Here is a 55,960-nt window from a genome sequence, read left to right on the forward strand (position 1 = left end):
GCCAGGCATTGTTCGCCAACTGGCGGTCGAACATGCCGTACACGGTCTGTAGCGTGGCGCGCTGTTGGGTCAGATTGCTGTTCGCACCGAGGATGCGATCCAGGACAATCTGTTGCAGTGGCGTCTGAAGGTAGTTGTCGCAGACCCGGTCCCACAGACGGACCTCCAGCGCCGTGTCCCAATGGCCCGGAATCAGCCGGTGTTGCCCGGCAAAATAGTGATCCAGGTATTCAATGATGATCGTCGACTCCGCCACGTCGCACTGGCCGGTGTGATCATGAATGACCGGGAATTTGCCGATCGGCCAGAGCGCCTGCAACTCGGCTTTTTCAGCGGCGTTGCCCAGATCAATGATCCGTTTGTCGAAGTCGACCGCGTGCTCATAGAGCGCGATCAGCACTTTGTGGCAGTACGACGAGAGTGGATGGTAATAAAGCGTCAGGGACATCTTCAGCGCCTCCCGAAAAGTGACCCCAACAGCATAGTCGCCGCCCGCGAGGGGTCGAGTATCGCTGGATGATGCCTGAGTAAAATCGCAGCCTGGGAGCCAATGACGCCCAGGCTGCGTTTTTCGCTTAGCGGCGGTCCAGCCACACGGTCTGGGCATTGCAGAACTCGCGCACGCCGAAGTGCGACAGCTCGCGGCCAAACCCGCTTTTCTTCACGCCGCCGAAGGTCACGCGGGGGTCGGAAGCGCTGTAGCCGTTGATGAACACGCCGCCGGTTTCCAGTTCGCCGGCCAACTGTTGGGCGAGCGCGACATTGGCCGTGAAGACGGTTGCCGCCAGGCCGAACTCGCTGTCATTGGCCAGTTCCAGCGCATGGGCGGCGTCGCGGGCGGTGATGATCGAGGCTACCGGGCCAAACAATTCCTGTTTGAACGAGGTCATCTGGTCGGTGACATTGGCAAACACGGTCGGTTCGTAGAAGTTACCCGGCCCTTGCGCCTTCTTGCCGCCCATCAACAAGGTCGCGCCTTCTTCCAGGGTGTCACGCACTTGTTGATCCAGTTCATCACGCAGATCAAACCGCGCCATCGGGCCGAGGTAAGTGTCGGCGGCCAGTGGATCGCCGACCACCAGTTTGGCCGTGGCTTCGACGAATTTACGTGTGAATTCCTCGACAATGCCTTGCTCGACGATCAAGCGCTTGGCCGCCGCGCAGACTTGCCCGGTGTTCTGGTAGCGGCCGATGACGGCGGCTTTGACCGCTTCATCGAGGTCGGCATCATTGAGCACGATAAACGGATCGGAACCGCCCAGTTCCAGCACGCATTTTTTCAATGCCGCACCCGCCTGAGCGCCGATGGCCATGCCGGCGCGCACGCTGCCGGTGAGGGTCACAGCGGCGATGCGCGGGTCGGCAATCGCTGTGGAAACGCCGTCCGGCGTGACGTTCAGTACTTCGAAAACCCCTTCAGGGAAATCGGCGTTCTTGAAAGCGTCCAGTAGCAGGTAAGCACTGCCCATGACGTTGGGAGCGTGTTTGAGCACGTAGGTGTTGCCGGCGATCAATGCTGGAACGGCGCCGCGCAGCACTTGCCAGATCGGGAAGTTCCACGGCATCACCGCGAGAATCGGCCCGAGCGGGCGGTATTCGATGCGCGCCTTGCCGCCTTCAACCAGTGTCGATTCGGCGTTGAGCATGGCCGGGCCGTGTTCGGCGTACCACTCGCAGAGCTGTGCACACTTTTCGATTTCGCCACGGGCCTGGGAGATCGGCTTGCCCATTTCCAGGGTGATCATCGTGGCCATTTTGTCGGTGCTGCTGCGCAGGGCCTGAGCCAGGGCGATCAGCAATTGCGAGCGTTGCTCCACGGCGGTTTTGCGCCAGACACGGAAGCCGCGTGCGGCCCGCGACAGGGCGGCTTGCAGTGCCGAGTCGGATTCGAAAGGGTAGTGGCCGATCTGCTCGCCGGTGGTCGGGTTGGTCGAAATGGCGTGGGTAAGGCTGGAAACGCGGGTCATGGCACCGTCCTGCTAGGTGGGAATGCGCTCAGGTTACGGTGGCGTTTGTTTTTCGGAAACTGAATAATACTGAGTATATCGTTCACGTTTGGAGAATGACTTGGATCTGGTTCAGCTGGAAATCTTCAAGGCCGTTGCCGAGCACGGCAGCATCAGCGTCGCCGCACAGCACATCCACCGCGTGCCTTCCAACTTGACCACGCGGATAAAGCAGTTGGAGCAGGACCTGGGCGTGGACCTGTTTATCCGCGAGAAAAGCCGCCTGCGCCTGTCGCCGGCCGGGTGGAGTTTTCTCGACTATGCCCGGCGCATCCTCGACCTGGTGCAGGAAGCCCGCGCCACTGTGGCAGGGGAAGAACCGCAAGGCTCGTTTCCCCTGGGGTCGCTGGAAAGCACGGCAGCGGTGCGCATTCCTGGGCTGCTGGCGGCCTACAACCAGAAATACGCCAAGGTTGAACTGGACCTGTCGACCGGCCCTTCGGGGACGATGATTGATGGGGTGTTGTCGGGGCGGTTGGCTGCCGCGTTTGTCGACGGGCCGGTGCTGCACCCGGCACTGGAAGGCGTGCCGGCGTTCGAGGAAGAGATGGTGCTGATCGCGCCGCTCAACCATTCGCCGATCCACCGGGCGCAGAATGTGAACGGCGAAAATATCTACGCCTTTCGCTCCAATTGCTCGTACCGGCACCACTTTGAGAGCTGGTTCAGCAAGGACGCGGCGGTGCCGGGCAAGATCTTCGAAATGGAGTCCTATCACGGCATGCTGGCCTGCGTCAGCGCCGGTGCCGGCCTGGCGCTGATGCCGCGCAGCATGCTGGAAAGCATGCCGGGGTGCACCACGGTGAGTATCTGGCCGTTGTCCGAATCGTTCCGGTATTTGCGCACGTGGCTGGTGTGGCGCCGAGGAACGGTGTCCCAGAGTTTGACCATGTTTGTGCGCTTGCTGGAAGAGCGTGGGGTGGTTCAAGCACAACCTTGAACCCACCCCATAACACTGTGGGAGCGAGCCTGCTCGCGACTCGAGTCATTGCTTCAGAGTGCGCGTTTTGGCAGTTTCCAGTTCGGCCGAATGAAATGGCAGGTGTAGCCATTGGGTACTTTTTCGAGGTAGTCCTGATGCTCCGGCTCGGCCTGCCAGAACGGGCCGGCGGGGGCTATTTCCGTCACGGCCTTGCCAGGCCACAGGCCGGACGCATCGACATCAGCCACGGTGTCCTCGGCGACATCGCGTTGTTCTTCGTTGAGATAGAAGATCGCCGAACGGTAGCTGAGGCCGATGTCGTTGCCCTGACGATTGGCCGTCGAAGGGTCATGAATCTGGAAGAAAAATTCGAGGATCTGGCGATAGCTGATCACCGCCGGATTGAACACAATCTCGATGGCTTCCGCATGGGTGCCATGATTGCGGTACGTGGCGTTGGGCACATCGCCGCCCGAGTAACCGACCCGGGTAGACAGCACGCCGGGCATTCGCCTGATCAAATCCTGCATACCCCAGAAGCAGCCGCCGGCCAGAATGGCGGTTTCGGATTGCGTGGTCATAAAACTCACTCCTCAGTATTTATCGATTGGACCCGATTATTACGCAGTCTCGCGACTATTTTCTGCTTCTTTGTGAATGCATCTGGCGTGAGGCGCTTGGAGGAGGGCAATGGCCTGGGCTGCGGGACGAACAACGAAAAAAGACCGGTTTATCCAGGCTTTTTCATGGCTGGCGTTTGGCGGGTGCGCCTTGGCACTTGGTCAGCAGCCGCTCGATCTGGGCCAGTTCCCATGCGCTGAGAAAACTGACCGGGTCAGTGCCAAAACGTTGCCAGTCGTCGAGTTCACCCATGCGGCCATCGGGGCTGTGGCAGCGTTGACAGTGGCGCACATGGACGCCGTCGACGTCGAGGGCCAGGCGCCAGCCTTCGATATCGACCTGAACCTGGCCGGGCCCGGCGTGTTCATCGAGGCGCCGCAAAGGGTGGATGCCCAGGGCGGCATCGCGCAATGTCTGGTAAACCTCGCGGGCGGTCAGGGGTAGCACAGGTGTCTCCAATAGAATGTTCGTCAAACGCCAATACGCCCGCACAGGATAGAGACTGCGCTTGAAGCTGTCAGTGAATAACCCCTGATGACACCGTGGGTTATGAAGACAGCCATTCTTTGCGTAGACTTTCGCCCCCGCAAGCGGGCGCCCATCTTTCGCGCCTGACGAAACACGACTGGGAAATGAACATGAACAAAGCCGCTGCACTCACGTTTACCTTGCTGCTCACTGCAGGTGTATTCAGCCTTCAGGCACACGCGGCCGGCGATGCTGAAGCGGGTGCGACACTGTTCAAGCGAATTTGCGGGGGCTGCCATCAGGTCGGGGAGTCGGCGCGGGGTTCATTCGGTCCGCAGCTCAATGGCATCTTTGGCCGGCACTCCGGCAGCACCACGGATTACCAATACTCCGACGCGATGAAAGCCGCGGGTATCGTCTGGACCCGCGAAACACTGACCGCGTACCTCGAAGCGCCGAAACAAGTGGTCCCCGGCACCCGGATGATTTTCTGGGGACTCAGTGATCCGGAAAAGATCGATAACCTGCTGGCCTACCTGCAAACCTTTCAGCCGCAGTGACATTCGCGATGGCTATGACTGCCGCCGCTCGGACACCACCAACAACGACTGCGGCACAGGACTCTGCGGGTGCTGTGGCTCCTGCAAGGCGACCAGTCGAAAACCAGCCATGTCCAGCGCATTGAGCCAACTGGACAAGGTGCGGAAATACCAGGGCATGGGTTGCCACTGACCTCCGAACCCGGCGAAGGTCTCTTCCCGCCAACCATCCTGATAGTTGCCGGCCGCTACGGTCCACGGATGCAGCGTCTGGATCACCAGCGTGCCGCCAGGAACGAGCAGGGCGTTCATGGCCGTGAGCAGCGGGATGATGTCCTGGTGCAGCAGTGCGAAGTTGGCGCAGATCAGATCGAAGTCACTGCCAACGTTGACCTTCGCCTCCACCAATTCTTCATAACTCGCCACTTTTACTGTCGAAGAGCCCGCTGCCCGTGCCGCCTCGATCAGCGTCGCATCACCGTCCACCCCGACCGCCTCTATGCCCCGGTCAGCCAGCGCACGCAACAACCAGCCCTCACCACACCCCAGGTCGAGCACGCGCTCAGGCTGCCGACCCATTACCGCCAACAGGATGGCCTGGTCGGTGACTTGCCGGCGGCTTTCGATAGCGCCGGTGCGGATGGCTTCGATCCAGGATCGGGCATTATGGTGCCAGCTTTGGAGGAGGGTGGATTCGGGCGCGGGCATGTTGATGTCCGGAGTTGTTGGTTGGATGAGAGGATAGAACAGGTGCTTAATGTTCGGGGGGCTAGTGTCTGTTTTTCGGTGTGAACTCGACTGCGGGTTCGTTAACGCTTTGCACCCCATCAAACCAAGGGAGTCTCAGGATCATTTATGGACAATAAACTCACCGCCAAGACTGCGATCATTACAGGGGCAGCCCAAGGAATTGGCGCTGCCATTGCACGACTCTACGTGCAGGAGGGTTGCTTCGTTTACGTCACCGATATAAACGATGAGCTCGGCAGAACGCTAGCAAACTCACTCGGCGATCGTGCCCGTTATCTGCGCCTGGATGTGCGGCGGGAGGACGATTGGCAACGAGTGACGACGCAAATTTTGAAAGAGCGCGACAGGCTGGACATCCTGGTGAACAACGCCGGCATTACCGGGTTTGAGCAAGGCGCCGTGCGGCACGACCCGGAACATGCGCGACTGGAAGACTGGCTCGCCGTGCATCAGACCAATCTCGACGGTGTATTCCTGGGGTGCAAGTACGCCATTCGCGCCATGCGGAATCCTGGATCGGGCTCGATTATCAACATCTCCTCCCGCTCAGGTTTGGTCGGTATTCCGGGCGCGGCAGCGTACGCATCGTCCAAGGGCGCGGTTCGTAATCACACAAAGACGGTGGCACTTTACTGCGCTGAGCAAGGCCTCAAGGTTCGGTGCAACTCACTTCATCCGGCGGCGATCCTCACGCCCATGTGGGAGCCGATGTTAGGCACCGACGAGGGGCGTGAAGAACGAATGGCCGCACTGGTCCGGGATACGCCGCTCAGACGGTTTGGCATGCCCGAAGAAGTGGCGGCCGTGGCGCTGTTACTGGCCTCGGATGAAGCGACATACATCACCGTCAGTGAATTCAACATTGACGGCGGCCTGCTGGCAGGTTCGGCGGTTACGCCAACTAAAGGGGATGACGGCGGAGTCTAGCTCCGTGCATGTCAGATCGCCGTTCAGACTGTTTTACACGTTAACCAGGCACCCCAAAACAGGCTGCTGAAAAAACGGGTAGCGTCCCCAAAACCCGCATCATGCAAAAGCTTCTGAACAGCCGCCTCAGAATGTGGAGGGTCAGCGCCTTGAAGAATTTTCCCAAGTTTGACTTTCACTTCATCCGGACTGGCTCCGTGCTGCCGCCAACGTTGCCCCCAGGCTGCCAGGAGTAACGGCTGGCTGGCGTAGGCATAGTGATTGCCGGCGACAATCAGTGGAGCCCCCGGTTTCAGACGAGCCCGAATGGACCGTAAAATTTCTCCCTTGGCATCATCCCCATCGAGATGGTGGAGTACACCGATCAAAGTGGCTGCGTCGTAGGACTCATCTGCGGCCAAGTCTTCAACGTGCCCGAGATGCACGTCCGTTCTTTCAAGCACGTTGTTTACGGCTAACTGCTGTTTCGCGGTTTCCAGCATCGGCTCAGACGGATCAACGGCGGTGAAGCGCCAGACTGGCTCAAGCCTGGCCATCGCGATGATCTCCTGCGCGGTACCGCCAGCGCCAACGACCAGTATTTTTGCCGAGTCCCTATTTCCCAGGCTTGCCGCGAGCATGCATGCCACCAAGTCCTGACAGGCGTCATAACCTGCCAGTGCGATACGGCTCTGTCGTCCGTACTCATTGGCCCGAGTGCTATCAAACTTTTCAGCGGGGTTAAGTGGTGATTTCAAGGCGGTTCTCCATGTCCTTGGAATCAACTTAGGTCATAAACGTCGATAATAAAAATTCATTAATTTTATGCATTGCATTCCTGGCAGGAATACAAATGCACTCAACTTTTGTCCAGGCAATAGTTGGGAAGTCGCGTCGTGCGAGTGATCAAGTCAGAGCCTCGCCCTGGAGCGCCGGCAGCCCGTACGTCAATGCAAGTTCCTTGACCGGTTGCAAGGGGTATAACTATCAGAACAAACGCCGATCACCCGAACAGGCCTCGAACGGCTGCGCCCGGGCACGGAGCGATGTGATGAGTTCCAGAGCATGGCGATGGGCTCGCAAGAGCCTTCTTGGCTGCATCGAGCTGGCCTTGCTGGCCGCTCCACTGTGCGCCAGCGCCACGTTCAAGTGCCAAGCCAGTGACGGAGCCATCCGCTACACCAGCCAAGCCAGTTCCAACGCCCGCTGCACTCGCCTGAATGGCACGGCGGGCGCCGGTGTCGGCATTAAGACAATTGACCCGCCCCAGCTTGCGCAGGACGACGATTCAGGCGCGGTGCGGGTTCGGGTGTTCACCTTCATGCACAAGGGTATTCGTCAATATGTGAGCCGACGCCCCGTCGGCATCTCCGCACGGGTCGATGTCCTTGAGCTCTATGTCATCAAGGGCTGCTATCTGTGCAGGGTGCCGAAGGATTTCAAGGTCGCCTCACTGCGCCTGGACACTGATTCCTATCGGCGGGAGATCGAAGCCGCTTCGGGACATTACGGTGTCGACAGGGCGCTGGTCCGCGCAGTGATTCATGCCGAATCGGCGTTTCGCCCCAACGCCATTTCCGAGGCTGGCGCCCAAGGGCTGATGCAGTTGATGCCCGCCACCGCCGAGCGCTTCGCCGTGGACAATCCGTTCGACGCACGACAAAACATCCGTGGTGGCGTGCGCTACCTGGCCTGGTTGCTCAAGCGCTTCAACGGAAACCAGGTGCTGGCGTTGGCAGGCTATAACGCTGGCGAAGCGTCCGTGGTCGAGTACAACGGGGTGCCTCCCTACGCCGAGACGCGATCCTACGTCACCCTCGTGCAGTCGTTGACCGAACGCTATCGCAACCATCGCTAGTACGGTAAGCCAGAAACAATAGTGAGATGGCTCGTCAGCCCGTCGCGGGTTCGCGGGTTCGCGGCACTTGTATCCCATAAATGCGGACCGTCTGTGTCTATCGGCACGACTGCCAGATGGTTACGGTCCGCATTTATTGTATGTCGAGGCAACAATGGATCTCACGGCATTCCCTTTCGGTACCACCGACTGGTCAACGATAGAGCCGGTGGCGCATGCCGGTCAGGCAGGCTCACTCCTACAGACGGTGTTGTGTTTCTGGAAAAATAAATCCGTCGCGGTCACTAAACCTATCGGTTAAATCGCTCAGCCAAACCGTGCAGGTACTCCGCCATTTCCTCCAGATCCTGACTGATCGCAGCACCTTGCTTGGCCTGCCCGGCACTGTGATCGCACAGCTGAGCGATCCGCGTAATCTGCTGATTGATGTCTTCAGTCACGTGGCTTTGTTCTTCCGAGGCCGACGCCATTTGCTGGCTCATGCCGGTGATTCGGCTGACGGCTTCACTGATGCCGACCAGCGCCGACTGTACCGCCTCGACACGCTGCATGCTGTCGCGGGAAATCTGCTCACCCCGGCTGGCCGTTGAGACGGCGCGATCGGCGCCCATGTTCAGTGACGCGATGATGCCGTGGATCTGCTCGGTGGAGGTGCGGGTGCGTTGTGCCAGGGAGCGCACCTCGTCGGCCACCACGGCAAAGCCGCGCCCTTGTTCACCTGCCCGGGCCGCCTCGATCGCCGCATTCAGCGCCAGCAGGTTGGTCTGTTCGGCGATGGACGTAATGACGTCCACGACACTGCCGATGGCTTGCGTCTCGATCGCCAATGCGTTGACCGCCTGGCCGATTTCGTTGACGGCATCGTTCATGGCCTGCATGGCGCTCAGGCTTTGCACGGCCAGCTCACTGCCTTCGCGAGTCAACTGGTCGGCTTCGGACGCGGCATGCGCGGTGTTCATGACGTTTTGCGTCACTTCCTGGTTCGTTGCCGCCATCTGCGAAATGGCGGCGGCGGACTGATCCGTTTCACTGCGCTGGCGATCCAGTGACTGCGCTTGCGCCCCCGAGAGTTCGGAGGACTGTGCGGCCTTGGCCTTCACATTGATCCCGGCATCCACCAGTCGGGACAAGGCGGTCTGCAAGCGTGCTTCCTCACTGAGCATGGCCATGTCCAGCCGACCCTGGGGGCCGTGGTTGTCGCTGAAGGTGAGCGCGACCAACGGATCGGAAAAGGCTTTCGGATGCTCGGCCAAAGTGCGCTCGATGGCTCGGCGATGTCGGGACTCGATCAAGTACCAGGCGATACCCAGGCTCGCCAGCAGAACCCCTTGGGCCGCCACTTTCGGTAGCCACTGATCAGCCAGAAGTGAAACCACGCCTGCCATCAATAATGGCCAGCCGTGTTGCATCGGCCGGAAAATCCGTGCACTCAGCGAAACGATCGGCTTGCCGGCCCGCATCCTCGCATAGAGTGCCGAGGACCGGCGGATCTGGTCGCGAGTGGGCACCGAGCGAACCGATTCGTAACCACTCATGCGTCCGCTTTCATAGATGGGTGTGACGTAGGCACTGACCCAATAGAAATCACCATTTTTCGCGCGGTTTTTCACAATCCCCATCCAGGGTTTGCCTTGCTTGATGGTGTGCCACATATGAATGAAGACCCCGGGTGGCATATCAGGGTGTCGGACCAGGTTATGTGGCTGGCCGATCAATTCGTCATGGGTGAAACCGCTGATGGCCACAAACGCTTCATTGCAGTAAGTGATTCGGCTATCGAGGTCGGTTGTGGAGATCAACCGTTGATCGGCGGGGAAGAGTCTTTCATGCTCGGTTACGGGCAAATTCACACGCATAAAACGCGATCCTTCTTCGGATTATTATTATGATTTGGAGGTACGAAAGAGGCGCAGCGCCACTACGGTTAGTGACGTGTTTTACGCGTATTTTTTTGTGGCCGACCATTCATTCGACGACACCTTCTTTTCATTTCATGACACGTCTGAACCGCTGATCGAACCTTTGTCGCCTCACGAGTGCACACACGCTTTAAGGGTGTTTACTGCTAGTCAGGCCTGGTCTGTAGAGAGAGGAACACGTGATGAGTAACGAACAGGCGGCACCCGAGACAAAAGGCGTTGCGGTGCAGTTACTGGCAACGATTGACCTGGGTCCTGAGATCGAGGGCATGGCAGGGCGCCAACTCAGAATGCGCAGGGTGACCATCGAGCCTGGAGGCGTCTTCGGGCCGATTCACAACCATGTAGACCGACCCGGCACCGTCTACATCCTGCAAGGAACGATCACCGATCACCGCAACGGTGTCGCCACGGACTATGGCCCGGGAGTGGGCTGGCCGGAAGACAGGAACACTACACACTGGCTGGAGAACAGAGGAACGGTAACGGCGGTGGAGATCTCGGTCGACATTGTGCGGCAGGGTTAAGCTCTGGTCCGCCGTCTTGGGCCGCTATTGATTTTTGCACTCCGCGACCACCACCTGGCAGGTCTTCGGCGTGCCACCGGAGCGGCCGGCATAGCGTATGCAATTGTCCATGGATTTCTTGCGCGCCATGTTCAAGGTGTCGCCCCAGGCCAGACCACCCTCGCCGGTAGTGGGTAGCGCTTTCGCATAGCAATTTGAGCCGAAGCTTGAAAGCGCATAGGGATCCCTATGCACTTTTCTTGAACATCCTGTTGTCAGCGCCAGGCTGATGGCGAGCAGGGAGAGCAGGGCCCATGACCAGCCGTGGCGCGCTGTTTTTTCGGTCATCCTGTTTCCCCTGATCAAGAGGCGTGTTTAGGGGCTTGCTCTACTCAGATTAGACGGTGCAGTACCCTCGGTGGGATCGCCGTCGCAGAGCATCTCTTTCCTCGTAGCTCGTCATGAAAGGTGTTTTTCAGGACCGGCTGCTTCCGTTGTGATTAATGTAAACGCTGCTCAGCACTAACGGGCATTGTGAGGGTCAATAAATCCCGCACGACCGTCATCGTTACTTTGATCAAGGACTGTGAAAGCATGCTCACCGCAACATAATCCGCCATCGCCTTCACCAGGTTCCGTGAAACGGGACTCGCCGTACGTTTTTCCATCCATCCAAATCGAAGATCTCACGCATGTACCTACGCAAAATTGCAGTTGGGCTGTCGGCCCTTGTTTTGCTCTCGACCGGGGCGCAAGCCCGCAGCCTGCTGGATCTCCTCAAACCGCCCACCCAGCATCAGGAACAGGTGTCCCGCTCGGGTTCGATCAGCCAGGGCGCGGCGCTGGACCTTTATTCAAACAAACAGAAACAGGCCTCGTTCGACGGCTGTGCCGATCTGTTCCCGGCAGCCAGACCGATTAACATCGCCACGGTGCCGGCCACCATGAATCCGTTGGCGTTGTGCTCCGACAACTTCGCGGTGCTGTACTCGCAAACCAGCAAGACGCCACTGGTGGTGGTTGAGCGACTCAATGCCGCCCAGCTGCAGGATGCCAAAGGGGAGGAACGCACCAACCAGTTCTACCCGGACCCACGTATCCCCAAGGGTGGGCGGGCAGAGTTGAGTGACTACCGCAGTCAACACCCGGCCGTGGACCGTGGCCACCAATCCCCGGCCGCCGATGCACCGAGCCCCAACGCCATGGCCCAATCCTTTGCGTTGTCGAACATGGTGCCGCAGGACCCGACCAACAATCGCAAGATCTGGAGCAAGGTCGAGTCGGATGTCAGGAAGTTTGCCAAGCGCGCCGATGGCAACGTCTTCGTCTTTACCGGCCCGATCTTTGATTCGGGCCACAGCACTATTGGCGACAACAAGGTCTGGGTGCCGACGCGCCTGTTCAAGCTGGTTTACGACGCCTCGTCGAAGCGCGCCTGGGCGTACGTGCTGCCCAACGCAGAAACCCGTATCGAGAGGCCGATGGATTACGAGACGTTCGTGAAAACCACGGGGCTCAAGTTGCTGGGTAATTTACCGGTCACAGGTTCCGTCGGGCGCAGTTGATCGAGCCGGTCATTTGTCCAGCGCTAAAGCCACGTATTCACCACCCGCCGATCCAGCTCCTCCCATTCCGCCATGCCCAGCACCCGCGTGGTGTTCAACCCACGCAAATAACCGCGCAACTGATTGGCCGTGGCTCGCGAGAGCTCCGGCTCGGGCGGGTTTTCGCTCATCAGCACGGTTTCGTACTGGACCAGGTACTCGGCCACCCGGTCACGAAAATCCGGCAAAACCGCATCGCGGATCAGGTCAAAGGTTCTCAAGGCGTGATCCTCATCAATCTTTTTGTGGGGGGTGTTTGAGTGTGCATCCATCGGCGTGGCGCGCAACTATTGCTAGACGTAATAGTGACCATTACCAAACACAAGTTCTTCTTTGTCGACAATAGTCGGAAAATCGCCCCCATCGAACACACGGCTGAAAAAAAACCGCGTGATGAACCGAACATTTTGTTTTCAGGAAGAGACCGATGCGTCCTTTATTCGTTTCTGCCACTGCAGTTGCCTCAGTGTTGCTCGCCGGTTGTGCCTCCGCGCCCAACGACCCGACCCTGACCTTGCAGACCCGCAAGACCCCGGCCCAATACGCCGACTGCGTCGTCCCGAAATTGCAGGGCAGCGCGTTGAGCCCGACCGTTTCGCAGACCTCGCGCAGCTACCGGATCGTGGTGCCGAGCAAAGTCTCCACGGACAACGTGCTGGAAGCCTACAAGTCAGGGGACGGCGGCAAGGTGTTCATCTACGAGCGACATCTTCTGGCCTCAAGCTTCTTGCCATCGAGTTTTGAACGCGCCGCACAGGATTGCATCTGAACGCCATCGGCTAACGTTTTTTACAGCGCTCCTTTGGTTGGCCGCAACCAACCAATTTTCTTGCCCCGCACCGCATTTTCGGTGACGGGGCTTTTTTTGTCGGAAATTGAACAACCACGTGAGTGAAAGAATGGCGTTCGCCCCGTGCTGCTATCTTCTTATTCACCTTGCGAATGCGTGACTCCAGAGGAGGTGCAGCATGGATCGATTCACGGGCGGCTGCCTGTGCGGCAATGTCAGGATTGTGGCCTCGGGCCGTCCTTACCGGGTCGGCCTTTGCCACTGTCTCGATTGCCGCAAGCACCATGGGGCGCTGTTCCACGCCTCTGCGATATTCCCTCAGGCGGCAGTGACGATCGAGGGTGAGACAGGCGATTACGCCGGGCGGTTTTTCTGTCCGCGCTGCGGCTCGTCGGTTTTCGCCCGCTCGGGCGATGAAATCGAAGTGAACCTGGGGTCGCTGGATGCCCCTGACCAACTGAAGCCCACTTACGAAAGCTGGATCGTGCGTCGCGAGTCCTGGTTGCCGGCGTTCCCGCTCACCAGACACTATGAACACGATCGGGAAGGCACGGGGCGCGCGGAGGAGTAGGGTTGAGTCGATAAACGACAAAAAGCCCGCTTCGGCGGGCTCTCTGTTTGGGGTCAAATCCATTTGTCAGTTCAATCTGCGCTCTGTTCTGTAAGCGTTTCGTGAAAAACGTGTTGTCGAAATGAGAAAGTTTTTCGGAACGCCTGCTACACAATGAATCTGAACTTCGTCTGGACCGCCATACGATTCAAAATCCGTGGCGTAACTGCGTTGCAGCTGTGGACGCGCTTCAAAGTAGGCCCAAACAGTCCCCCAAGCCTGAATAACGGCAGCCGGCATGGCGCCGCGGGCTTCGAAAACCATGTACTTGCCTGCCTGAATCTCGACGTTATCAAAGTCCGGGTTCGGCATACTGACCGAGACACCCGCCGTCACATCGTAAGCACCGCTCGCGTCAGATTCATAGGCCGAATACACGCCGACAATCGGCGCGTCGGTCAACTGTTGCGCGATCTTCTCGGCAACATTGTCGGAAAAAAAGCGACCCCACAACCCGGGGATTTTTGCGCGGTCCTGCGTTGATTCATCGCGGTTGTTCGTACGTACGGTCAGACCGGCTACGTGGAAGCTGGACAGGTGTGCGATGTTGGGTTCCATTCCGGGGACTCTCACTCGCTGTTGAAGTGCCCGAATTAAAGCACACCCTGATGCCAGTTAAGGGGAGGCTATTTCGCCGTGCTGCCTTGCTTGATATCCCCGCAGAAAATATCGACATTGCCATCCGTCGATGCCGTTCGCACGACGATGGAATACCCACCCGCCAGCAACACCGACAGGGCAACAGGCGCGGTTCTGGATAACGTCCAGCCGCGTATTGGCTGGCGTTCGGTGTTGACCTGATCATTCATGGCGTACGCCACTGCCCCGGGTTTTTCGCAACTGCCTTTATAGATGAAGGTGTAGAGGCGCAGGGGCAGGGTGACACCGCTTGGCGCACCGCTGATGAAGAAACTGAGTCCGGTTTTATTGTCAAAACTGGTCAGCGTTACATCGCCGATCTGGCCGGCATTCTGCCGTGTGGCAACTAACGGCACGGTCACGCTGGGGTTTGATGATGTAGCGCAACCGAAAAGGGTTACGCTGACCAGTAGCGCTGCCAGTGAGTTTCTTAACTTCATGGCCAAACTCCTGCGTCGAAGAATTGCGGGGGGGATTAGCCGGTATAGCTCATTAATGGTATTTCTGATGTTTTGCGCACAAAATTGTGCGCACTTGTTTGATTGCAGTACTAAATTTCAGTACAGCGTCCTGCCACGAAAAAGGAATGACACAATGATCAGATCTCGCTTATTTATTTCAGCCGTTACGTGCCTTGCGTTGATCGTCGGCTCAACAACGGCATTAGCCGACCCTGGTAATGGAAAGGGTCAGGGTAACGGCAAGGGAAACCCGCACAACAACCAGGCCCATGGAAACCAAGGCAAGGGCGGCGATTGGGACAACGGCCCAAGCATTGATCGCGGCAATGTCCTGGGAATTATTGGCGGGTATCCGGGCTACTGGAACTCTGGGCCTGCATTGCCACCGGGCATTCAAAAGAACCTTGCGCGAGGCAAACCGTTACCACCGGGTATTGCCAAAAAACTGGACGGTCGGTTAGTCGGCAGACTGCCTCATTACGATGGATATGAATGGCAACAAGCTGGCACGGACTTGATATTGGTCGCCCTCGCCACCGGGCTGATTTACGAAGTGCTCAACGGTGCTTTTGATTAGTATTTGAGTCTCGTTTTCAATCGCGCAGTAAAGACATTCCGTCTATCGCGGGACTTGAACTGAATGGGGTCTGACGCGTCTTAAAACACGTGATATCAACCCTGTGGAAGCAATCATGCTTTTAAAAAACAAGAGTTTCGTTGCTGTAATGTCGTGCGCCTTGATGCTTGCAGCGGCTCCATTACTGCCCGCTAATCTGTCCATCATGAATTCCGCCTATGCGAAGGACGGTGGTGGTGGTGGTGGTGGTGGTGGTGGTGGTGGTGGTGGTGGTGGCGGCGGCGGTAATGGTGGCGGTCACGGAGGTGGTGTTGGCGGTGGCCATGGTGGCGGTACAGCCGGCGGCCACAGCGGATCAGATCACGCCGGCGGCATTAGCAGTAACGGGCGCGGCGACGGGCTCAGCAGTGACCATGCCGGCAAAGCTGTTCGTGATCATGGTGAAAGTGGTAACCACTACGGCAGTGATCGCAATGGTGATCGCGGTCATGGCTCAACGACTTCAGGCATCGCTCACTCCAAAGACACTCGCGGCATAGCTAAAGCCCGAGCTGTGGCGACTTCGACGCCAGGCGATCACAACACCAAAGGGTTGAGCAAAGTCGGGACGTCGGTATCACCCAAGCAGCATTGATCTGCCATACCTCGGACTCGGCGCCTGTTTAAATCCGTTCTCAGGCGCCGCACTCGGCAACCATTAATACCCCTCAGCGTTATCGCTGATCTCCCATATCCGGCATAAATTTCTGACGTGTTCCGAGTAGTGGACAGATTCCTCGTCTACCCTCTGCGAGAGCATTGTGAACGGTCACGCGCAAAATCAGGTTATTCATTAGTTCGCTAATTCAGCCGATAACGTGGTGTACACCCCTCTTGCATCAACGACCAGCGGGAATTTATGCCGAATAGCCTCGCCTCTATCGTCCACTCCCTCTCTCATCGTTCAAGCGTGTCGCTGGCACGGACTTCACTGTTCAAGTTTGTCGGTCTGTTAGCCGGTGTGTTTTTACTGGCCAGCTTTTCACTGGTTTATCTTGCAAACGATTTAGACCGGACAGAGGAAGCCAAAAGTGCGTTTTACACAAAGAAGGCGGTGCAATCGCTGGAAAAATCGCTGCGCTCAGTCGTCAAGGACTACGCATTTTGGGGTGATGCGTACAAGCACCTGCATGTTCAAGTAGACCCGGATTGGGCCTATGTACGGCAAAACGCCGGGCCAACGCTTTACAACGATTTTGGATTTCAGGGACTGTTTGTCGTCAACGACGTCAATCGCACGGTTTACTCGGTGATCAAGGGTGAACTGAAATCCGTTGAAGCTGCAGAGTGGCTCGGAAACGCTATTGCGCCGCTTCTCGAAAAGGCTCGTGCTGGCGCGGAATCAGAAACACCGACCACCGCCTTTATCAGTATTGGAGGCAAACCCGCCCTGGTCGCGGCAGCCGCCATTACACCGGGAACCGACCCCACCGTGGTGTCTGATGCGCGGCTACCGTCGGTGTTGATTTTTGTCGACATTCTCGACAGCGCCAAGCTTGACCTATTAGGTAATGATTTCGGGGTCGAGGGCCTGCATGTCGCCACGGCTGATGATCTTGACGCAACGTCCTTCTTGCCGTTGGGGGACAACGGTGCTGCCGGCAATTTGTCTTGGCGTCGGTCCAGTCCAGGTCTGCGGTTACTGGGAGTAGGGCTGCCATTGATCGCCATTGCCGCGTTGTTGGTATGCCTGATGATCTGGGTTATTTTGCGGCGCACCACCGCCAGTGCGGTGGCGCTGGACGCCAGCTACACCTCGCTTCAGAACAGTCAGGACGCCCTGGGCATCAGCGAAGCGCGCTTTCGCGACGTCGTTGAAGCCATCTCGGACTGGGTATGGGAAATAGGGGATGGTGGGCGTTTTACCTATTTGTCCGATCGATTTGAAAATGTCACCGGGCTCTCCCGCGACGCCTGGATCGGGGCGCCGATCAATGATCTGCTGTCCACCGAATTAGGTTTGCTGACCCAGTGGTTGAGCATTCCGAACCGTCGTCCGGACATCAGCATCCAATGCCGCTATGTCGATGCCAAGGGGCAGGAGCGCATCACGCGTATCTCGGCCCGGGACATGACGGGCGCAGGGTTTCGGGGCACCGCAACGGATGTGACGGATGAAGTCGAAGCCCGTCGGCGCATCGAATTCCTTTCCCAGCATGATGCCCTCACCGGGCTCCCCAACCGGACCCGTCTTCAGGAGTTTCTTGACGGTAAACTCAAGGCAATGCCGACGGTGGAACAACCGCTGGTCATGCTCTGTCTGGACCTGGATCGCTTCAAACCGGTCAATGACTTGCTCGGGCATGCCGCCGGTGACCGCGTGCTCAACGAAGTATCGAGTCGCCTGGCGGACTGCGTGCGCCACGGCGACCTTGTCGCCCGGGTCGGGGGCGATGAGTTTGTCCTGATCCTCAGTGACATGAGCTCCCAGGAAGAAGTCGAGACCCTGTGTCATCGCCTGATCGAGTCCGTTGAGCGGTCCATAGAGATTGATCAGCAGGAAGTGTTTGTCAGCGCCAGTATCGGCATCGCGATGGCGCCCAATGATGCGTGCGAAGCGACCGAGTTGCTACGCTATGCGGACATCGCGCTGTACGAGGCAAAGTCGGGTGGCCGTAACACCTGGCGCTTTTATGCAGGCGATATGAACGCCAGAATCATTGAGCGCCGTCGGCTAGAAAACGACCTGCGTTTCGCCATCAAACATGGTGAGCTGCGCCTGCATTTCCAGCCACGCTATCGTATCTTGGACGGTCAGATGGTCGGTGCCGAAGCACTGGTCCGGTGGCAGCATCCCGAGCGCGGATTAATCCCCCCCGATACGTTTATCCCTATCGCCGAGGAGTCCGGGTTGATCCTTTTCCTGAGCAACTGGGTGATCCAGACCGCATGCCGTTGCGCCGCAAAATGGCCGGAGAATTTGTTCGTCTCCGTCAACCTGTCATCGACTGAATTCAAGCGCGGCAATCTGGTCGAGCGCATTCAGAAAACACTGCACGACACCGGAATCGACCCTGCCCGGGTCGAGCTGGAAATTACCGAAAGCGTGATGCTCGAAGATGCCACGGGTGCACTTGAGATAATGCGCACACTCAAACGCCTTGGCGTGCGGATCTCCATGGATGACTTTGGAACCGGATATTCATCGTTGAGTTACCTGCGCGCGTTTCCTTTCGATGGCCTGAAAATAGACCGCAGTTTCTTGAACAGGCTGGATGAAAGCGAGGATGACCGGGCCATTATCCAGGCGATCGTCGGCTTGGGACGCGCGTTGGCGCTCACGGTGACGGCCGAGGGCATTGAAAGTGCCGAGCAGCTGAGCTTGCTCAAAGGGGTCGCGTGCGATGAAGGCCAAGGTTATTACCTGAGCCGGCCGCTTGATGTGAATGCGTTTAATGCGTTGGTCGGCGTCAGGGGCAATGCAGTCAGCGCCAGCAACGTTTAAAGGTCGGGAAATACAGTCCAAAATCGCGCCATACGGACCGATCGCGCGCGGATTTTCATCCGTGGCCAATCCGTCATATTCAGTATTCCTTCAATACAGAGAGTGGGCAGCCCAATGCTTATGAATAAGGCTGCACCGTGTTTCAACGTTTTTTATGTTCGCTGTCCGTTTTGAGCCTGTCTATCGCCGCTGCCCAGGCTGCCGAGACCAGCACCTTGGCAGGCGGGGATGACAGGATTGTGAAGGTGTGGGCGGAGCGGGCATCAGCATGTTGTCAATGACTTCCACGCCATACAAACGTAATCTTGCCGGCTCGCGTTCCATGACAAGACAAAAAAAACAGGAGTCATTGATGCAACCGATTCGTCTCGGCCTGGTGGGCTACGGCAAGATTGCCCAGGATCAACACGTTCCCGCTATTAACGCCAACCCCGCGTTCCAGTTGGTGTCTGTCGCCACCCAAGGGCAACCCTGCGCCGGGGTAGAGAACTTTCAGTCCTTGAGCGAGCTGCTCGAAAGTGGCCCGCACGTCGATGCGATTGCGTTTTGCACACCGCCGCAAGGTCGATTCGCACTGGTGCAACACGCGTTGGCCGCCGGCAAACACGTGCTGGTCGAAAAACCGCCGTGCGCCACGTTGGGTGAAGCGATGGCGTTGGTGAGTCAGGCCGCAGAGCAAGGCGTCAGCGGCTTGTTCGCCTGGCATTCACGCTACGCACCCGGCATCGAAGCCGCCCGTGACTGGCTGGCCACCCGCACCCTGCAAAGCGTTCAGATCGACTGGAAGGAAGACGTGCGCAAGTGGCACCCCGGCCAGGCCTGGATCTGGCAGCCCGGTGGCCTGGGCGTATTCGATCCCGGCATCAATGCCTTGTCGATCGTCACCCATCTGCTGGCGCTGCCGCTGTTTGTCGAGTCAGCCGAACTGCGCGTCCCCGACAATTGCCAATCGCCGATTGCCGCGTCGATCAACATGTCTGATGCACGGCACCTCGATGTCCGCGCGGAGTTCGATTTCGACCACGGTCACGACGAACTCTGGAGCATCGAGATCCGCTGCGCTGAAGGCGTGCTGCGATTGGACAATGGTGGTGCTCTGTTGAGCATTGACGGCGTGCGCCAGGCCGTATCGGAGGAGGGCGAATATGCGGCGGTGTATCGGCATTTCCAGCAGCTGATTGGCGACAACGCCAGCGACCTGGACCTTCAGCCGCTGCGATTGGTGGCCGATAGTTTTTTTGTCGGCAGTCGGGTGTCGGTTGAGCCGTTCTACGACTAGCGTCCGCTGCTCCCCCGTTTCTTTCTACCTGACATGACTGCCTGCACATGGGGATTGCATCTCTCCCAACGGCAGGTGATCATGCTTGTCTGTATAGGTAGGGGGGGTATGGTATGTCGCACACTCATGAGCAAAAAGACGATCTATTAAAACGGGTAAGACGCATTGCCGGGCAGGTCCAGGCGATAGAGCGCGCGCTGGAGTCGGAGGCTGATTGCGCCAAGACCCTGCACCTCGCCGCGGCCACTCGCGGTGCCATGAACGGTTTGATGGATGAAATCATCGAGGCTCACGCCCACGCCCACGTTGCCAACCCGGAGCTCAGCGATGAGGAGCGGGCCAAGGGTGTCGAAGAACTGCTCGAAGCCATCCGCCGTTACTCCAAATAGGTCCTGTCATGCCAAATTTCGCAGAACTGCTCCAACAGGGTGGCGCCCACGCGTGGCTCTATTTCCCGAGCGCGATACTGCTGGGGGCGTTGCACGGGCTTGAGCCCGGGCATTCGAAAACCATGATGGCGGCGTTCATCGTGGCCATTCGTGGTTCGGTCAAACAGGCGGTGCTACTGGGCCTGGCGGCAACGCTGTCGCATACAGCGGTGGTGTGGCTGGTTGCGATCGGTGGCATGTACCTGGGCAACGGGCTGGATGCGCAAACCACTGAGCCGTATTTTCAGATCGCGTCCGCGGCGCTGATTATCTTGATTGCACTCTGGATGCTGTGGCGCACCTGGCGTGGCGAACAGATGTTCAAGTTCGAGCAAGGTGACGATCACCACCACGGCGAACATGATCACGCTCACCACGACGAAACCCAGCGAATCGATACCGGACATGGCCGCATCGAACTGTCGATTTTCGAAACCGGCATGCCGCCGCATTGGCGCCTGAAAGCGTTGAGCGGGCATGCCTGGGGTGCTTCGGATGTCCGCTTGTTGACCACGCGATCGGACGGCAGCACCCAAGTGTTCTCGTTTGTCGAGCATGAAGGTTTTCTGCAATCGACGACCGACATTCCCGAACCCCACGAATTCAGCGCTCGCCTGAGTCTTGGGCATGCCGGGCACTCGCATGACTACGACCTGGAATACTCGGAGCATGACCACGGGCATTCGCACGCAGAACTGCAAGGGCTGGAGTTGTCGATTGACGGTTATCAGGATGCGCATGAACGTGCCCACGCCAATGACATCCGCAAGCGTTTCACTAACCGTGAAGTGACCACCGGCCAGATCATCATGTTCGGTTTGACGGGAGGGCTGATTCCTTGCCCTGCGGCGATCACCGTTTTGCTGCTCTGCCTTCAGGTCAAGGAAGTGGCCTTGGGCGGCATGCTCGTCCTGTGCTTCAGTATTGGTTTGGCGATTACGCTGGTATCGGTCGGCGCGGCGGCGGCCATTGGCGCGCGGCAAGCCAGCAACCGCTGGCCGTGGCTGGGAGCGGTGGCGCGTCGGGCACCTTATCTGTCCGGGGTGTTGATTATCGCGGTGGGCTTGTACGTCGGCATTCATGGCTGGATCGGGTTGAATGCTTAAGACGCTTTGAATGGCGTGCGCAAAAAAGCCCGGCGGATAAGGCCGGGCTTTTCATTGAGTAGCGCGGTAAAACCGCGCATTGACGCATCGCGGTTTTCATTCAGACGGTCGGAACCACCTTCGGCCACGCGTCGTTCAATCTCATTGCGCCGCGATACACAGCTCCCCGGTAGCGCGTATCAGGGCCTGGCCGTGCAGTTGATCCTTGATCAGGTTGGCTCGCTCGGTCCCCAGCCAGTTCGGGCAATTGGGATCATTGCGATAGGGCGCGAATTCGGCGTATTGCTGCAGCAGGCGATTTTGCAGCTCATCCAGGCGTGGCCTGATTTGATTGACGAGGTCTGGCCGTGGAGTGTCCGGCGCTTTGGACGCTGCGTGCCATTGAGCGAGCAGGCCGTACTGCACCAGTTTGTTGGCTTCGATCTGTGCGGCCGTCAACTCGGCAACCTCTTCCGGGTCCAGTTTCCGGCTCGCGGCCATCTTCCTGGCGTTGTCGATGACCTGGGTTTCCCGGGCGGTATCCTGAATCGGTTTGCCACTGTCCCATTTGGTCAACGCCACCAGATCAGCAATGCTCAAGCGCTCGTTGATCGTCACCAGCAACGGCAACAAGCTGGCAGGTGCCGGGGAGGGCGTACCGGCCTGGGTGCCGCACGCGAATACACCGAACAGGGCGCAGGTCAGCAGTTGTGGCAGGCGTGGCGAACGGAGCATGGGCAAACCTCGATGAGCGCAGAATTCACAATCAGGTCTTATGTACCACAGGTGCGGCAGCGGCTTTAAGGGGGGCTGATTTATTTTGTGCATGAAAAAGCCCGGCGGGTCAGGCCGGGCTTTTTGTCGAATGCTGCGGGAAGGCTATTCATTCATGCAGCGCGATACTTGATCAGGCGGTCGGAGCCACCTTCGGCGACGCGGTTCTGCATCAGGCGGTCGGAGCCATCAGCGGCGACGCGTTTTTCGATCAGACGATCCGAGCCACCTTCGGCGACGCGTTTTTCGTTCAGACGATCCGAGCCACCTTCAGCGACGCGTTTTTCGATCAGACGATCAGAGCCACCTTCGGCGACGCGGTTCTCGATCAAACGATCCGAACCCCCTTCAGCCACACGGCTTTCAATCAGGCGATCCGAGCCGCCTTCAGCGACCACTGGTTGAGCAGAAGTTGCGGCAAAAGCGTTCACTGCGAAAACCGAGAAAGCGATAGCGAGAAGGGTTTGGCGTTTCATGATGGTGTGCTCCGGGGTGCTTATGGGTGGGTATGGAGCTGATGTTACGCCGCGGATTTTTTATGAGAACTTCATTGAGTTGATGGTGACTATCGATGTCGGCAATGGATGATCGCGCGCGGTGATATCACCGCGCGGGACGTGAGTTTCAGGCGTTTGGAATCAGGCTTTACTGGCCGCCAGATAAGCCCCAAGGCGTTGTCCCATTTGCTCGCCCAAGGCTTGCAAGCCGCTCAACGGACGGACCATCACCTCAAACTCGACGATTTTTCCGGTTTCGTTGAAGCGGATCATATCGATGCCCTTCAACTGTTTCCCACCGACATTGGCGCTGAATTCCAGAACCACGTTCAAGCCGTCTGCCGTCGCCAGTTCGCGGTGGTAGGCGAAGTCCTCGAAGACTTTGACGACAGTGTTGAGAATCATCGACACCACGGCCGCGCCCGGATAAGGCGTGTGCGCCATCGGCGAGCGGAACACGGCGTGCGGGTCGAGCAAGCCGGGCAGGGCGCTCAAGTCCGCCGTGCGGATCATCTCGTGCCATTGCTGCAAGGAGGCGGCGGCGTTGGGGTGCAGGTTCAGTTCAGACATTTTCTACTCCTGTATTTTTATTGTGGGTTGTGCAATGTCGAGGCGCGTATTTTGGCGAGAACGTTGGCCGATGACCGCCGCTGCATCGTCCGCCCACTGACTGTATATCGCAGGACCCGGATGGAAGCCATCCCGTGCCATCGAGCCGTTCACGGGGACCAACCGGGTCGTCAGCAGCGTGCAGTGATCGATGCTCTGCGCCAGCTCGGCAAGGCGCGCGTTGAAGGCGCTGGCCCTCAGTCCCAGGTACCAACGCAGCGGTTGCGGCAGCGCGGGAAACAGGTGCATGGGTGGAAGCGGGGACAGCACGATCTGCTTTACCGCGTACTTCTCGCGTAGCAGGCCAATCAATCGATGTTGTCGGGCGACCCACTCGTCAGCCGCCAATGTACTGGTGACATCGTTGACGCCGATAGACACCAGCGCCACATCGAAGGCCTCTGGAACGTTGTCTTCGAGCAACCCCAGCAGCGCTTGAGAATCAAGCCCGGACCTGGCCCAGAGTGTCCAGGACACGTGGTAATCATTGGCCAGCTCACTGACCAATTGGCCGCTGAGTGCTTCGTCTTGAGTTGACACCCCAACGCCAGCGGCGGCGCTGTCGCCCACAATCAACAACCGCAGGGCTACGCCGCTGCCGGCCATGCCCTGGCGTGCGCCCTCGGCTTCCGGCAGCCTGGGCGTTACCTTCCGGGTGTAAATGCCCTGCATGAGCAACAAGGGGCCGAGCAGGATTTTGGCGAGGGTTTCAGTGTGGTTCATGCGGCATGCCGAGTTGACCTAATGGTTATCAGCGATACATGTACAACGCCCGCGTGGCGAGTGCACTAAAAACAGCTCACAAAAAAGCCCGGCTGATCAAGCCGGGCTTTTCATTGAGTACCGCGGTAAAGCCCTGCATTTATGCAGCGCGGCTTTCGATCAGACGGTCGGAACCACCTTCGGCAACGCGGTTCTGCATCAAACGATCCGAACCATCAGCGGCTACGCGATTTTCGATCAGACGGTCGGAACCATCAGCGGCTACACGGTTTTCGATCAGGCGGTCGGAACCATCAGCGGCTACGCGGTTTTCCATCAGGCGATCCGAACCATCAGCGGCTACACGGTTCTCGATCAAACGATCCGAACCCCCTTCAGCCACTCGGCTTTCAATCAGGCGATCCGAGCCGCCTTCAGCGACCACAGGTTGAGCAGAGGTTGAGGCAAAAGCGTTAACTGCAAAGACCGAGAAAGCGATAGCGAGGATAGTTTGGCGTTTCATGATGGTGTGCTCCGGGGTGTTTATGGGTTGGTATGGAGCGGATGTTACGCCGTGGATTTTTTAAGAGAACTTCATTGGGTCAATGGTGACTATCGATGCCAGCAATGATGCATCTGGCCCCCGTTTTAGACGCATTCACGCTTCACTGATCTTGCTGACACTGGTGATTTGCCCATTCCAGATCATCTCGTAATGAGCCGTCTGAACAATCGATGCGACCGGTCGCGGCGTCATCAGCGCCCAACAGTCACTGCCTGGCAGACGCACCGAGTGGTAACGAATACCGGGGCATCGCGCTTTTTTGATTAAGCTGCCGAGTTGGCGGGAATGCGTGTAATCGTCGGGCGCGTAGATCGGGTCAGTCAGCGCAATGGACGTCGCATCTTTCATCGCCGCGTCGACAAAAGCACAGGTCAGCCCGCGGAACACAAAGCGCTCATAGTTCAGGTTGCGGACATTCGACCAATACAGACTCTGGTGATGCCGCACTTCGGCGAGCGCAGTTTCCATGGTATCCGCCAGGTACAACACCCCAAAGCTGCCATCGCTGAACCGCGAACCCGCCGGGTTAACGTGGGTAAACGGCGCGATCGCATAAGAGCAGCCAGGAATGCCGAACGGGATCTGATCCCGGGCAATCAACTCAAGTCGACCGACTTCATTGTGCAGCCGGGGATTGGTCAGCGCCTGTATCTGATACAGCACATCAAATTCGTCCGCGTCCGCCACGTCATCAAACAGCGCGATGGGCGGATACTTCGAATTGACCAGTCGGTAGGCTTTTAACCGCTCACCGGCACACTCCGCCAGTTCGCTCACCTTCACCATTGCGCGCCCCGCAGCACATCGATGCGCCGAAAGGTTTCATACAACGAAATCATATCGCCCTGGACCATGATCTCGAGCGGGGTACGCCCGTTGAAAAACTCGTTGTCGTTGGCCATCGACACAAAGCCGTAGACGTTTTCCGGGTTGTCGAAAACCAGGCGCAAGGTTGCGTGGATGTTGAGGACAAAGCTGATGCGCTGCATCTGGTCAGCGTCCAGCGCCACCGCCCATTCGGGGTCTTGCTGCCGGGCGCGGGTGTAGGTGCTGCGGGAAATGCGCAGGATGCGACAAGCCTGCTCACTGGACGCAGACCATTTTTCGAGAATGCCCACGGCTGCACGCAAGCCCGTAACGCATTGGCTCTTGGTGAATGCGGGTGCCTGAAGAGGGACTGCCATGTGTCAAGCCTCGATTGATCCGTAGACTCAAAACTATATAAATAGAATCTACAGAACAAGAGTGCATCGACCAGTGGTAAGTTGATTTGCGATGTCGACTTCGGTTGTTTCGGCGTTATCTTCTTCTAACCGGAGCGGCTCAGGCAGACACTCACACGGCAGGAGCCAAAAGCAAAGCAAGCCGGCGCTTTTGAGTTCCTGTGATGTGCCTGCCATACGCCAACACTCAGCGGTGAGTGTTACAGCGTTGTGAGGTGCTTATTAAAGACGTCCAACGATTGGTGACCTGTCGTTGGTTGAAAATTCACCCCTTCGAGGGGGGTGTGGGCGGCTCTGAGCAAACCGTCGTTGCGCTTTTCCGGGTTGAACAACAGGTACAACTCCTGGCATTTTTTCACGATGCCAGCGGTGTCCAGCGTCGGGTTCTCTATCTTCGCCGTGATTTGATACACGGCGATGAAATCGTTCAGCGACACCTCTTTCATATTCACGATCGATCGATAAAGCACAAATGCACTGACTTGATCGCATTTACTTTTCAACGAGGTGGAAGTCACCGAGCGCGACCAACCCGCAAAATCAAGGCGAATCATCGACGCGCCCTCAAGAATCGCGCAGTACCTTCTGACCTCGCTTTCCGAACCTTGCGATGAGCCAAACAGCATGTCGACAAAGCCCGAGACGATCGTACCCACGGCGGATACGTTGTCTCCCGCGACGAAGCCTTTCACGGAGTCGTTGACGACATTGGTGATGTTTTTGGCGTTATCAGATGTGTAGGCTTTGGTCTGGTAGGTGAAGGATTGAATGGTTGAGATGGGGAATGTTTTATCCGTTCCCTGACCGGCACCCAACAGCGCTGTATTGATCAGTTGCGCGTAGTACTGGGATTTCGCCAGACCCAGCGCCATCAGCGTATCAAGATGCGCTGAACACTCATTTTTCATTTCGTCTGACAAATCTTGACCCAACAATGCTTTCGTTATTGCAGCCATGACCTTATCTCCATGGAAAAGTTGTTTTCATGCGGATTCGTTGATATATCGAGTGGCGGTAAAGTGTTTGTTTGTCGTGTGCTAATCACCTCCTTTTTATTGGATTGTTCGTGATGTGAGAAGGGGGTTTTAGTGTGCGGCTATATAAGCATCGGCTACCATTCGTTGTGTGCCTTTATGCCGCGCTTGATGTAGGCCAGTTCGTCTTCGGTTAAATGACCCTGGGTGGTCAGGCTTTCAATCACGGAAAGTATTTTTTCTTTAAAAATTGGATCGTCGATGTCTCCTGTAACATGCATATGCAATTCAGGTGTTGAGGCGTCATCTTCGTCAAGATGCATTGTGCCGTGGCTTGGACTTGAGCCATCAACTGCTATCAATTGAAGCCTTTCAACCAGATCGGCGAGATGGACCTGGGCCGGGGCTCGATACTCCGGGACGCTGCGCCAATGAAAGGTCGTGGCGGTTGTACTCAGTACAATGCGATTGAAGTCTTTTTTATCGACCACTATTAGCGTGCACCCATTTTTGTCAGGGAAATCTCCAGGCATACAAATCTCCAGATTGGGTTCTGTTAAACGTTCGTGACGCCAGAGTGCTAACACTTTATTCAAGCGATGCGAAGGCATCACTTGAATAAATGAGTTAGGCCGCACGCTAGGCAAAGGCTCAGCGAGTGACAAGATTGTGAGTGGGTTTCAGCGACCTGCGCGCTGACTGGAACAACCATAGACCATGCGCTAACAAGCACTTCAACAACACATAGAATATGTGGCAATAAACAACTCAACCCCGAAGACTATGTGGGCTTAAGTCATTCACGGTGGCGCCCATTAATAGGGCGCCAAAATACTGGTCTTGTTTGAGTAGTGCAGTGCTTGTCACAAGCATCTTGATAATAACTAAGGACTTGATGAATGATCCCGGCGTTCAGATCGACCGCTGATTCACCCGCTGACTCAACTCTTGCGCCGTCTCCTTGCGCTCCGAATAGCGGTCAACCAGATCCGGACGATCCCGCAACAGCAGCGTGAACTTCACCAGCTCTTCCATGACGTCGACGACCCGGTCGTACAGCGCGGAGGGTTTCATGCGATTCCCTTCGTCAAATTCCAGAAAGGCTTTCGGCACGGAAGACTGGTTGGGGATCGTGAACATGCGCATCCAGCGCCCCAGCACGCGCAGTTGATTGACCACGTTAAACGATTGAGAACCACCGCAGACCTGCATCACCGCCAGCGTTTTCCCCTGGGTCGGGCGCACGGCGCCCAACGCCAGCGGCACCCAGTCAATCTGCGCTTTGAACACCGCCGACATGGAACCGTGGCGCTCGGGGGAACACCAGACCTGTCCTTCAGACCATTGCATCAACTCAAGCAGCTCCTGGACTTTCGGGTGATCGTTCGGCGCATCGTCCGGCAGCGGTAGCCCCGAGGGATTGAATATCCGCGTTTCTGCACCGAAGTGTTCGAGCAGGCGGGCGGCTTCTTCGACCAGCAACCGACTGAACGACCGTGGCCGGGTCGACCCGTACAGCAGCAGGATTCGTGGCTTGTGCTGGCCGTCGTGATCGTTGGCGATGGGCTCAATCAAAGACGCATCTAGATTAGGCAGAGGGTGGTTCATGGGGGCTCCGGTTACAGGGTGCTGATGCGGTCGAGTTCGCGCTTCAATGCATCACGATCAAGTTCGGCGAAGGGCAGGGCGAGGAAGGCCCGGCAGCGCGTTTCGATGCGCGCCAGGGTTGAATGGAAGGCTGCAGTGACGGCCGCCTCATCGCCCTTTACCTCGGAGGGATCTTCCAGTCCCCAATGGGCTTTCAATGCCGGCCCGAAGTAGACCGGGCACGCCTCTCCAGCAGCTTTGTCGCAGACGGTGATCACAATGTCCGGCGGGTTGGCCTCGAAGGCGTCATTGCCTTTGCTGCTTAACCCGTCGATGGCAACCCCGGCCTCTTGCAACGTGGTCAGGCTGCGCGGCAGCACCTGTCCTTTGGGAAAACTTCCGGCGCTGACAGCCTCGAAACCGTCCGGCGCAAGATGATTGAACATTGCTTCGGACAGGATGCTGCGGCAACTATTGGCGGTACACATAAACAGGACGCGCATGGGGGCTCCAGGGTGATGAACAGAATCAGCAGCAAGCAGTGGTGTTGAGAGGGCGGTCGCCCATTGCTTTGAGTCGAGCGCTGTTTTCCTCAAGCCAGGCAGTGTTGGCCACCAGCGTGGTCTCAAGAATGGTGCGCACCCAACCCGGCAAATCAGGGTTGAGCCGGTAATAGACCCACTGACCCTGACGTCGATCGAGCAGCAACCCACACGCACGGAGCTGCGCCAGATGGCGGGAGATTTTCGGTTGACTGTCGTCCAGGGCGCAGACCAGTTCGCACACGCACAGCTCACCCTCGCGGGTGATGAGCAACGTGGCCCGCGCACGGGTTTCGTCGGACAGGCATTTGAATACGGCGGCAGGGGTCAGCATGGACACGGCTCGATACATATGGTTATCCGAATATACGGTTATCCATATGTGTTGAGCAAGCCTCGGCTCTAGTGGGCGGGCTGATGTCCTGAAAAACCGACGCCTTCACGGCCCAATGCCAATCAGTCAGGGAGCGAAAAACCTGTGGGAGCGGTATTCAGCGCCTTAACTGATCGGCATTAGCCTTCAGGCGCCCGTTTTTTTACTCCGATACCTGTGCGCGCAAGCGTCGACCGATTACGTCCATCAAGTCACAACCATCGCGCAACGGAATGGCCAGCAGTTTGGAAAAGTCCGACAGCACCACCGTGTCGCAACCGAGCTCGGCGCGGAAGGCGATGTTTTCCAGCACTTGGGTGACGGTGCGAATGCGGTAGTCAGCCATGGCTTGCAGGACGTCGAGCGGGGCTTGGGTGTCGATGAGCAGGGAGGCCGGGATCAGGTCGATTCCGGTGAGGGGCATGTATCTTTCCATAGATGAAACTCCGATCAAGGCAAAGGTTGACTGTCCCTCAATCGTCGCCAAACGAATGGGTGACAGCTGTACGCAGGTTGGCGAACCGGGATCGGAATACCGGCAGACCCGAAGGTCTCCCGCGCACAGCTGCCATAAAGACAGCTTTGCGAGCGTGCAAAAGCGTCTGCAAGAAAGCACAGAGCTTTTGCACCCGATCAGCAGGTCGCCAAACCTGGCCGCCATTGTGGGCGACGGGGCGGACTATAAGCTTCATCGGAACGACGGGCAAGGTGAGGGTTTCCGAGATAAGTGTAGGACCAGATCCGAAGCCTTTGTCAGTCATCGACTGACCTTTCCTGAGCGAGCGCCACCTGTGCTGCAGCGCCAGATTGAGCTCCAAACGGGCTCATTTCGCATCATCCGCTAAGGTGATGTAACGCGGTCTCTCCTCGAGGTGCGCCATGAACACCTATGTAACGCTGTTTGTCGGCATGTTTACCACGTTACTGGCCATCATCAACCCACTGGAAGCGATTCCCGTGTTCCTTGGCATGTTGCAAGGCAAGGACACTGCCGAGCTCCGCCGGGTAGCCCGCAGAGCCTGTTTCTTTGCGTTACTGCTGATGTTCTTTTTCCTGATTTTCGGCAACCTGCTGCTGCGTCTGTTCGACGTCCCCCTGAGCATGATCCGGGTGGTCGGTGGGGTGATTCTGATGCGGATCGGTTTCGAACTGTTCGCCCCCACGCCTAACAGCAGTCTGATTCCCACGGGTCACGACGCCGACCAGGACGTGTCTTTCATCCCCCTGGCCATGCCCATCATGTTTGGCCCCGGTGCGATTGCCACCGTGATCGGCCTGACCAGCACCATCAAAGACGCCAGTCATGCGGTGCTGTCTTTCGCCGTCGTGGCGCTGGCCATCTGCGCCACGATGTTCACCACCTATTTGTCACTGGCTTACGCTCAAGTCATCCTCAAAACGATTGGCCCGCAAGGCATCGATGCCGCCACGCGCATTGTCGGGTTCTTCGTCTCTGCCATGGGGGTTGGTTTGATCTTTCATGGCACGGTGGAGTTTTTGCAATCGTACGGGGTGTTGCTGCATGGCGGGGTGGGTTAGGGCTGGATCGTTGTCTTTGCATTGACCGTGTGCTTTCGGCCAAAAGTGGACGGTGGACACGGTGATGGCAAATAGATAGCTTCATTAGGAGGCAGCAGTCCTTGCCGTCACCACTTCTAAGCCAGACAGGGACTTACGAGATGACAAGGAATGTTATACGACACGCCATCGCGACAAGAAACGCAAACCACTCGCTCGCACTCTGGGACCGTGTAAACGCTAGGCACCTTCCAACCTTACCGTTACGGAGCATATAAGACATGTCAAACATCGTCGCATGGACCCTGTTCGCCTTGGGCGTTCTCCATATTCCATTCGGTATCATCAAGTTCAAAACAGCATTTGCCGCCGCTGTAGACTCTGGCTTCGTTGACCAATTCAAAGCGCACGAAGATCGGCGTACTGCCCTCTGGTTTACCATGTTGGGGCCGCTTTTTATGCTTGCAGGGCAGACAGCGATTCACGCCGTAGCCGTTGGCGATCTCGCGCTACTTAAAATTGTTGGCATCTATGTGCTTATGATTTCGATCATTTGCGTCATTGCTGTTCCAAAGTCGGGATTCTGGGCAACGTTGCTGGTTTCTCCGCTGATCATCGCGGCAGGATATGACTTGTACGCCTGACAAACGGTTCAAGGCATTCACGAGGGCTTCAACGTCAGATCGGGGTTGATTTCTGCCTGTCACGACCGGTTAAATCCACAAGTGAAACCCGGCCAGTGAGCCGGGTTTTTTGTTCTCGCCATTCGTCCATCGCCGGGCACTTACAGCGTTTCCCTACCTCTCATGTTCAAGCACGGACATTTACATAACCATCGGAGAGCAACATGGACATTGATGAGAATGCACCGGGAAACATATCGCAGCAGGGCGGTACGAGCAGCACGGATAACGAAGCGGGTCATGACCCCAAGCGGTCTGAAGTACCGTCGAAAACGGCCGAAGTCGATGCACCAAATAATCCAAAGCAGGACCCCGCAGCTAAAGAGAACCCGTACAGCCCGGACTTCAAATCGGAACCTGAACATAAGCCGGTTCAAGATGCCGATATTGATACTCAGGGGGGTTAGTAACATCTCGCGAATCAGTACAGAGACCCAGTATGGAATTTGTTGAGGATACGACTGGAAACATCTCCCGGCAGGGGGGGGCCAACGCGAAATGAAACTGGAGTCGCGCTGCCTGCTGGGTAATGCACAGATTTGTCCACTCAGTTGCATTCGACCTGACCAGTCATTTGCATTGTATTTGACCAGCACACTTCGTGACCCTGACCCGCAGAGAACGACCCATAGCCGTCATCCACAGTGACTATTGGGATGATCGTTTGGTGAGCCGAACTAAATTTTTTTTAGTAGAGGGAAATGGATTACAGCTATTTCTTCTTCAGCCGTGCAATACCGTAAACATAGCTGCGTGTCCGTGGCGAACACGACGGGTTCGGGCGACGTACTTGGCTGTGGCCAGGAGTCGAGCAGCACTACGGTCGCGATTGACATAGGGAAGCCTAGTGAAGAAACAGGGGGCAAAACAGAGTGCGAGAGCGACGCGTTGTCGTCAAACGTTTCTGATCGCGACGGGCTGCTTCTGGTCTTTTCTGCCTCTCACGATAGGCAGAAATTGGCCATCTGGATTGCCCCATTTATTACTCGAACGCTCCAGATTTTCCAAAATAAGAGCGGTCTCGGAACAAGGCCCTGGCGTAGAATTCCCAAACCGCGTGCCCACCCGAGACGGACCCTCAATGCAAACCCCCACCCACCCCATCCCCCTCTGGAAAACCTACCTCCTTTTCCTCGCCCCGATGGTCCTGTCGAACTTCCTCCAGTCCATGTCGGGCACCGTCAACAGCATCTACATCGGCCAAATGCTCGGCACGCAATCCCTGGCCGCCGTGTCCGGCATGTTCCCCATTGTCTTTTTCTTCATTGCCCTGGTCATCGGCCTCGGCGCGGGGGCGGGTGTGCTCATTGGCCAAGCCTGGGGCGCGCGCGAACCGCATCTGGTAAAAACCATCGCCGGCACCACCCTGCTGCTAGGCGCCATGATCGGCCTGACCGCCGCCGTCCTCGGCAGTGTGTTTGCGCGGTCGGCCTTGCAGGGGTTGGGCACGCCGGCTGATGTACTGGACGACGCCGTGGCCTATGCCCACGTGATGATGTGGATCATGCCGTCGCTGCTAGTCTACGTGCTGTTCACCCAATTGCTGCGCGGGGTCAGCGATACGGTATCGCCGCTGATTGCGTTGGTGGTGTCGACCTGTATTGGGTTGGCGCTGACGCCGGCGTTGATTCGGGGTTGGTTCGGGTTGCCGATGATGGGGATTCAGAGTGCGGCGTATGCCGGGTTGGCGGGGAACTTGTCGGCGATGGGGTGGCTGGCGTGGCGGCTGATTCGCAAGGGCCATCCACTGGCGCCGGATCGGGAGATGTTTGCGGCGATGAAGCTGGACCGGGAGATTCTCGGCAAGGTGTTGCGCATCGGGCTGCCGACCGGGTTGCAGATGGTGGTGTTGTCAGTGTCTGAACTGGTGATTCTGGCGCTGGTGAACCGGCACGGTTCGCAGGCGACAGCGGCGTATGGCGCGGTGACGCAGATCGTCAATTACGTGCAGTTTCCGGCGCTGTCGATTGCGATCACTGCGTCGATCCTCGGAGCTCAGGCGATCGGGGCCGGGCGCCTTGAGCGCATGGGGCCGATTTTGCGCACGGGGTTGCTGATCAATGTGTGCCTGACGGGCGGATTGGTGGTGCTGGGTTACCTGCTGTCGCACTGGTTGTTGGGGCTGTTCCTCACCGATGACTCGACGCGGGCAATGGCCGAGCACCTGTTGCACATCATGCTCTGGAGCTTGTTAGTGTTTGGCTTCCAGGCGATTGTCGGCGGCATCATGCGCGCCAGCGGCACGGTGTTGGTGCCGATGGCGGTGTCGATCTTCTGCGTGGTGCTGGTGCAGTTGCCGGTCGCGTATGTGCTGGACGGGCACTTTGGTTTGCAGGGCGTGTGGATGGCGTTTCCGGTGGCGTATCTGGGGATGCTGGCGTTGCAGACGGCGTATTACCGGTTTGTCTGGCGGCACCAGCGGATCGAACGATTGGTGTAAGCCAAGCGGCTTGCTGTCAGCCTCGCCCAGGCCGACAATTCCTCGGGACTGCGTGATGAAACCGGCAGGCGTGATCGCCTGAGGAGGTTTTCTAATGAGTCCCTCATCGCACATGATTTTGCAGGACCGGCCGGCGGCGGGTCGGCGTCTGGTGGCGCCGTTGCAAGCCTGCGCCAATCGCCCGGACGGCCTTGCCCAGAGGCGGCGTGCCGGTAGCGTATGAAGTGGCCACGGCGCTGAATGTTCGTCTCGACCTGATGCTGGTGCGCAAGCTCGGCGTGCCGTCGCACGAGGAACTCGCCATGGGCGCAATTGCCAGCGGCGGTATCCAGATTCTCAATCAACAGGCACTACGGGGGCCCCCGATTTAAACCTTCCGCTCAAAACGACAACTTCGGCCCCAGGTAGGCATTGGCGCTGGCGATGTCATCATCGCCCAGTGCCCCGACATTTGCCGCCAACCGCAGTTTGGCCAACAGGTAGCGCAGTTTGGCTTCGAACAGGTCGCGGCGGGCGGTGTAGAGCTGTTCCTGGGCGTTGAGGATATCGACGTTGGTGCTGCTGCCCGCGAGGAAGCCTTTTTTCGAGGAGTCCACTGAGCGCTCGCTGGACTTCACCGCTTTTTCCAGCGCGTGGATACGCGCTTCTCCGCTTTGCACACCGCGAAACTCGCGGGTGGTTCCCGAGATGATTTCTTCCCGGGTGGCATTCAGGTCATCTTCAGCCTGATCCCGGGTGGCAACGCTTTGCCGCGCTCGGGCGCTGACGTAGCCGCCGCTGTACAACGGAATGTTCAACTCCAGGCCGGCAGAAGAATAGCGGTTGCGCTGGTTCTGGGTGGACAGGGTTTCGCTGTCGGCAGCGGTGTAGCCCACCACCAGATCAAGGGTCGGCCAGTGACCGGCCTTGGCCTTGGCGACTTCCTCGTCGGCGGTGTTGACGTTCAAGCGTCGTGCACGGATCGAGGGGCTGTCGGTACCCGCACGGATGATCCATTCCTGCAGATTGTCCGGTTGCAGAGGCGGCGTGGGGAAGGTGTCTTGCAGCGTGGCGATTTCATCGGGTGTCTGACCGAGGTACTCCTGCAACAGGCGCCGGGCCACGGTGACGCTGTCCTCGGCTTCGATCAGCTCGGCCTGGGCCAGGTCGCGGCGCGACACGGCTTCGTCGACGTCAGTGATGGTGCCGTCGCCCAACTCCCTGCGTCGTTGAGTCGAGGCCACTTGTTCGTTGAAGGAATTGAGTTTGGCCGTCGCCAGCGCCACGGTTTCGTGGGCCAGCAGTACATCAAAATAGCGCCCGGCCAGTTTCACGGCCGCATCCTGCGCCTTGCCGTCGAACACGGCCACACCGTACTCGGCCTGATACTCGCCTTGGCGATACTCGGCCATTTTCTGTTTGTTGAAGAGCGGTTGACGCAGCTGCAAGGTCGCGCCCCGCGAGTTGTAGTTGAGGTCGTTGGTGTGGCTGTTGCCGAAAAAGTCCGGTTGCTTTTGCGTGCCGTTGATGTGGTTGTCGAAGGCGGTGATGCCGACTTTCGGCAGCACGCCGGATTGACCGATGGCGCGGTTTTCCAGCGCGGCATCGCGTTCGTGACCGGCGGAAAGGTACGTCGGGCCCTGAAACTGCATCAAGTTCCAGGACTCGCGCAAGTCCAGCGCCGCCACCGACTGCGCCACGCACAGCGACGCGGCAAAACCGATAAAACGTCGTCCGCGGTTCACGTCACTGCTCCTTGAAGGCGCTGTTCACACGGTCCAGCAGTGGTTTCAACAGGTAACTCAGCATGTTGCGCTCGCCCGTCTTGATGGTGACGGAGGCGGGCATGCCCGCGCGAATGTGGTTGCTGCCCAGCATGGCCATGCCGGCGGGTGTCACTTCGATCTGCGCCAGGTAATAGGGCTGTTTGTTGTCGTCGCTGACCAGGCGGTCGGCGGAAATGGTCAGCACCTGGCCCGGAATGTTCGGCGTCTGTACGTGGTTGAACGCCGGGAATGAAATGGTTACCGGCAGGCCCGGCGTCATCCGGTCGATGGCTTGCACCGGTACCATCGCGTCGATCTGCAACGGCTCGTGGGCCGGCACGATTTCCATGATCTTGAAACCCGGCGCGATCACGCCGCCGATGGTCGACACGTTCAAACCCTGGACCACGCCGTCGATGGGGGAGCGGATCACCGTGTGCCGGACTTGATAATCCAGCGCCTGCAAACGATCAGTGAGGGCGCTGTTTTCTTTCTGAACGTCGGCCAGCAGCGACTGCACTTCCTTGCGGTAGTCGTACTCGCGCTGAAGGATGCGCAGCTTGATGTCGGCGACCTGGCCCCGCGCCTTGGCAATGTTGTTCAGGTTGTCGGCCTGGGAGGCATTGAGGTCAGAACCCGTGCGTTCAAGTTCGAGCATCCGGTTGCGGGGCACATAGCCTTCGGCGGCGAGTTGACGGACCCCGACCAGTTCCTGATTGAGAAACCCGATCTGCGCTGACCGGGCACCATAGATGTGCTGCAAGCCCTTGATCTGTGCTTCGGCGGAGTTGAGCGACTCGCGCAGGATGCCAATCTCGCCCTCAAGGCTGGTGCGCCGCGTGGCAAACAGATGACGTTGCAGGCTAATGGCGTCGTTGAGATGAACGTTGCCCGCGTAACGCTGCAACATGACGGGGTCGAACACCACGTCGGCCGCGCCGTCGCGCTCGGCTTCAAGGCGGTTTTCCATGGTTTTGGTGGCGATGTACTGCGCGTTCACCACCCCTTGTTCCGAGAGTGCCTGGGTGGCGTCGAGCCGAACCAGTTCCTGGTCCTTGCTGACGCTGTCACCTTCGCGCACCAGAATCGCTTCGACACTGCCACCCGTGAGGTGCTGGATGGTTTTGCGGTTGCTGGTGACCTTGACCGTGGCAGTGGCGACAATGCCGGCGTCCAGCGGTGCAAGCCAGGACCAGAGCAGAAATCCGCCAAAACCAAGGATCACCAGCAACACACCCCAACGTGCCGGACGGTGGTCGTCGACATCGATACTGGCCGCTGCGCGCACCAAATCCTGGCCACGCGGATCGAGACTCACGGCGCCCATTTATTCTCTCCCGCGAACGGCTGACAGGGTCGGGGCGCCCACCGTCGGCAGCACGCTGGTTTGACGCAATGCCGCAAACACTTCGTCCCGGGGACCGAACAATTGCGTGCTGCCTTCGCGCAGCATCAGGACTTTGTCGACGGTGCCGAGGATGCTCGGGCGGTGGCTGATCAACACCGTGGTGCACCCTCGGGACTTGAGGTCTTCCAGCACCTCGATCAGGGCTTTTTCCCCAGCGTCATCAAGGTTGGCGTTCGGTTCATCGAGCACAATGATCGACGGCTCGCCGTACAACGCACGGGCCAGGCCGATGCGCTGGCGTTGCCCACCGGACAGCGGGTTGCCGTCGACATCCAGGGTCGTGTCATAACCGTGGGCAAACCGCAGGATCATGTCGTGTACGCCGGCCCGTTTGGCCGCCACGATCACCGCATCACTGTCCACTTCGCCAAAACGGGCGATGTTGTCGGCGATGCTGCCTTCGAACAATTCCACATCCTGCGGCAGGTAGCCGACCCAGGGGCCGAGCTCTTCTTTGTTCCACAGATAAACGTCCACACCATCAAGCCGTACTTTTCCGCTTTGCGCCGGCCAGATACCCACCAGCAGGCGCGCCAACGTGGACTTGCCCGACGCGGACGGGCCGATGATGCCCAGCGATTCTCCCGGCGACAGGTTGAAGTGCGGCCCGCGAATGATCGATTGGCTCATGCCTGGCGCCCCAGCGTGCAAGTGCTCGACCGAAAGCATGCCCAGTGGCCGTTGCAGTTTCATCGCATCGGCCCGGGGTGGAAACGCTTGCAGCAGTTGCTTGAGCCGCGACCAGGCGCGGCGGCTGGTGAGCAATTGCTTCCAGGCGCCGATCAGTTGCTCCACCGGTGCCAGCGCGCGGCCGCTGAGGATCGAGCACGCGATCATCATGCCGGGAGTGATCGAGCCTTCGATGGCCAGCAGGGCGCCCGTGCCGAGGATCAACGATTGCAGGGCGATCCGCACGAACCGCCCCAAACCACTGATATAGGCCGCGCGGTCGGAGGCCAGGGTCTGCATTTCGAGAATCCGCAGGTGGCTGCCGAACCAGCGCTGGGTGATGGCCGGCAACATTCCCATGGCTTCGATGACTTCGGCGTTGCGTAGATTGTTGTTGGCGAACGTGCCCGAGATTTGTGACGCCAGGTTCGCTTCGCTCAACGGCTTTTTGGTGGCGACTTCAGTGAGCCAGGTCAGGGACACCAGGATCAGCGATCCGCACAGGGTGACGATCCCGAGCAAGGGGTGAATCAGATAGGCGACGAACAGGTAAATGGGCGTCCATGGCGCATCGAAAAACGCGAACAATCCATTGCCGGTCAGAAACTGCCGGACCTGCGCCAGGTCTTGCAGGGCCTGGGCCGGGTTGCCGCCGGCTCGCTGCAGGTTGCGCTCGAACGCGGCGGTAAAGACACGACGGTTCAGCGCCATGTCCAGACGGTTGCCGACCCGGATCAGCACGCGGCTGCGCACCACTTCCAGCATGGCCAGCAAGGTGTACAAACCGATCATCAGCAAGGTCAGCATCAGCAGCGTGGTGAGGTTGCTGCTGACCAGCGCCCGGTCATACACCTGCAGCATGTAGATGGCCGGGGCAAGCATCAGCACGTTGATCACGCCACTGAACCCGGCCAGCGAATAAAACGTATGGCGCAGCCGAAAAAACACCTCGGCCAACTCGGATCGCTGCTGGGTTTTCTTGTCCATCGGAGGGTCCCCGAACCGTGGATTCATGTACCTCAGCGTAGGGGAACGACTGTTGGTCGGATGAAGGGCTGATCCGGGTTTTTGAGCGAAATGTATTTTTGACGTTTTTGACAGCGTTGAAAAACAAGGGGTTGGACGCTAATTTTTCAGAAACTTATGACGAAGATGGCTTATTGACGGGCTAAATTCGTGCGACCTAAGTCTAATTTTTGGCCCCAAAATACCCGGCACTTCCGACCGGCAACCAGCGCCCGCTCGGGTTACCTGCTATTAATCAATGGGTGTTCGAATACTTGGCCCTCTCAGGAGTTTGTCATGAACCCGTTCATCCGGATTGGCATTGTCGACGATCATCCGTTGTTGCGTGAAGGTGTCGCCAATACGTTGAGGAAGAGGGCGGATTTGCAGGTTGTGGAGCAGGGTGGCAGCGCGGATGAAGCCCGGGGCATTGCGATGCGGACGAGGCCGGACGTGATGCTGATGGACGTCAATATGCCGGGCGACGTATTCGGCTCCGTGCGGTTCATTTCTACGCAGCTGCCGGATGTGAAGGTGTTGATGCTGACAGTGTCCGAGTCAGAGGACGATGCTTATTCAGCACTCGAAGCGGGAGCACGTGGCTATGTCTTGAAAGGGGTCAGCGGGCCGGACCTGGTGCTGGCGATCCGGTCGATCGCCCGGGGCGAAACGTACATCACCCCTGAATTTGCCAACAAGCTGCTGAGCAACTTCAAAAAGCATGAGGCTGAAGTTCGCAAGATCGACCTGACCCATCGGGAGGAGCAGATCATCCGGGAAGTCTCAAAGGGCCTGACAAATAAGGAAGTGGCCTCAAAACTGTTGATCAGCGAAAAAACCGTCAAGTACTACATGACCTGCGTGATGCAAAAACTGCATGCACGCAACCGCGTGGAAGCGGTCACGGCCTTGAGGCGCTACTGGGAGCGCGAGAGTATTGGACGACTTCATGTGACGTCGCCGATACCACCGCTGGACGCCCGAGGTGGCTCATGACTACAGTTTGAATTGTGCGGTCACCGATGTGCCATTGTCGGTTGCTGAATCAATGCGGAACACGCCACCCAGTGACTCCACCCGATACCGCAACCCTGCCAGCCCCAGCCGCGTCCTGCCGTGAGTGTCGGCCACCAGGGCGTCGACGCTCATGCCTGGGCCTTTATCGTTGACCGTGATGAGCAACATCCCGTTAACAAGGTTCCCGCTCAGAACCTGACCTTTTCCTGAGGCATGGCGGTACGCATTGTTCAGGGTTTCCTGCACGAAGCGATAGATGCACAGCTTGAGCGGCAACGGTACCTCATCGGGCAATTGCCCCAGTTTCAATTTGACCTTGGTGCCGGTGCGCTGCTCATGTCGCTGGGCGACGAGTTTCAACTCCTCCAGCAGGGGCAGATCGTTGATTTCCGGAAGGGCCAACCCCCGGGAAAGATCCCGCACCTCCCTCAACGCATCGCTCGCTGCTCCCCGGATGGTTTCCATCGATTCCTGATCGACCTCCGTGCAGTTTTCCGCAAGGTCGTCGAGCCGGATGAGAATCAGGGTCAACAGTTGCGCGGGGCCGTCGTGCAAGTCCGCACCGATGCGCCGCAGCGTCAGTTCGTTTATTCGTGAAAACTCCTGAGTCGCGTTGGTCATCTTGCGTTGCAGCGCGGCATTGCTGATGTGCAACCGGGTTTGCTCCAGCAGTCGCATGCGCAGCGCCACTTGTTGACGCTGGATGATTTTGTCGCCGCGCCGGACAAGAAAGAACAGCAGCGTCAGCATTGCCAGGGTCGCGGCACCGACCACCATCCAAACTTGCTGGCGAACGCGATTGATTTCCTCTTCCAGACTGGCCGCCATTTCATAGAACTCGCCCACGGCGATGATCTTCCCGGTATTGAACTCCCGCAGCGGTGCATAAATTTCATAGAGCGGTACGTTCAGCTTTCGCTCGAACTCGTTCTCTTCCTGATCCAGGTCCTCAAGGTCAGTGACCACGTTGCCCTTGATCGCACCGGCGATTTCATCCATCGGGAATTTGCGATTGGTGATGGATTTGTCGGTGCTGTAAACCACCGTGCCGTCTGCCCGCCAGATCTTGATCGAGACGATGTGCCGTTTCAGCGAGCGGCTCTCCATCAGGCGATCCAGCGATTTTATGCTCGACGCCGACAGCCCGTTATCGCGACTCATCTCCTGAACGTAGGGTTCCAGGAACGCTTCCATATAGTGGGCACCGGCCTCCGCTGCGCTTTGCACGGCGGCGCGTTCAATTCGCGCACTGACCAGTTTGCCGACGAAAAACATGGTCAGCCCCAGGATCAGTGCGGCGGCGATCACAAATTGTGTAGAGCGACTCAGGTTGCGTGCGCGGGTCTTGAACCTGATGCGCCAGGCTGCCTTGTGGCCATGCGCGCTGGCCGAGAGAGGCTCGACCAAAGTCTCAGTTTGATCACCGACAAAAGTCTCGTTTTTTGATTCGACTTTTGCATCTTTTGCCATCAGTCCGGTTCCCTGATCATCGTGATAAGTCGGTTGAAAAACCCTGCTGTTCAATGGATATCTGGAGCTTGCCATGTATGAGCTAAAACGCTTCACCCTCAATCAAAACGATATTTCGTTTCTTGAACAGCAGGTTACGTTTCCAACCATTCATATCGTGGGCTATAACGCCGCCGGTGAACCGCTGTACGGTTACAACGGGTCGGACGGCAATGTCCATGTGCTCGGTATCCTCGGCAGTTTCAACCCGCTGGATATCCCCGCCGGCGAGACCCAGTGGTACAACGGCGCACGGGATCCGATCGGTTTGCGTGACGTCTCTGGTCACTTCAATAACCTGACCCAGGACGGACAGAGTTGGGGCAGTTTCGGGCAGAACTTCATTCGCCTGACTCACTCGGACTACACGCACTATGTTCATCAGAACCTGGATAACGCCGCACTGGCAGGCCCCGGCGTACCCGCCGGTGCCACGCCCCTGACTGACAATAGTTCACTGTATAGCGATCCGACAGCCTCGCTGGTGGACTACACCCCGCGCATGATCAGCCAGACCATTGTCAGTGGCGGGGTAAAATTTGCCACCGATGCCAACGGGCACATCCAGCACACCGCAAACGGCGTGGCCATCGTGACGGATCCGGGCATTCTCGGCACGATTGGCGAGGTGGATACCAGTTCACCGGATTCCGGCCAGTACTACATTCGCAACCAGAACACCGTCAGCGGCGACCCGTCGACCACTGGCTGGTTCACCTTGTTCGGGCAGTTCTTCGACCACGGCCTGGACTTCATCAACAAGCCCAATCAAAACGCGACGATCACTATTCCTTTGGCGCCGGATGATCCGTTGTATGGCTCGATTGGCCCGGATGGACAACCGGTTTACTCGATCAAGGTTCATCGGGCCACGGTCAGCGAAGTGGATGGTCAAGGCCAGGCGCAATACGTCAACCTCGACTCGCCGTACATCGATCAGAACCAGACTTACGGTTCTAACGACGCCGTGACGCAATTGCTGCGGCAGTGGGTGGCGGACCCTAATCACCCTGGCCAATTCATTGCCGGCGCGGCGTTGTTCGACGGCACGACCCTGAGTGATGAAGCCGCCTGGACGCTCAACGGTGTGCTGACCCACCAGACACTGCCGACCCTGAGTGAGCTGCGCGCGCATGTGCTGGCTACCGGTCGAGACGATCTGACCTGGGATGACATCGCCAACTTCCGCGTTCGCGATGCCCACGGCCATGTGCTGGACGCTGATCCGACCACGGCAGGTGTGCAAGCGGTGTACACCCGCGAAGCGATCCTGCTGGACATGAACCCGCACTTCGATGATCTGCATATCGATCAAGCGAAACTGATGTCGCTGGACGCACACATCACCAGTATCACCTTCGACGCGAACAACCCGTTCGGTATGGTCATCAACTACGACAACTCGGGGCCGAAGAACCTGTTCAGCTTCGTCAACTTTTCTGACTTCTCCATCAGCGCCGCGCCCGGCAGTGCCGATTTTGCGGTGGCCAACGAGTTGCTGCTGGAGTCGGTGGGCGACCACTACATTGCCGGTGATGGCCGGGTGAACGAAAACTTCGGCCTGACCGCCATTCACCATGTCTTCCACGAAGACCACAACGTGCAACTGATCAACCTGCAGAACGAGGTGCTGGCGCAGACCGACGTTTCTGTGCGCCACAACTGGCAGGTACAGGTGAGTAACGGTAGTGGTGGTTTCTATACCGATGCCAATGGCAACTTCACCCTGGCCGATGGCGTCACGGTGTCCTGGGATCAAGACAAGTTGTTCTATGCCGCCAAGTTGACCGTGGAAATGGAATACCAACACGTCGCGATCGACCAGTACGCGCGGCTGATCACCCCGGACCTGCCGGAATTCGTGACCTACGACTCGGGCATCAACACCAACATCTCGCTGGAGTATGGCCAGGCAGCGTTCCGTTTCGGGCACTCGCAATTGCGCGAAACCATCGATGCCCTGGAAAAAAATGCCAGTGGTGGCTACGACCTGACCGGCGCAATTACCCACTATGCACTGGAGCAGGCCTTCCTCAACCCCGGCGGTTTCGCCGAAGTGGGGCCGACCGCTATCGCGTTGGGCATGACCCGGCAGATCAGCAACGAAATCGACGAGTTCGTCACCCCGGCGTTGCAACAAGGGTTGCTCGGGCAACCGCTGGACCTGGCGACCATCAACCTGGCCCGTGGCCGCGATCTCGGCCTGCCAACCCTGAACCAGGCGCGTCAGCAGATCCACGATGCGCTGATTGCCGAACGGGCCTCACCGGCCGGCGCGCAGCACCACACCAACTTGATCGTCGATGGCCTGACGCCGTACACCAGTTGGAGTGACTTCGCCAACAACATGATTCACCCCGAATCCCTGGTGAATTTTATCGCCGCGTACTCCTTCGACGGTGACGTGGCGCATGCCCAGGCGATCATCGATGCCGATATGTCCGGCGTTACCGTCACCTATGCCGGTGGCAGCGTCACGGCCGAAGAGGCGGCGTTGTTCCTCTCCGGCGCGGCAGACGCCAACGGCAATCACGTGGCAGGTTATGACGGCTACAACGCGATCGATCTGTGGATCGGCGGCCTGGCGGAAAAACACGTCTACACCGGGCAACTGGGCACCACCTTCAACGCCATCTTCGAGGATCAGATGGAACGGTTGATGGACGGTGACCGTTTCTACTACCTGTTCCGCCTCGACCTCGGCTTGCCGGCGATGACCAACCTCAATGAGCAGGTGGTGACCGAGCAGTTCAAGGACATCATTGAACGCACCACCGACGCCCGGCACCTGGCCGGTGATGTCTTCGGCTATGCCGATAGCTACGTCGAATTGAGCTACACCGATTCTGGCGCCAGTGCCACGGCGTACAAGAGCGAGCACAAATACGGCACGCTGATCGCGGCCAACCATGTCGGTGTTTACTCCACCGGTGGCGCGGGCGGGATTGGCGGCAATGGCTTGCTGGTCAGCTTGACCAATCCGGAAACGCACACGGCACAAACGTATATCCGTGACTACCGTCCGGACCAGGGCGAGAACCCCGATGGCACTGCAGCCGTGGGTTACAACTCCCACGAAGTGCTGGTCGGCACCGACTACAACGATTGGCTCGATGCCGGGGACGGTGACGATACGATCTACGGTGAAGGCGGCGACGACATCCTGGATGGCAAGGCCGGTGCCGACCACATCTACGGTGGCGACGGCAACGACGTGATCTATGGCGGTGATATCGAAGACTTCCTCGATGGCGGGGAAGGGGATGACACCATCTATGCCGGGACCAGCGCCGGTGCCCTCGATGTGGTGATTGGCGGTAACGGCAATGACCATCTCTATGGTGAAGCCGGGATCGACGAGTTGTACGGTGGTGCCGGCAATGACTACATCGATGCCGGTGGCGACACCGACCTGGTGCATGGCGGTGACGGTAATGATGAAATTTATGGCGGCGACGGCCCGGACATCCTGTTCGGTGAGGACGGCGACGACATCATTTCCGGCGGCTCTACCGGCGACCAGGAGTTTGGCGGAGTCGGCGACGACATTCTGTTGCCGGGCCTGGGTGGCGCGCCCGGTCAGGGGGACGGTGACGAAGCCCTTGGCGATGTAGGCTTCGATATTGCGGCCTTCAGTGATGTGAACATTGCGCTGGACGCGGCGGCTGACCTTAACAATCAGAACATCGTGGCAGCACCGGGTACTTCCGTGCTGTTCCAGCCGTTCAATGCCTTGCTGACGGACATCGAGGGGTTGATCGGTTCACGCTTCAGTGACGCCCGTGCGAACACGGTGACCCCGGCCAATCCTCTGGCGGGCCTGATCGGGAATGCCACAGAGAACTGGCTGATTGGCGGCAGTGGTGACGATGTCTCCCAAGGCAACGGCGGCAATGACGTGATCGTCGGTGACTCGATCAAACTCGCTGATCTGAATCACCTGCTGGCCAGTCAAGGGTTTGCCGAGCACTTCACCGGCTTGCAGGCGACCCGCCCCGACTTCGTCCTGGGCGATAACCATCAGGCCGCCGGCACCGCCGATGGCGCGGCGGACACGGCCATCTACTCGGGCAACTATGCCAATTACAGCATCACCAGGTTCACCGATACCCGGCCGGGCGGCGAGCTGATCACGGCGTTCAAAGTGGTCGACCTGCGGGTGGGTGCGGCTAACGTCGATGGCACCGATATTGTCGTCGGTGTTGAAAAACTGCGCTTCGCCGACCGCACGATCAACCTGAACATCACCAATCACCTGCCGACCGGCAATGTGGTGCTCTCGGGTTATGCCACCGCGCCAACCACGCCGAGTCGTCCGGTGCCGGCCCAATACCGGCTGACCGCCAACACGGCGGCCATCCAGGATGCGGACGGCTTGCCTGGGCCAAGCGGGTTCTCCTATCAGTGGCAGGCACTGGTGGGCGCGACCTGGTTGAATATCGCCGGGGCAAATGCCTCGACCTTCGCGCCGACCTCGGCGCAGTTCGGCCAGCAACTGCGGGTGATCACTACCTACACCGACAACAGCGGTACGGTGGAACAGCTGACGTCCGACCCTTCGGAAGCGGTAGGGCGCTTCATTGAAGGCACTAACTCATTCTTCGGAGATACGCTCAATGGCACCAACTATCAGGACATCCTGATGGGCTACTCGGGCAATGACGTCCTCAACGGCGGGCTGGGTTCCGACTTGTTGGACGGTGGCGCCGGCAGCGACACCATGCGCGGCAATGCCGGCAACGACACCTACATGGTCGATGCCAATGGCGATGTGGTTCAGGAGAACCTGAACGAAGGCACCGACACCGTCATGTCCTCGGTCAGCTACACCCTGGGCGCCAACGTCGAAAACCTGACCTTGTTGGGCTCGAACAACATCAACGGCACCGGTAACGCGCTGGACAACGTGATCCATGGCAACAGCGGCAACAACCAGCTCAGCGGCCTGGCCGGTAACGACACGGTCTTTGGGGAGGCAGGCAACGACACCATCCTGGCGTCGCTGAACGACGGCAACGACCACTATGACGGTGGCACCGGCACCGACACCTACGATTTGTCGGCGACATCGGCGCCGGCCACGGTCGATTTGATCGCCGGTACGTCAACCAGCACCCAGACTGGCAACGACTCCCTGACCGGCATCGAAAACGTTACCGGCAGTTCGGGCGACGATCACATTCAGGGCGACGGCGTCAGCAACCTGTTGCAAGGCCAGGGCGGCAATGACTGGATGGACGGTGGCAGCGGCGACGATACGCTGGTCGGCGGGCAAGGCCTGGACAACGTGTTCGGTGGCCTTGGCAATGACACCTTCCGGGCGTCGGTCAACGATGGCAATGACAGCTACGACGGCGGTGGTGACACCGATACCTATGACTTGTCAGGGACCTCGGCCAACGCCACGGTCAACCTGTCCACCGGCCTGGCCAGCAGTTCGCAAACCGGTAGCGACACCTTGACCGGTGTCGAGAATGTCATCGGCAGCACCGGTGCCAATACCCTGACCGGCGACAACGCCAACAACGCCCTGACCGGGCAGGGCGGTATCGACACCTTGAGTGGTGGCGGTGGCGCCGACACGCTGACCGGCAATGGCAACCGCGATACGTTGACCGGCGGTGCAGGGGCGGACATGTTTGTGTTCTCCTCGACCAACGACTCGGGGACCTCGACCGCAAGCCGAGACGTGATCACCGACTTTACTCAAGGCAGTGACCATATCGACTTGTCGCTGATCGATGCACGGACCTCCGGCGCAGGTTCCGCGGGTAATCAGGACTTCACCTTCCTCGGCGAGTGGAACGGCGCCGGCAACGAGTTCAACAACCAGGCGCAATTGAAATACCACTTCGTCAATGTCGGCGGGGTCGATCACACCTATGTGGAGGGCAATGTAAACAGCGGCAATGGCGCCGATTTCCAAATTGATCTGGTCGGGCATGTGGCCCTTACTGCGAGTGATTTTGTCGGCGTGGTATAGGTTGGCAGCGTAAAAAGGGTGCCTGTTTTCATTAACGGGCGCCCTTTGTTTTTTTTGCAGGAAAGTACATGAACTAGACCACGGCGCCAAACAAGTGCCCCACCAGTGCCGTAACGCCCATGGCCAGCGCCCCCCAGAATGTCACCCGCCAGGCGCCGGTCATGACATTGGCCCCGCCGGCCTTGGCGGCGATGGCGCCCAGCGTCCCGAGAAACACCAACGACATGCCCGATATCCACGGCACCACACTGTGCTCCGGCGCGACAAACGTGACCGCCAACGGTAATGCGGCGCCCACCACGAAACTGGCGGCTGAGGCCAGGGCGGCTTGCAAGGGTTTGGCGGTGAGGGTGGCGCTGATGCCCAATTCGTCCCGAGCGTGAGAGCCCAGTGCGTCATGGGCCATCAATTGATCAGCCACCTGATGCGCCAACTCGGGGGAGACACCACGGTGCATGTAGATGTTGGCGAGTTCGATGTGTTCGGCTTTCGGATCATTGGCTAACTCGGCCCGTTCGCGAGACAAGTCGGCGCGTTCGGTATCGGCCTGGGAGTGCACGGAAATGTATTCGCCTGCGGCCATGGACATGGCGCCGGCCATCAACCCCGCCATGCCCGTGACCAGCAACGTGGCGTGGCTGGCGTTGGCCGCAGCAACGCCGATCAGCAGGCTGGCGGTGGAGACAATCCCGTCATTGGCCCCAAGGACGGCGGCGCGCAGCCAGCCGATACGATCGCTTCGGTGTGCCTCGGTGTGCCTGTGCATGAATTTCATGGTTGATCGCGACTCACTGTCATTGGGTGGTTCACATCGGACGGGTTTCAATCTGCGCCTGCAATTGGCCGCCGACAATGGATATTTCCTTGAACTGTTGGCCGTCGCGCAGCACGAACAATGCGTCCATCCCGCGTTCTTGTGCCAGACGTGGGCCCTCGGTTTCGCCCAGCACCATTAACGCTGTGGCCCAGGCATCGGCGAGCATGCAGGAGGACGCCACCACGGTGACGGCGGCAAGCGGGTTGCACAACGGCGCGCCGGTGGCCGGGTTCATGGTATGGGCATAGGACTGACCGGCGACGTCGACCCAGTGTCGATAGTCCCCGGAGGTCGCGATAGCGGCATCACCCAGTTCCATCACGCCCATGACTTCACGCACGCCCCGACTGGGCTTTTCCAGGGCCACGGCCCAGCACTGGCCATCCGGCTTGACACCCCGGGCACGCATCTCGCCATCGATACCGACCAGGTAACGGGTGATGCCCAATCCGTCCAGGCAACGGGCCAGTTCATCCACGCCAAACCCTTTGGCAATGCCATTCAAATCCAGCTGCAGTGGTGCGCGTTTGCGCACCTGATTGCGTTGCGTATTAATAACCAACGCAGCGCTGGCGGACAGCCGGGGGCGCGGCGGTGTCGCGGCGAGCGCCTGCTCTGTGATCGTCTGTTCTGCGGGGCCGAACCCCCAGGCGTCAACCAGATCACCGACCGCGATCTCGAAGGCACCGCCCGATTGCTGACCGACACGCAGTGCCGCAGACAGCACCGTCGCCAGTTCTTCAGGCACTGAGACCCATTGCTGCTCCGGGGCGGCGTTGAGGCGATTGAGGTCAGAGTCGGGTTTCCAGGTGGACATTTGCTGATCCACCCTGGCCACGGCGCGTGTCAGGTTGTGGCTGATGGCGTCGGTATCAATTCCGGCAGCGGCATAGAACAGGGCGGTGTAGCGGGTGCCCATGGTCTCGCCGTTGAGGCTGTAGCGTTGCAACTCAGTAGACGTCTTCACGGTAGCGTCCTTGTGCCTTGAGGGTCAGCACGCTCAGGTTCAGAGGCGCCAACACTTCATCGAGGGCCTGCATCACGCCTTTGGCCATCTCGCGACTGCCACACACCAGCACCTGGGCGCCTTTTTCAATCAGTCGGCGCAAGGCCAGGGCATCGCCGATCAGCCGATCCTGCACGTAACAGCGGTCCTGAACCTGGGAGAAGGCTGCACGCAATGCCGTGAGGCGTCGGTCCGCCAAGTATTGATTGAGCTGCGGTTCATAAAGGAAATCCGAGGCCGGGTTGCGCCCGCCCCAATACAAGTGCATCGGGTGTCGAGCCGTGTTGTTGCGGATAAAACCCGCCAGGGGACCGATGCCGGTACCGGCTCCGATCAGGATGACCGGGTGCGTGCCTGACGCCGGGCGAAATTGCGGGTTGGGCTGGATAAACGCTTCGATTGGCCCGCCGATGTCCAGTCCATGGAGAAATTCCGAGCACACGCCACCGTTGTGTTTGCGTACACAGATCTCCAGCACGCCGTCCTGGGAGCCGCTGGCCAGCGAGTAGAAGCGTGGGATCGGGCTGCCCGGGGGCATAATCCCGACCAGGTCACCGGCCAGAAAGTCCGGCAGCTTGCCGGGTGCCTTGAAGCGCAAGACGTGGGTCGGCGCGTTCACCTGTTCACCGTAGACAATGCGCTCCGTCAGCTGCAATGGATGGGTCTGTGGCCGTTGCGGGGTATGGACCAGTGTCAGGTCATGCTGAAGCACTTCGCCCAACGCGTGGCCCCAGCGCGCAAACTCCTGGGAGGACTGGCGGTTGACGGTTTCCAGGCACAGTAAGGGCGAGCCGCCGGCCTGCGACATCGCGTCCTGCACCTGATGGGCGTACTGACAGAACTGCGTGAACTGCCGATCACCAAAGCCCAGCACGGCAAAGGGCAGGCCGGGCTTGAGGCCGGTTTTCGCCAGTCGTTCCAGGAACTGCGAAGCCGAGTCTGGCGCGTCACCGTCACCGTGGGTCGCGGTGAGGATGAACACCCGCTGGGCGTTGCGGTAGTGGTTGGCGTATTGATTCATTGTCGCGCTATGCACCCGGTGTCCCGCCAGGTGCAAAGCGTCATGCAGGGTTTTTGCAAAGCCCCAGGTGCTGTTGTTTTCACTGCCCACCAGAATCACGCAGTCGGCAGTGTGGGCCGGGCTGTTGTGGCGCAGGCTCGGGCTCGCCTTGCGGCGGCGCCACCACAACACAATGCCGGTCACACTCATCAACGGTACGCAGAGGGCGCAGAGCCCTAGCGGCAGGCCCAGCCACCAGAGGCCTTCACCGGTGTGCAATTGATAGATCAATTCGTAGAGGTTGTGCATCGAGTCGTGGGCCTGATAGGACAGCAACGCGCCGCTCGCCTGGTCCACGTAACCGTCGCCCTGGGCCGTGCGCAGGGAAAATACGTCCTGCGCATTATTGGGGCTGGGGTAGACCAGTTCGCGCAGATCATTGAGGTCGGTGGCCTGCAAGGCTTGCAAGTTCGCCACGGGCAGGGCCGGCCCCGCACTGACGTGGGCGGGGAAGGCGGGTTCGCTCTGACTGCCGTCGGCGATAAAACCAAAGGTGGTGGCGGACATGTAGAGCCCGCTCAATGCCGACAGCAGCAGGCCCAGTAAGGCCAGTCGCCCGACCTCAGCGTGCCAGCGCTGGCTGAAGGTGCCCCGCAATGGCCGCAGCAGGTTGCGCCAGCCACCCAGGCGCCGGACCAGCAACAGCGCGCCGGACACCGACAGCATCAGCATGAACAGTGCGCCGACACCCGACACGCCATGGCCCGGCGTGCCAAGGAACATCGAGCGGTGCAGTTCTTTCACCCCGCGTGAGAACGCGGATGGCTCGTAGGGCGCGAGGCCTTGGCCGGTCATTGGGTCGACCTTTTCTGCGCCAGCCTGACCGTTGTGGTTGTAGTAGACGATGACCGTCCCGGACGCTGTGCGCTGGATCTGCTCTACGCCCGGAAAATGGCTGGCAACGCGCCCGGCCAGTTGGCCGACGTTAAGTTGTCCGGCAGGCGTGGACGTACTGTGCAAGCGTTCCAGCGCCGGGTCGACAGACAGGATCGCGCCGCTGATGGCCAACAACATGACCAACAGGGCGGCGATCAGGCCAGGTAGGGAATGGAACTGACGAAGCATGTTCAGCCTCCAGAGAGGGCGGGTGCTACAGATCGTAAGTAAAGGAATCGACGTAGGCACTGCCGGTCGCCGGCTTGCCTGAGCCTTTGGAGGTCAGGGGAACGCTGACATCGGCGCGGGCGTCGCGTTTGTCCTCGACGGCACTGTCGATGCGAATCTGATACCCGGCATCAATCAAAGTGTCTGCCAGCTCGACGCTGACTTTGAGCGTGCGCCCGCTGCCGACACTGGCGCCGCTGACCCCGTCAAATTCGCTCGGGTTCATCCCGCTGCCACGGGCCCAATCACCCAGGTGCTTGTAGTACTTGGCCTTCTTGCCGGCCACCCACAGGGTTTTCTGGTATTGGCCATTGGCGTCAGTCACGTAGATCGCCAGGTAGGCATCATTGCCGCTGTAGTCTTTGAGCTGAGTGGTCAAGGTCACTTCACGGGCCTGGGCCAGACCCGGCAAGGCAATGGCGCTGGCGAGGCAGGTGGCTGCGATGATCTTTTTCATGAGGGTGTCCTTTTGATTGTTAGGTCGAGAGACTGGACCTGCTGGCTGACAGCAACCTGAAGCGCAGGAAAAATTCATCGACAGATGCGGCGTCATTCGGTGAGCGGGCTGCCCAGGTAATCCTTGGCATCGCCGTCGTCGCGGAAATGAATCTCAAGTGTGTGCAGGCGCAGCGAGGCCGGTGAGTAACTGGCTTCGATGGCATTGCCTTTGCGATCCAGGCCCTTGAGCTCGTAACAACCGTCGTCGACCTTGATGCGCTGCACGCTCCAGCCGTATTGCCGCTCGACCTGCTGACGCAAAGTCTCGCGTGGTTGCCAGTCACTGACCGGGTCGCTGCAATCGTCATCGGCCAGGGCATAACCGCTGAGCAGCAGGCTCAAAAGCGCGGCATGGGCAATAAAACCTGTTTTCATGATCTGTCTCCTGCCGAGGTCGGCGTCTGTGGCATACCCTAAGGTGCATTCCTGACAACCAGCTGAATCTTCAGATTGACGTCAGGTAAGGCGATTAAGGTGCTGCACGACAACCATCACAGGAGGTGCCAGATGCGGGTTTTATTGGTCGAGGACGCACCAGGATTGGGGGAGGCGGTGCGCGAGCAGATCGCCGATGACGGCCACGCCGTCGATTGGGTGCAGCGCCTGGACCATGCGCGCAACAGCGTGCGCACCACACCTTACGACCTGATCCTGCTTGACCTGATGCTGCCGGATGGTCGCGGGCTGGATTTTTTACGTCAGCAGCGCTCGGCAGGGGACGTGACCCCGGTGATCATTCTGACCGCTCAGGATCAGATCTCCGACCGCATCGCCGGCCTCAATGCCGGGGCCGATGATTACCTGGTCAAACCGTTCGACCTGTTTGAGCTCTCGGCCCGTGTAGCCGCGGTGGCCCGACGCTACAGCGGCAACCCCAATCCGCAGATCAGGCTTGGTGATTTGCAGGTCGACATGAACGCCCGCACCGTGCAGCGTGCCGGCACCACCGTGGACCTGACGGCGCGTGAGTGGGCGCTGTTCGAAGCATTTGTGCAGCGCCCCAGTGCACTGCTGTCCAAGTCGCAGCTGGAAGAACGGCTGTATGCCTTCGGTGCCGAAATCGAGAGCAATACCATCGAGGTCTATATCAGCCGGCTGCGTAAAAAGCTGGGTCGGGATCTAATCGAAACCGTGCGCGGCATGGGCTACCGGTTGATGGCCGTATGAAGCCTTCTGTGAGCCTGCAAAAACGTCTCGGCCTGGGCTTGACCCTGGGCATGACCTTGCTCTGGCTGGGCGCAACCGTCGGCGCCTGGCTGGTGGTGCAACATGAATTGGACGAGGCATTCGACAGTGCACTGGAAGAGACTGCGCAACGTATCTTGCCGTTGGCCGTGCTGGAAATCAGCAACCGCGAGGAACCCCGAGAGGCACAGCATGTTGCGACGTTGAAAATGCACAAGGAATACCTGACGTACCTGGTGCGCGATGCCAGCGGCAAGATCCTGATGCAGTCCCATGACGCCAACCCGAAAATCTTCAATCAACAACCGTCCGAGGGTTTTTCTACCTCTGAGAAGTACCGCTTGTATGGCGCCAGTGCATTGCGCGGGACGCTGTTCATTGAAATCGCCGAGCCGTTGAATCATCGCCGCGAAGCCGCGCGGGAAGCCTTGTTTGCCTTGTTGTTGCCACTGTTGGCGCTGATTCCCGTCAGCCTGTTGGGCACCTGGTTGTTCGTGCGAATCAGCCTGCGTAGCGTGTTGGCGTATCGACGTGCGGTCGAGGCGCGTGGTGTGGGTGATCTGTCACCGATCAAGGTGGCCCGCCTGCCGGCAGAAATCGATCCGTTGGCCGAGGCGGTCAATCACCTGCTGGAGCGCTTGCGCAAGGCCCTCGAAGCCGAGCGCAGCTTTACCGCCAACAGCGCTCATGAGTTGCGTACGCCATTGGCCGCGACCTTGGCGCAGATCCAGCGCTTGCACCAGGAGGCGCCTGAAGGCCCTTTGCGAGTGCGGGCGGCGAAGATCGAAAACGCCTTGCGCGAGCTGGCGCGGCTGTCGGAAAAGCTCATGCAACTGGCGAAGGCCGAGGGCGGTGGGCTGCTGTCCGAAACGCCTCAGGACCTGATTCCGTTGTTGGCCCATAGCGTCGATGAGTGGAACCAACGCAGCGGCCAGCGCATTGAGTTGCAACTGCCACACCAGGCCAGCGTGTACTCGAATATCGACCCGGATGCCTTCGGCATCTTGTTGCGTAACCTGATTGAGAACGCTCTGAAATATGGCACGACGGCGCAACCGATCGAAGTCAGCCTCACCGAACAGGCCCGACTGCGGATAGTCAATGGCGGGCCGGCGGTGCCGGCGCCCGTGTTGCAGCACCTGACCGAGCGCTTTGTCCGAGGTCACAGTGAGATCAGCGGTTCAGGATTGGGCCTGGCGATTGCCAAAACGATTGTGCAGGGGGTTAACGCGAGAATGAAATTGAGCTCCCCTGCAACAGGCCGGCAAGAGGGCTTCGAAGTGTGCGTCTGGCTCCCGCTCGCGTCGGCGATCGAAGGTTGAGGGGGAGGCTGGCGGGAGCCCGAGTTTCAGACGTGAAAAAGTATGACTTTTTAGTCCTGCATGGGGGTAAATGCGAGAAGGTCTCTATTACACTTTTCGTAAGTAACGCAACAACTAATGGATCCAATGAAAGAGTCTGAAACTTATATAATTTTAAGCGGGCCAGTTAATACGCGGCATACAGAGAAGTTATCGATTCGTGGTCGGTTTGAATGAGTTTCGCTGAAGTAACCGTTTGTCGGTAGTCTGCTTGAAAAATGAACATTCGAGGCGTAATACCCTCTGATGCTTCAGCACGTCACCATGACCTGCTCCAGCAGTCGTAGAAAAGAAGTGGAAAACGAACCTCATATGCAGTGACTGCAAATGGGGATTTTTTTATCTGAAATTCAGGAGGCGGTAAATAAGTCGATCATTGGTTTGCCAAGTGAATCAATGGACTACGCAGTGTCAGGTCTGCGATTTGGCATCTCTTATAAAAGTAAGATCGCACAGGGGCTTAAAAAGTTAAATGCCCTTTTAGTTGCCGATCTGTACTATCGAACAAGGTGGAGAAAGTACCGTGGCGATAAATACAATTATGAGCCTGCTCGAAAATAAAGAATGTATGGAGTTTGTGCGGCTGGGCGTTATTTACGTTCATTTAGTGTCTTGTTGTGTGGCCATTGGTTTGGTGTTGACCAGTGATGTTGCAATGGTTAGAGATTTATTAAAACGAAAAGCATTCACTGAGCACGATCATGCTCATATGGAAAGTTTGCAGAAGTCTGTGATCGTTGCATTGATAGCCTTGTGGGTGACGGGCGCCGCGGTAATCGGTATTGATTACCTGGAAAAAGGTATGAGCTACTTCATGAACCCAAAACTTCAAGCCAAAGTGATCATTGTCATGCTGCTGACCTACAACGGCATCTTGTTGCATCGCCTGGTATTGCCCGCGCTGCAAAAGGCAGGCTCCTTGCTCGATCTCGGGTTCAGCGCACGGATGCTCGCGCTGTTCTGCGGCTCGCTGTCGGCCGTGTCCTGGATGTATGCGGCCATGCTGGGCGTCGGTCGGCCATTGGCCTGGAAATACTCCCTGTCCGAACTGTTGATGGCGTATCCGGTGCTGATTGCGCTGGGTTTCCTGACCATGCTGGTGTTGACGCAGCGAGTGAAACAACAGAACTACGCCGTTAATACTTCAGTGGGTTGAGGTGGTGGTCTAGCGCAATGGGCCGCCCGTCGACCACGAAGGGCGGCCCACCGGTCACGGCTTGACTTGAGCCTTGGCCTTCTCCTCGATTTTCGCATCCACTGCTGCACGGATCTGATCAATGCTGAAGCTCGCCGGTTTCTGGCTTGGCGGGTACTCGATGAACGTCTGCAAGAACCTCGCAGCCTTGGCCACCCCGGCTGCCAACAGGTAAGAGTTCTTTACTGTCCAGTCGTAATACTGGTCGGAAACGATGTCGGCACGTTCATACGGGTCCATCCGCAAGTTGAACAGTTTCGGCACGCGCAACGGCACGAACGGGCTGCTCCAGACCGTGAAACCACCCGGTTCGCGTTGTTCGGCGAAGACCACTTTCCAGTTGTCGTAACGCATCGACACCAGCACGCCGTCGTCGTTGAAGTAATAGAACTCCTTGCGCTCGCCTTTAGGTTGTTGGCCGGTCAGGTAAGGCAGTTGGTTGTAGCCGTCCAGGTGCAC

57 protein-coding genes and 1 pseudogene (2 of these 58 running past the window's edge) are annotated in these 55,960 nt (G+C 58.5%); 24 read left to right on the top strand and 34 right to left on the bottom strand.

Annotation, left to right across the window (positions count from 1 at the left end):
* Positions 1–448: the 5' portion of a glutathione S-transferase family protein gene (locus J2X66_RS19525; RefSeq protein WP_310267294.1), read on the bottom strand. 224 nt of this gene lie to the left of the window's left edge; the window shows 448 of its 672 coding nt (coding positions 1–448); the start codon lies at positions 446–448; the stop codon falls past the left edge of the window.
* Positions 449–575: 127 nt separating this feature from the next.
* Complete coding sequence (locus J2X66_RS19530; protein WP_310267296.1) at positions 576–1,967, bottom strand: aldehyde dehydrogenase family protein; 1,392 nt, start codon at positions 1,965–1,967, stop codon at positions 576–578.
* A 100-nt stretch (positions 1,968–2,067) separates the two neighbouring features.
* Here J2X66_RS19530 and J2X66_RS19535 point away from each other — a divergent pair, with 100 nt between their 5' ends.
* Entirely contained in the window at positions 2,068–2,946 is an 879-nt protein-coding gene (locus J2X66_RS19535) for a putrescine utilization regulator PtrR (protein WP_310267297.1), read from the top strand.
* Positions 2,947–2,999: 53 nt separating this feature from the next.
* On the opposite strand, the gene msrA is transcribed toward J2X66_RS19535, so the two are convergent.
* Positions 3,000–3,509: a peptide-methionine (S)-S-oxide reductase MsrA gene (gene msrA, locus J2X66_RS19540; RefSeq protein WP_027924654.1), complete on the bottom strand. Its 510-nt coding sequence runs from the start codon at positions 3,507–3,509 to the stop codon at positions 3,000–3,002.
* A gap of 163 nt (positions 3,510–3,672) precedes the next feature.
* Positions 3,673–3,996, bottom strand: coding sequence for a hypothetical protein (locus J2X66_RS19545; RefSeq protein WP_310267300.1), 324 nt, complete (start codon positions 3,994–3,996; stop codon positions 3,673–3,675).
* A 191-nt stretch (positions 3,997–4,187) separates the two neighbouring features.
* Here J2X66_RS19545 and J2X66_RS19550 point away from each other — a divergent pair, with 191 nt between their 5' ends.
* Entirely contained in the window at positions 4,188–4,577 is a 390-nt protein-coding gene (locus J2X66_RS19550) for a cytochrome c family protein (protein ID WP_310267302.1), read from the top strand.
* A gap of 12 nt (positions 4,578–4,589) precedes the next feature.
* Here the strand turns inward: J2X66_RS19550 and J2X66_RS19555 are convergent, their stop codons facing one another.
* Complete coding sequence (locus J2X66_RS19555) at positions 4,590–5,264, bottom strand: class I SAM-dependent methyltransferase (protein ID WP_310267304.1); 675 nt, start codon at positions 5,262–5,264, stop codon at positions 4,590–4,592.
* Positions 5,265–5,411: 147 nt separating this feature from the next.
* Between J2X66_RS19555 and J2X66_RS19560 the strand changes: the two genes are divergently transcribed.
* Positions 5,412–6,233 carry an SDR family oxidoreductase gene (locus tag J2X66_RS19560; protein ID WP_310267306.1) on the top strand — a complete coding sequence of 274 codons (822 nt, stop codon included), beginning with the start codon at positions 5,412–5,414 and terminating at the stop codon, positions 6,231–6,233.
* Positions 6,234–6,256: 23 nt separating this feature from the next.
* Here J2X66_RS19560 and J2X66_RS19565 read toward each other — a convergent pair whose 3' ends face one another.
* Positions 6,257–6,970, bottom strand: a complete 714-nt coding sequence (locus J2X66_RS19565) for a class I SAM-dependent methyltransferase (RefSeq protein ID WP_310267308.1) — start codon at positions 6,968–6,970, stop codon at positions 6,257–6,259.
* 293 nt (positions 6,971–7,263) lie between these two features.
* On the opposite strand from J2X66_RS19565, the gene J2X66_RS19570 reads away from it, so the two are divergent.
* Entirely contained in the window at positions 7,264–8,070 is an 807-nt protein-coding gene (locus tag J2X66_RS19570) for a lytic transglycosylase domain-containing protein (RefSeq protein WP_310267310.1), read from the top strand.
* A 290-nt stretch (positions 8,071–8,360) separates the two neighbouring features.
* Here the strand turns inward: J2X66_RS19570 and J2X66_RS19575 are convergent, their stop codons facing one another.
* A complete protein-coding gene (locus J2X66_RS19575) occupies positions 8,361–9,926 on the bottom strand; it encodes a PAS domain-containing methyl-accepting chemotaxis protein (RefSeq protein WP_310267313.1) in 1,566 nt (521 codons plus the stop codon).
* A 245-nt stretch (positions 9,927–10,171) separates the two neighbouring features.
* Here J2X66_RS19575 and J2X66_RS19580 point away from each other — a divergent pair, with 245 nt between their 5' ends.
* Positions 10,172–10,516, top strand: a complete 345-nt coding sequence (locus J2X66_RS19580; protein ID WP_027924643.1) for a cupin domain-containing protein — start codon at positions 10,172–10,174, stop codon at positions 10,514–10,516.
* A gap of 24 nt (positions 10,517–10,540) precedes the next feature.
* Here J2X66_RS19580 and J2X66_RS19585 read toward each other — a convergent pair whose 3' ends face one another.
* Positions 10,541–10,843, bottom strand: coding sequence for a DUF4189 domain-containing protein (locus tag J2X66_RS19585; RefSeq protein ID WP_310267315.1), 303 nt, complete (start codon positions 10,841–10,843; stop codon positions 10,541–10,543).
* 344 nt (positions 10,844–11,187) lie between these two features.
* Here J2X66_RS19585 and J2X66_RS19590 point away from each other — a divergent pair, with 344 nt between their 5' ends.
* Positions 11,188–12,060 carry a DNA/RNA non-specific endonuclease gene (locus tag J2X66_RS19590; RefSeq protein WP_310267317.1) on the top strand — a complete coding sequence of 291 codons (873 nt, stop codon included), beginning with the start codon at positions 11,188–11,190 and terminating at the stop codon, positions 12,058–12,060.
* Between the two features lie 23 nt (positions 12,061–12,083).
* Here J2X66_RS19590 and J2X66_RS19595 read toward each other — a convergent pair whose 3' ends face one another.
* Complete coding sequence (locus J2X66_RS19595; RefSeq protein WP_310267319.1) at positions 12,084–12,320, bottom strand: hypothetical protein; 237 nt, start codon at positions 12,318–12,320, stop codon at positions 12,084–12,086.
* Positions 12,321–12,526: 206 nt separating this feature from the next.
* On the opposite strand from J2X66_RS19595, the gene J2X66_RS19600 reads away from it, so the two are divergent.
* Positions 12,527–12,868 (top strand): hypothetical protein, encoded by a 342-nt coding sequence (locus tag J2X66_RS19600; protein WP_310267321.1) that lies wholly within the window; start codon positions 12,527–12,529, stop codon positions 12,866–12,868.
* 199 nt (positions 12,869–13,067) lie between these two features.
* Complete coding sequence (locus tag J2X66_RS19605; RefSeq protein WP_310267323.1) at positions 13,068–13,460, top strand: GFA family protein; 393 nt, start codon at positions 13,068–13,070, stop codon at positions 13,458–13,460.
* A 66-nt stretch (positions 13,461–13,526) separates the two neighbouring features.
* Here J2X66_RS19605 and J2X66_RS19610 read toward each other — a convergent pair whose 3' ends face one another.
* Positions 13,527–14,057 carry a GyrI-like domain-containing protein gene (locus J2X66_RS19610; protein ID WP_310267325.1) on the bottom strand — a complete coding sequence of 177 codons (531 nt, stop codon included), beginning with the start codon at positions 14,055–14,057 and terminating at the stop codon, positions 13,527–13,529.
* A 68-nt stretch (positions 14,058–14,125) separates the two neighbouring features.
* Entirely contained in the window at positions 14,126–14,578 is a 453-nt protein-coding gene (locus tag J2X66_RS19615; RefSeq protein WP_310267327.1) for a hypothetical protein, read from the bottom strand.
* Positions 14,579–14,732: 154 nt separating this feature from the next.
* Here J2X66_RS19615 and J2X66_RS19620 point away from each other — a divergent pair, with 154 nt between their 5' ends.
* From J2X66_RS19620 to J2X66_RS19645, 6 genes are all read left to right on the top strand, one after another.
* Complete coding sequence (locus tag J2X66_RS19620) at positions 14,733–15,176, top strand: anti-virulence regulator CigR family protein (protein WP_310267329.1); 444 nt, start codon at positions 14,733–14,735, stop codon at positions 15,174–15,176.
* A 115-nt stretch (positions 15,177–15,291) separates the two neighbouring features.
* A complete protein-coding gene (locus tag J2X66_RS19625) occupies positions 15,292–15,810 on the top strand; it encodes a hypothetical protein (protein WP_310267331.1) in 519 nt (172 codons plus the stop codon).
* Positions 15,811–16,074: 264 nt separating this feature from the next.
* Complete coding sequence (locus J2X66_RS19630) at positions 16,075–18,660, top strand: EAL domain-containing protein (protein WP_310267333.1); 2,586 nt, start codon at positions 16,075–16,077, stop codon at positions 18,658–18,660.
* Between the two features lie 352 nt (positions 18,661–19,012).
* Positions 19,013–19,939, top strand: a complete 927-nt coding sequence (locus tag J2X66_RS19635; protein WP_310267335.1) for a Gfo/Idh/MocA family oxidoreductase — start codon at positions 19,013–19,015, stop codon at positions 19,937–19,939.
* 113 nt (positions 19,940–20,052) lie between these two features.
* The gene (locus tag J2X66_RS19640; protein ID WP_140670407.1) at positions 20,053–20,328 is read left to right on the top strand and encodes a metal/formaldehyde-sensitive transcriptional repressor; all 276 of its coding nucleotides are present in this window, start codon (positions 20,053–20,055) and stop codon (positions 20,326–20,328) included.
* Positions 20,329–20,336: 8 nt separating this feature from the next.
* On the top strand, positions 20,337–21,473 hold the full coding sequence (locus J2X66_RS19645) for a nickel/cobalt efflux protein RcnA (protein ID WP_310267338.1): 1,137 nt from the start codon (positions 20,337–20,339) through the stop codon (positions 21,471–21,473).
* Positions 21,474–21,614: 141 nt separating this feature from the next.
* On the opposite strand, the gene J2X66_RS19650 is transcribed toward J2X66_RS19645, so the two are convergent.
* From J2X66_RS19650 to J2X66_RS19710, 13 genes are all read right to left on the bottom strand, one after another.
* On the bottom strand, positions 21,615–22,187 hold the full coding sequence (locus tag J2X66_RS19650) for a chorismate mutase (protein ID WP_310267340.1): 573 nt from the start codon (positions 22,185–22,187) through the stop codon (positions 21,615–21,617).
* A 152-nt stretch (positions 22,188–22,339) separates the two neighbouring features.
* Positions 22,340–22,702 (bottom strand): hypothetical protein, encoded by a 363-nt coding sequence (locus J2X66_RS19655; RefSeq protein ID WP_310267342.1) that lies wholly within the window; start codon positions 22,700–22,702, stop codon positions 22,340–22,342.
* A 162-nt stretch (positions 22,703–22,864) separates the two neighbouring features.
* Positions 22,865–23,293, bottom strand: a complete 429-nt coding sequence (locus tag J2X66_RS19660) for a nuclear transport factor 2 family protein (RefSeq protein ID WP_310267343.1) — start codon at positions 23,291–23,293, stop codon at positions 22,865–22,867.
* A 3-nt stretch (positions 23,294–23,296) separates the two neighbouring features.
* Complete coding sequence (locus tag J2X66_RS19665; RefSeq protein WP_310267345.1) at positions 23,297–24,055, bottom strand: SGNH/GDSL hydrolase family protein; 759 nt, start codon at positions 24,053–24,055, stop codon at positions 23,297–23,299.
* A 139-nt stretch (positions 24,056–24,194) separates the two neighbouring features.
* Entirely contained in the window at positions 24,195–24,557 is a 363-nt protein-coding gene (locus J2X66_RS19670) for a hypothetical protein (RefSeq protein ID WP_310267347.1), read from the bottom strand.
* A gap of 135 nt (positions 24,558–24,692) precedes the next feature.
* Entirely contained in the window at positions 24,693–25,385 is a 693-nt protein-coding gene (locus tag J2X66_RS19675) for an RES family NAD+ phosphorylase (protein WP_310267349.1), read from the bottom strand.
* The gene (locus J2X66_RS19680) at positions 25,379–25,783 is read right to left on the bottom strand and encodes an antitoxin Xre-like helix-turn-helix domain-containing protein (protein ID WP_310267351.1); all 405 of its coding nucleotides are present in this window, start codon (positions 25,781–25,783) and stop codon (positions 25,379–25,381) included. Before J2X66_RS19680 ends, J2X66_RS19675 begins: the two co-directional genes overlap by 7 nt.
* A gap of 239 nt (positions 25,784–26,022) precedes the next feature.
* Positions 26,023–26,778 (bottom strand): hypothetical protein, encoded by a 756-nt coding sequence (locus tag J2X66_RS19685; RefSeq protein WP_310267352.1) that lies wholly within the window; start codon positions 26,776–26,778, stop codon positions 26,023–26,025.
* Positions 26,779–26,933: 155 nt separating this feature from the next.
* Entirely contained in the window at positions 26,934–27,329 is a 396-nt protein-coding gene (locus J2X66_RS19690) for a hypothetical protein (protein ID WP_310267354.1), read from the bottom strand.
* A gap of 379 nt (positions 27,330–27,708) precedes the next feature.
* Complete coding sequence (arsH, locus tag J2X66_RS19695; protein WP_310267356.1) at positions 27,709–28,404, bottom strand: arsenical resistance protein ArsH; 696 nt, start codon at positions 28,402–28,404, stop codon at positions 27,709–27,711.
* An 11-nt stretch (positions 28,405–28,415) separates the two neighbouring features.
* Positions 28,416–28,886: an arsenate reductase ArsC gene (locus J2X66_RS19700; RefSeq protein ID WP_310267358.1), complete on the bottom strand. Its 471-nt coding sequence runs from the start codon at positions 28,884–28,886 to the stop codon at positions 28,416–28,418.
* A 25-nt stretch (positions 28,887–28,911) separates the two neighbouring features.
* Positions 28,912–29,259 carry a metalloregulator ArsR/SmtB family transcription factor gene (locus J2X66_RS19705; protein WP_310267360.1) on the bottom strand — a complete coding sequence of 116 codons (348 nt, stop codon included), beginning with the start codon at positions 29,257–29,259 and terminating at the stop codon, positions 28,912–28,914.
* Between the two features lie 202 nt (positions 29,260–29,461).
* Entirely contained in the window at positions 29,462–29,734 is a 273-nt protein-coding gene (locus J2X66_RS19710) for a hypothetical protein (protein WP_310267362.1), read from the bottom strand.
* A 443-nt stretch (positions 29,735–30,177) separates the two neighbouring features.
* Between J2X66_RS19710 and J2X66_RS19715 the strand changes: the two genes are divergently transcribed.
* The 5 genes and pseudogenes from J2X66_RS19715 to J2X66_RS19735 all read left to right on the top strand — a co-directional run.
* A complete protein-coding gene (locus J2X66_RS19715; RefSeq protein ID WP_027924607.1) occupies positions 30,178–30,837 on the top strand; it encodes a MarC family protein in 660 nt (219 codons plus the stop codon).
* A 260-nt stretch (positions 30,838–31,097) separates the two neighbouring features.
* Positions 31,098–31,460, top strand: a complete 363-nt coding sequence (locus J2X66_RS19720) for a DUF6463 family protein (protein WP_027924606.1) — start codon at positions 31,098–31,100, stop codon at positions 31,458–31,460.
* A 203-nt stretch (positions 31,461–31,663) separates the two neighbouring features.
* Positions 31,664–31,906, top strand: coding sequence for a hypothetical protein (locus J2X66_RS19725; protein ID WP_032833684.1), 243 nt, complete (start codon positions 31,664–31,666; stop codon positions 31,904–31,906).
* A gap of 674 nt (positions 31,907–32,580) precedes the next feature.
* Positions 32,581–33,939 (top strand): MATE family efflux transporter, encoded by a 1,359-nt coding sequence (locus J2X66_RS19730; RefSeq protein ID WP_059182743.1) that lies wholly within the window; start codon positions 32,581–32,583, stop codon positions 33,937–33,939.
* 94 nt (positions 33,940–34,033) lie between these two features.
* Positions 34,034–34,307, top strand: a pseudogene (locus tag J2X66_RS19735) (phosphoribosyltransferase); the annotation flags it as partial.
* 12 nt (positions 34,308–34,319) lie between these two features.
* Here the strand turns inward: J2X66_RS19735 and J2X66_RS19740 are convergent.
* From J2X66_RS19740 to J2X66_RS19750, 3 genes are read right to left on the bottom strand one after another with little or no spacing between them, the layout of a single operon-like run.
* The gene (locus J2X66_RS19740) at positions 34,320–35,663 is read right to left on the bottom strand and encodes a TolC family outer membrane protein (RefSeq protein WP_310267370.1); all 1,344 of its coding nucleotides are present in this window, start codon (positions 35,661–35,663) and stop codon (positions 34,320–34,322) included.
* A 1-nt stretch (position 35,664) separates the two neighbouring features.
* On the bottom strand, positions 35,665–37,011 hold the full coding sequence (locus tag J2X66_RS19745; protein ID WP_310267373.1) for an HlyD family type I secretion periplasmic adaptor subunit: 1,347 nt from the start codon (positions 37,009–37,011) through the stop codon (positions 35,665–35,667).
* On the bottom strand, positions 37,012–38,748 hold the full coding sequence (locus J2X66_RS19750) for a type I secretion system permease/ATPase (RefSeq protein WP_310267375.1): 1,737 nt from the start codon (positions 38,746–38,748) through the stop codon (positions 37,012–37,014).
* A 315-nt stretch (positions 38,749–39,063) separates the two neighbouring features.
* On the opposite strand from J2X66_RS19750, the gene J2X66_RS19755 reads away from it, so the two are divergent.
* Entirely contained in the window at positions 39,064–39,762 is a 699-nt protein-coding gene (locus J2X66_RS19755; protein ID WP_310267377.1) for a response regulator transcription factor, read from the top strand.
* On the opposite strand, the gene J2X66_RS19760 is transcribed toward J2X66_RS19755, so the two are convergent.
* Positions 39,763–41,253, bottom strand: coding sequence for an ATP-binding protein (locus tag J2X66_RS19760; protein ID WP_310267378.1), 1,491 nt, complete (start codon positions 41,251–41,253; stop codon positions 39,763–39,765).
* A 73-nt stretch (positions 41,254–41,326) separates the two neighbouring features.
* On the opposite strand from J2X66_RS19760, the gene J2X66_RS19765 reads away from it, so the two are divergent.
* A complete protein-coding gene (locus J2X66_RS19765; protein WP_310267380.1) occupies positions 41,327–47,275 on the top strand; it encodes a peroxidase family protein in 5,949 nt (1,982 codons plus the stop codon).
* 73 nt (positions 47,276–47,348) lie between these two features.
* Here J2X66_RS19765 and J2X66_RS19770 read toward each other — a convergent pair whose 3' ends face one another.
* From J2X66_RS19770 to J2X66_RS19790, 5 genes are all read right to left on the bottom strand, one after another.
* Positions 47,349–48,050, bottom strand: coding sequence for a VIT family protein (locus tag J2X66_RS19770; protein WP_310267381.1), 702 nt, complete (start codon positions 48,048–48,050; stop codon positions 47,349–47,351).
* A 31-nt stretch (positions 48,051–48,081) separates the two neighbouring features.
* Positions 48,082–49,059 (bottom strand): FAD:protein FMN transferase, encoded by a 978-nt coding sequence (locus tag J2X66_RS19775; protein WP_310267383.1) that lies wholly within the window; start codon positions 49,057–49,059, stop codon positions 48,082–48,084.
* The gene (locus J2X66_RS19780; RefSeq protein WP_310267385.1) at positions 49,043–51,223 is read right to left on the bottom strand and encodes a PepSY domain-containing protein; all 2,181 of its coding nucleotides are present in this window, start codon (positions 51,221–51,223) and stop codon (positions 49,043–49,045) included. Before J2X66_RS19780 ends, J2X66_RS19775 begins: the two co-directional genes overlap by 17 nt.
* A gap of 25 nt (positions 51,224–51,248) precedes the next feature.
* Entirely contained in the window at positions 51,249–51,719 is a 471-nt protein-coding gene (locus J2X66_RS19785; protein ID WP_027926045.1) for a DUF2271 domain-containing protein, read from the bottom strand.
* Between the two features lie 92 nt (positions 51,720–51,811).
* The gene (locus J2X66_RS19790) at positions 51,812–52,135 is read right to left on the bottom strand and encodes a PepSY domain-containing protein (protein WP_310267387.1); all 324 of its coding nucleotides are present in this window, start codon (positions 52,133–52,135) and stop codon (positions 51,812–51,814) included.
* Between the two features lie 132 nt (positions 52,136–52,267).
* Between J2X66_RS19790 and J2X66_RS19795 the strand changes: the two genes are divergently transcribed.
* The 3 genes from J2X66_RS19795 (at position 52,268) to J2X66_RS19805 (ending at position 55,462) form a co-directional block, all read left to right on the top strand.
* Positions 52,268–52,927 (top strand): response regulator transcription factor, encoded by a 660-nt coding sequence (locus tag J2X66_RS19795; protein ID WP_027926047.1) that lies wholly within the window; start codon positions 52,268–52,270, stop codon positions 52,925–52,927.
* Complete coding sequence (locus tag J2X66_RS19800) at positions 52,924–54,267, top strand: HAMP domain-containing sensor histidine kinase (protein ID WP_310267391.1); 1,344 nt, start codon at positions 52,924–52,926, stop codon at positions 54,265–54,267. Before J2X66_RS19795 ends, J2X66_RS19800 begins: the two co-directional genes overlap by 4 nt.
* 562 nt (positions 54,268–54,829) lie before the next feature.
* Positions 54,830–55,462, top strand: coding sequence for a hypothetical protein (locus J2X66_RS19805; RefSeq protein WP_310267393.1), 633 nt, complete (start codon positions 54,830–54,832; stop codon positions 55,460–55,462).
* A 54-nt stretch (positions 55,463–55,516) separates the two neighbouring features.
* On the opposite strand, the gene J2X66_RS19810 is transcribed toward J2X66_RS19805, so the two are convergent.
* On the bottom strand, positions 55,517–55,960 hold the 3' end of the coding sequence (locus J2X66_RS19810) for an arylsulfatase (RefSeq protein ID WP_310267396.1). 1,143 nt of this gene lie beyond the right edge of the window; the window shows 444 of its 1,587 coding nt (coding positions 1,144–1,587); its start codon lies off the right edge, out of view; its stop codon occupies positions 55,517–55,519.

Origin of the sequence: Pseudomonas sp. 3296 (genome assembly GCF_031456615.1) — a bacterium.
GTDB lineage: Bacteria > Pseudomonadota > Gammaproteobacteria > Pseudomonadales > Pseudomonadaceae > Aquipseudomonas > Aquipseudomonas mucoides.

What these genes read in the sequence shown, in the direction of transcription:
- J2X66_RS19530 (WP_310267296.1), bottom strand. Translation starts at nt 1,967, where the DNA reads ATGACCCGCGTTTCCAGCCTTACCCACGCCATTTCGACCAACCCGACC.
- msrA (WP_027924654.1), bottom strand. Translation starts at nt 3,509, where the DNA reads ATGACCACGCAATCCGAAACCGCCATTCTGGCCGGCGGCTGCTTCTGG.
- J2X66_RS19550 (WP_310267302.1), top strand. Translation starts at nt 4,188, where the DNA reads ATGAACAAAGCCGCTGCACTCACGTTTACCTTGCTGCTCACTGCAGGT.
- J2X66_RS19555 (WP_310267304.1), bottom strand. Translation starts at nt 5,264, where the DNA reads ATGCCCGCGCCCGAATCCACCCTCCTCCAAAGCTGGCACCATAATGCC.
- J2X66_RS19560 (WP_310267306.1), top strand. Translation starts at nt 5,412, where the DNA reads ATGGACAATAAACTCACCGCCAAGACTGCGATCATTACAGGGGCAGCC.
- J2X66_RS19570 (WP_310267310.1), top strand. Translation starts at nt 7,264, where the DNA reads ATGAGTTCCAGAGCATGGCGATGGGCTCGCAAGAGCCTTCTTGGCTGC.
- J2X66_RS19575 (WP_310267313.1), bottom strand. Translation starts at nt 9,926, where the DNA reads ATGCGTGTGAATTTGCCCGTAACCGAGCATGAAAGACTCTTCCCCGCC.
- J2X66_RS19580 (WP_027924643.1), top strand. Translation starts at nt 10,172, where the DNA reads ATGAGTAACGAACAGGCGGCACCCGAGACAAAAGGCGTTGCGGTGCAG.
- J2X66_RS19585 (WP_310267315.1), bottom strand. Translation starts at nt 10,843, where the DNA reads ATGACCGAAAAAACAGCGCGCCACGGCTGGTCATGGGCCCTGCTCTCC.
- J2X66_RS19590 (WP_310267317.1), top strand. Translation starts at nt 11,188, where the DNA reads ATGTACCTACGCAAAATTGCAGTTGGGCTGTCGGCCCTTGTTTTGCTC.
- J2X66_RS19600 (WP_310267321.1), top strand. Translation starts at nt 12,527, where the DNA reads ATGCGTCCTTTATTCGTTTCTGCCACTGCAGTTGCCTCAGTGTTGCTC.
- J2X66_RS19605 (WP_310267323.1), top strand. Translation starts at nt 13,068, where the DNA reads ATGGATCGATTCACGGGCGGCTGCCTGTGCGGCAATGTCAGGATTGTG.
- J2X66_RS19610 (WP_310267325.1), bottom strand. Translation starts at nt 14,057, where the DNA reads ATGGAACCCAACATCGCACACCTGTCCAGCTTCCACGTAGCCGGTCTG.
- J2X66_RS19615 (WP_310267327.1), bottom strand. Translation starts at nt 14,578, where the DNA reads ATGAAGTTAAGAAACTCACTGGCAGCGCTACTGGTCAGCGTAACCCTT.
- J2X66_RS19620 (WP_310267329.1), top strand. Translation starts at nt 14,733, where the DNA reads ATGATCAGATCTCGCTTATTTATTTCAGCCGTTACGTGCCTTGCGTTG.
- J2X66_RS19625 (WP_310267331.1), top strand. Translation starts at nt 15,292, where the DNA reads ATGCTTTTAAAAAACAAGAGTTTCGTTGCTGTAATGTCGTGCGCCTTG.
- J2X66_RS19630 (WP_310267333.1), top strand. Translation starts at nt 16,075, where the DNA reads ATGCCGAATAGCCTCGCCTCTATCGTCCACTCCCTCTCTCATCGTTCA.
- J2X66_RS19635 (WP_310267335.1), top strand. Translation starts at nt 19,013, where the DNA reads ATGCAACCGATTCGTCTCGGCCTGGTGGGCTACGGCAAGATTGCCCAG.
- J2X66_RS19640 (WP_140670407.1), top strand. Translation starts at nt 20,053, where the DNA reads ATGTCGCACACTCATGAGCAAAAAGACGATCTATTAAAACGGGTAAGA.
- J2X66_RS19645 (WP_310267338.1), top strand. Translation starts at nt 20,337, where the DNA reads ATGCCAAATTTCGCAGAACTGCTCCAACAGGGTGGCGCCCACGCGTGG.
- J2X66_RS19650 (WP_310267340.1), bottom strand. Translation starts at nt 22,187, where the DNA reads ATGCTCCGTTCGCCACGCCTGCCACAACTGCTGACCTGCGCCCTGTTC.
- J2X66_RS19655 (WP_310267342.1), bottom strand. Translation starts at nt 22,702, where the DNA reads ATGAAACGCCAAACCCTTCTCGCTATCGCTTTCTCGGTTTTCGCAGTG.
- J2X66_RS19660 (WP_310267343.1), bottom strand. Translation starts at nt 23,293, where the DNA reads ATGTCTGAACTGAACCTGCACCCCAACGCCGCCGCCTCCTTGCAGCAA.
- J2X66_RS19665 (WP_310267345.1), bottom strand. Translation starts at nt 24,055, where the DNA reads ATGAACCACACTGAAACCCTCGCCAAAATCCTGCTCGGCCCCTTGTTG.
- J2X66_RS19670 (WP_310267347.1), bottom strand. Translation starts at nt 24,557, where the DNA reads ATGAAACGCCAAACTATCCTCGCTATCGCTTTCTCGGTCTTTGCAGTT.
- J2X66_RS19675 (WP_310267349.1), bottom strand. Translation starts at nt 25,385, where the DNA reads ATGGTGAAGGTGAGCGAACTGGCGGAGTGTGCCGGTGAGCGGTTAAAA.
- J2X66_RS19680 (WP_310267351.1), bottom strand. Translation starts at nt 25,783, where the DNA reads ATGGCAGTCCCTCTTCAGGCACCCGCATTCACCAAGAGCCAATGCGTT.
- J2X66_RS19685 (WP_310267352.1), bottom strand. Translation starts at nt 26,778, where the DNA reads ATGGCTGCAATAACGAAAGCATTGTTGGGTCAAGATTTGTCAGACGAA.
- J2X66_RS19690 (WP_310267354.1), bottom strand. Translation starts at nt 27,329, where the DNA reads ATGCCTGGAGATTTCCCTGACAAAAATGGGTGCACGCTAATAGTGGTC.
- arsH (WP_310267356.1), bottom strand. Translation starts at nt 28,404, where the DNA reads ATGAACCACCCTCTGCCTAATCTAGATGCGTCTTTGATTGAGCCCATC.
- J2X66_RS19700 (WP_310267358.1), bottom strand. Translation starts at nt 28,886, where the DNA reads ATGCGCGTCCTGTTTATGTGTACCGCCAATAGTTGCCGCAGCATCCTG.
- J2X66_RS19705 (WP_310267360.1), bottom strand. Translation starts at nt 29,259, where the DNA reads ATGCTGACCCCTGCCGCCGTATTCAAATGCCTGTCCGACGAAACCCGT.
- J2X66_RS19710 (WP_310267362.1), bottom strand. Translation starts at nt 29,734, where the DNA reads ATGGAAAGATACATGCCCCTCACCGGAATCGACCTGATCCCGGCCTCC.
- J2X66_RS19715 (WP_027924607.1), top strand. Translation starts at nt 30,178, where the DNA reads ATGAACACCTATGTAACGCTGTTTGTCGGCATGTTTACCACGTTACTG.
- J2X66_RS19720 (WP_027924606.1), top strand. Translation starts at nt 31,098, where the DNA reads ATGTCAAACATCGTCGCATGGACCCTGTTCGCCTTGGGCGTTCTCCAT.
- J2X66_RS19725 (WP_032833684.1), top strand. Translation starts at nt 31,664, where the DNA reads ATGGACATTGATGAGAATGCACCGGGAAACATATCGCAGCAGGGCGGT.
- J2X66_RS19730 (WP_059182743.1), top strand. Translation starts at nt 32,581, where the DNA reads ATGCAAACCCCCACCCACCCCATCCCCCTCTGGAAAACCTACCTCCTT.
- J2X66_RS19745 (WP_310267373.1), bottom strand. Translation starts at nt 37,011, where the DNA reads ATGGGCGCCGTGAGTCTCGATCCGCGTGGCCAGGATTTGGTGCGCGCA.
- J2X66_RS19750 (WP_310267375.1), bottom strand. Translation starts at nt 38,748, where the DNA reads ATGGACAAGAAAACCCAGCAGCGATCCGAGTTGGCCGAGGTGTTTTTT.
- J2X66_RS19755 (WP_310267377.1), top strand. Translation starts at nt 39,064, where the DNA reads ATGAACCCGTTCATCCGGATTGGCATTGTCGACGATCATCCGTTGTTG.
- J2X66_RS19760 (WP_310267378.1), bottom strand. Translation starts at nt 41,253, where the DNA reads ATGGCAAAAGATGCAAAAGTCGAATCAAAAAACGAGACTTTTGTCGGT.
- J2X66_RS19765 (WP_310267380.1), top strand. Translation starts at nt 41,327, where the DNA reads ATGTATGAGCTAAAACGCTTCACCCTCAATCAAAACGATATTTCGTTT.
- J2X66_RS19770 (WP_310267381.1), bottom strand. Translation starts at nt 48,050, where the DNA reads ATGAAATTCATGCACAGGCACACCGAGGCACACCGAAGCGATCGTATC.
- J2X66_RS19780 (WP_310267385.1), bottom strand. Translation starts at nt 51,223, where the DNA reads ATGCTTCGTCAGTTCCATTCCCTACCTGGCCTGATCGCCGCCCTGTTG.
- J2X66_RS19785 (WP_027926045.1), bottom strand. Translation starts at nt 51,719, where the DNA reads ATGAAAAAGATCATCGCAGCCACCTGCCTCGCCAGCGCCATTGCCTTG.
- J2X66_RS19790 (WP_310267387.1), bottom strand. Translation starts at nt 52,135, where the DNA reads ATGAAAACAGGTTTTATTGCCCATGCCGCGCTTTTGAGCCTGCTGCTC.
- J2X66_RS19795 (WP_027926047.1), top strand. Translation starts at nt 52,268, where the DNA reads ATGCGGGTTTTATTGGTCGAGGACGCACCAGGATTGGGGGAGGCGGTG.
- J2X66_RS19800 (WP_310267391.1), top strand. Translation starts at nt 52,924, where the DNA reads ATGAAGCCTTCTGTGAGCCTGCAAAAACGTCTCGGCCTGGGCTTGACC.